General features: G+C 57.6%; 53 protein-coding genes and 3 tRNA genes (1 of these 56 running past the window's edge). 20 read left to right on the forward strand and 36 right to left on the reverse strand.

Annotation, left to right across the window (positions count from 1 at the left end; genetic code table 11):
* The 7 genes from tnpB to JT51_RS16960 form a co-directional block, all read right to left on the reverse strand.
* The coding region (gene tnpB / locus JT51_RS22450) for an IS66 family insertion sequence element accessory protein TnpB (RefSeq protein ID WP_037315527.1) at window positions 1-162 on the reverse strand (162 nt) is incomplete at its 3' end.
* Window positions 159-554 (reverse strand): transposase, encoded by a 396-nt coding sequence (locus tag JT51_RS16935; protein ID WP_037306764.1) that lies wholly within the window; start codon window positions 552-554, stop codon window positions 159-161. The genes tnpB and JT51_RS16935, both read right to left, overlap by 4 nt.
* Window positions 555-858: 304 nt before the next feature.
* Window positions 859-3,624: an NACHT domain-containing protein gene (locus tag JT51_RS16940; RefSeq protein WP_200876099.1), complete on the reverse strand. Its 2,766-nt coding sequence runs from the start codon at window positions 3,622-3,624 to the stop codon at window positions 859-861.
* Window positions 3,621-3,941, reverse strand: coding sequence for a hypothetical protein (locus tag JT51_RS22105; RefSeq protein WP_200876100.1), 321 nt, complete (start codon window positions 3,939-3,941; stop codon window positions 3,621-3,623). Before JT51_RS22105 ends, JT51_RS16940 begins: the two co-directional genes overlap by 4 nt.
* A gap of 358 nt (window positions 3,942-4,299) precedes the next feature.
* Window positions 4,300-5,379: a nucleotidyl transferase AbiEii/AbiGii toxin family protein gene (locus JT51_RS16950; RefSeq protein WP_051927620.1), complete on the reverse strand. Its 1,080-nt coding sequence runs from the start codon at window positions 5,377-5,379 to the stop codon at window positions 4,300-4,302.
* Complete coding sequence (locus JT51_RS16955; RefSeq protein ID WP_037315533.1) at window positions 5,376-6,041, reverse strand: DUF6088 family protein; 666 nt, start codon at window positions 6,039-6,041, stop codon at window positions 5,376-5,378. The genes JT51_RS16950 and JT51_RS16955 overlap by 4 nt, the downstream gene beginning before the upstream one ends.
* Window positions 6,042-6,222: 181 nt before the next feature.
* Entirely contained in the window at window positions 6,223-6,702 is a 480-nt protein-coding gene (locus tag JT51_RS16960) for an SAVED domain-containing protein (protein ID WP_051927621.1), read from the reverse strand.
* Window positions 6,703-6,903: 201 nt separating this feature from the next.
* Here JT51_RS16960 and JT51_RS21295 point away from each other — a divergent pair, with 201 nt between their 5' ends.
* Together JT51_RS21295 and JT51_RS16965 are read left to right on the forward strand one after the other, a co-directional pair.
* The gene (locus tag JT51_RS21295) at window positions 6,904-7,518 is read left to right on the forward strand and encodes a multicopper oxidase domain-containing protein (protein ID WP_051927622.1); all 615 of its coding nucleotides are present in this window, start codon (window positions 6,904-6,906) and stop codon (window positions 7,516-7,518) included.
* The gene (locus JT51_RS16965; RefSeq protein WP_051927623.1) at window positions 7,463-8,425 is read left to right on the forward strand and encodes a multicopper oxidase domain-containing protein; all 963 of its coding nucleotides are present in this window, start codon (window positions 7,463-7,465) and stop codon (window positions 8,423-8,425) included. Before JT51_RS21295 ends, JT51_RS16965 begins: the two co-directional genes overlap by 56 nt.
* 403 nt (window positions 8,426-8,828) lie before the next feature.
* On the opposite strand, the gene JT51_RS16970 is transcribed toward JT51_RS16965, so the two are convergent.
* The 11 genes from JT51_RS16970 to JT51_RS17020 all read right to left on the reverse strand — a co-directional run bounded on the left by JT51_RS16970 (window position 8,829) and on the right by JT51_RS17020 (window position 16,823).
* Window positions 8,829-8,905: transfer RNA gene (locus JT51_RS16970), tRNA-Arg, on the reverse strand.
* 105 nt (window positions 8,906-9,010) lie between these two features.
* Window positions 9,011-9,084, reverse strand: a tRNA-Arg gene (locus JT51_RS16975).
* Between the two features lie 66 nt (window positions 9,085-9,150).
* Window positions 9,151-10,371 carry a cysteine desulfurase gene (locus JT51_RS16980; RefSeq protein ID WP_037315537.1) on the reverse strand — a complete coding sequence of 407 codons (1,221 nt, stop codon included), beginning with the start codon at window positions 10,369-10,371 and terminating at the stop codon, window positions 9,151-9,153.
* Between the two features lie 12 nt (window positions 10,372-10,383).
* Window positions 10,384-10,950, reverse strand: a complete 567-nt coding sequence (locus JT51_RS16985; RefSeq protein ID WP_037315540.1) for a YIP1 family protein — start codon at window positions 10,948-10,950, stop codon at window positions 10,384-10,386.
* Complete coding sequence (locus JT51_RS16990; RefSeq protein ID WP_037315543.1) at window positions 10,947-11,432, reverse strand: YIP1 family protein; 486 nt, start codon at window positions 11,430-11,432, stop codon at window positions 10,947-10,949. The genes JT51_RS16985 and JT51_RS16990 overlap by 4 nt, the downstream gene beginning before the upstream one ends.
* A complete protein-coding gene (gene sufD / locus JT51_RS16995; RefSeq protein ID WP_037315546.1) occupies window positions 11,432-12,712 on the reverse strand; it encodes a Fe-S cluster assembly protein SufD in 1,281 nt (426 codons plus the stop codon). The genes JT51_RS16990 and sufD overlap by 1 nt, the downstream gene beginning before the upstream one ends.
* The gene (gene sufC / locus JT51_RS17000) at window positions 12,712-13,467 is read right to left on the reverse strand and encodes a Fe-S cluster assembly ATPase SufC (RefSeq protein ID WP_037315549.1); all 756 of its coding nucleotides are present in this window, start codon (window positions 13,465-13,467) and stop codon (window positions 12,712-12,714) included. Before sufC ends, sufD begins: the two co-directional genes overlap by 1 nt.
* Before the next feature lie 51 nt (window positions 13,468-13,518).
* Entirely contained in the window at window positions 13,519-13,680 is a 162-nt protein-coding gene (locus tag JT51_RS17005; protein ID WP_235216202.1) for a hypothetical protein, read from the reverse strand.
* 41 nt (window positions 13,681-13,721) lie between these two features.
* Window positions 13,722-15,242: a Fe-S cluster assembly protein SufB gene (gene sufB / locus JT51_RS17010; RefSeq protein ID WP_037315555.1), complete on the reverse strand. Its 1,521-nt coding sequence runs from the start codon at window positions 15,240-15,242 to the stop codon at window positions 13,722-13,724.
* 18 nt (window positions 15,243-15,260) lie between these two features.
* Window positions 15,261-16,304, reverse strand: coding sequence for a cysteine desulfurase family protein (locus JT51_RS17015; RefSeq protein ID WP_037315558.1), 1,044 nt, complete (start codon window positions 16,302-16,304; stop codon window positions 15,261-15,263).
* 60 nt (window positions 16,305-16,364) lie between these two features.
* Window positions 16,365-16,823 carry an Rrf2 family transcriptional regulator gene (locus JT51_RS17020; RefSeq protein ID WP_037316300.1) on the reverse strand — a complete coding sequence of 153 codons (459 nt, stop codon included), beginning with the start codon at window positions 16,821-16,823 and terminating at the stop codon, window positions 16,365-16,367.
* 179 nt (window positions 16,824-17,002) lie between these two features.
* On the opposite strand from JT51_RS17020, the gene JT51_RS17025 reads away from it, so the two are divergent.
* The 6 genes from JT51_RS17025 to JT51_RS21830 all read left to right on the forward strand — a co-directional run bounded on the left by JT51_RS17025 (window position 17,003) and on the right by JT51_RS21830 (window position 22,830).
* Complete coding sequence (locus JT51_RS17025) at window positions 17,003-17,656, forward strand: alpha/beta hydrolase (RefSeq protein WP_037315561.1); 654 nt, start codon at window positions 17,003-17,005, stop codon at window positions 17,654-17,656.
* Entirely contained in the window at window positions 17,656-17,901 is a 246-nt protein-coding gene (locus JT51_RS17030; RefSeq protein ID WP_037315564.1) for a hypothetical protein, read from the forward strand. Before JT51_RS17025 ends, JT51_RS17030 begins: the two co-directional genes overlap by 1 nt.
* A complete protein-coding gene (locus tag JT51_RS17035) occupies window positions 17,898-19,055 on the forward strand; it encodes an HD domain-containing protein (RefSeq protein WP_037315567.1) in 1,158 nt (385 codons plus the stop codon). The genes JT51_RS17030 and JT51_RS17035 overlap by 4 nt, the downstream gene beginning before the upstream one ends.
* A 407-nt stretch (window positions 19,056-19,462) precedes the next feature.
* Entirely contained in the window at window positions 19,463-19,798 is a 336-nt protein-coding gene (locus tag JT51_RS17040) for a DMT family transporter (RefSeq protein WP_037316306.1), read from the forward strand.
* A gap of 76 nt (window positions 19,799-19,874) precedes the next feature.
* The gene (gene typA, locus JT51_RS17045) at window positions 19,875-21,692 is read left to right on the forward strand and encodes a translational GTPase TypA (RefSeq protein WP_037315571.1); all 1,818 of its coding nucleotides are present in this window, start codon (window positions 19,875-19,877) and stop codon (window positions 21,690-21,692) included.
* Between the two features lie 436 nt (window positions 21,693-22,128).
* Window positions 22,129-22,830: a hypothetical protein gene (locus tag JT51_RS21830; RefSeq protein ID WP_051927624.1), complete on the forward strand. Its 702-nt coding sequence runs from the start codon at window positions 22,129-22,131 to the stop codon at window positions 22,828-22,830.
* 104 nt (window positions 22,831-22,934) lie between these two features.
* Here JT51_RS21830 and JT51_RS17055 read toward each other — a convergent pair whose 3' ends face one another.
* The 4 genes from JT51_RS17055 to recA form a co-directional block, all read right to left on the reverse strand.
* Window positions 22,935-23,558: a transglutaminase-like cysteine peptidase gene (locus tag JT51_RS17055; RefSeq protein ID WP_235216203.1), complete on the reverse strand. Its 624-nt coding sequence runs from the start codon at window positions 23,556-23,558 to the stop codon at window positions 22,935-22,937.
* Window positions 23,559-23,913: 355 nt separating this feature from the next.
* The gene (locus JT51_RS17060) at window positions 23,914-24,201 is read right to left on the reverse strand and encodes a DUF1330 domain-containing protein (protein WP_037315576.1); all 288 of its coding nucleotides are present in this window, start codon (window positions 24,199-24,201) and stop codon (window positions 23,914-23,916) included.
* 1 nt (window position 24,202) lies between these two features.
* Window positions 24,203-26,872, reverse strand: coding sequence for an alanine--tRNA ligase (gene alaS, locus JT51_RS17065; RefSeq protein ID WP_037315579.1), 2,670 nt, complete (start codon window positions 26,870-26,872; stop codon window positions 24,203-24,205).
* A 178-nt stretch (window positions 26,873-27,050) separates the two neighbouring features.
* Window positions 27,051-28,118, reverse strand: coding sequence for a recombinase RecA (gene recA, locus JT51_RS17070; protein WP_037315582.1), 1,068 nt, complete (start codon window positions 28,116-28,118; stop codon window positions 27,051-27,053).
* Window positions 28,119-28,310: 192 nt separating this feature from the next.
* Between recA and JT51_RS17075 the strand changes: the two genes are divergently transcribed.
* Window positions 28,311-28,904, forward strand: coding sequence for a sulfotransferase family 2 domain-containing protein (locus JT51_RS17075; RefSeq protein ID WP_037315586.1), 594 nt, complete (start codon window positions 28,311-28,313; stop codon window positions 28,902-28,904).
* Window positions 28,905-28,909: 5 nt separating this feature from the next.
* Here JT51_RS17075 and JT51_RS17080 read toward each other — a convergent pair whose 3' ends face one another.
* The 3 genes from JT51_RS17080 to guaB form a co-directional block, all read right to left on the reverse strand.
* On the reverse strand, window positions 28,910-31,201 hold the full coding sequence (locus tag JT51_RS17080; RefSeq protein ID WP_037315589.1) for a hybrid sensor histidine kinase/response regulator: 2,292 nt from the start codon (window positions 31,199-31,201) through the stop codon (window positions 28,910-28,912).
* Between the two features lie 101 nt (window positions 31,202-31,302).
* Window positions 31,303-32,460: an RsmB/NOP family class I SAM-dependent RNA methyltransferase gene (locus tag JT51_RS17085; RefSeq protein WP_037315592.1), complete on the reverse strand. Its 1,158-nt coding sequence runs from the start codon at window positions 32,458-32,460 to the stop codon at window positions 31,303-31,305.
* Window positions 32,461-32,555: 95 nt separating this feature from the next.
* Window positions 32,556-34,004 (reverse strand): IMP dehydrogenase, encoded by a 1,449-nt coding sequence (gene guaB / locus JT51_RS17090; protein WP_037315595.1) that lies wholly within the window; start codon window positions 34,002-34,004, stop codon window positions 32,556-32,558.
* 217 nt (window positions 34,005-34,221) lie between these two features.
* Here guaB and JT51_RS17095 point away from each other — a divergent pair, with 217 nt between their 5' ends.
* Both JT51_RS17095 and JT51_RS17100 read left to right on the forward strand, forming a co-directional pair.
* Entirely contained in the window at window positions 34,222-36,264 is a 2,043-nt protein-coding gene (locus JT51_RS17095) for an ASKHA domain-containing protein (RefSeq protein WP_037315600.1), read from the forward strand.
* Between the two features lie 24 nt (window positions 36,265-36,288).
* A complete protein-coding gene (locus tag JT51_RS17100; RefSeq protein ID WP_037315603.1) occupies window positions 36,289-37,146 on the forward strand; it encodes a class I SAM-dependent methyltransferase in 858 nt (285 codons plus the stop codon).
* A gap of 1 nt (window position 37,147) precedes the next feature.
* Here JT51_RS17100 and JT51_RS17105 read toward each other — a convergent pair.
* The 5 genes from JT51_RS17105 to JT51_RS17125 form a co-directional block, all read right to left on the reverse strand.
* Window positions 37,148-37,221, reverse strand: a tRNA-Gly gene (locus JT51_RS17105).
* A 66-nt stretch (window positions 37,222-37,287) separates the two neighbouring features.
* On the reverse strand, window positions 37,288-38,115 hold the full coding sequence (locus JT51_RS17110) for a polyphosphate kinase 2 family protein (RefSeq protein WP_051927625.1): 828 nt from the start codon (window positions 38,113-38,115) through the stop codon (window positions 37,288-37,290).
* Window positions 38,116-38,244: 129 nt separating this feature from the next.
* Entirely contained in the window at window positions 38,245-39,300 is a 1,056-nt protein-coding gene (locus JT51_RS17115) for a methyltetrahydrofolate cobalamin methyltransferase (protein WP_037315605.1), read from the reverse strand.
* Between the two features lie 9 nt (window positions 39,301-39,309).
* A complete protein-coding gene (locus JT51_RS17120; RefSeq protein ID WP_037315607.1) occupies window positions 39,310-40,236 on the reverse strand; it encodes a methylenetetrahydrofolate reductase in 927 nt (308 codons plus the stop codon).
* Window positions 40,237-40,262: 26 nt separating this feature from the next.
* Complete coding sequence (locus JT51_RS17125; RefSeq protein WP_037315610.1) at window positions 40,263-40,559, reverse strand: virulence factor; 297 nt, start codon at window positions 40,557-40,559, stop codon at window positions 40,263-40,265.
* 239 nt (window positions 40,560-40,798) lie between these two features.
* On the opposite strand from JT51_RS17125, the gene JT51_RS17130 reads away from it, so the two are divergent.
* Entirely contained in the window at window positions 40,799-41,911 is a 1,113-nt protein-coding gene (locus tag JT51_RS17130) for a Ppx/GppA phosphatase family protein (protein ID WP_037315612.1), read from the forward strand.
* The gene (locus JT51_RS17135) at window positions 41,911-42,627 is read left to right on the forward strand and encodes an RlmE family RNA methyltransferase (RefSeq protein WP_037315615.1); all 717 of its coding nucleotides are present in this window, start codon (window positions 41,911-41,913) and stop codon (window positions 42,625-42,627) included. Before JT51_RS17130 ends, JT51_RS17135 begins: the two co-directional genes overlap by 1 nt.
* A gap of 2 nt (window positions 42,628-42,629) precedes the next feature.
* Here the strand turns inward: JT51_RS17135 and JT51_RS17140 are convergent, their stop codons facing one another.
* The 3 genes from JT51_RS17140 to JT51_RS17150 all read right to left on the reverse strand — a co-directional run bounded on the left by JT51_RS17140 (window position 42,630) and on the right by JT51_RS17150 (window position 45,664).
* Window positions 42,630-42,812, reverse strand: coding sequence for a hypothetical protein (locus tag JT51_RS17140; protein WP_037315618.1), 183 nt, complete (start codon window positions 42,810-42,812; stop codon window positions 42,630-42,632).
* Window positions 42,813-42,899: 87 nt separating this feature from the next.
* On the reverse strand, window positions 42,900-44,801 hold the full coding sequence (locus tag JT51_RS17145) for a multiheme c-type cytochrome (protein ID WP_051927626.1): 1,902 nt from the start codon (window positions 44,799-44,801) through the stop codon (window positions 42,900-42,902).
* A complete protein-coding gene (locus JT51_RS17150) occupies window positions 44,798-45,664 on the reverse strand; it encodes a YihY/virulence factor BrkB family protein (protein ID WP_037315621.1) in 867 nt (288 codons plus the stop codon). The genes JT51_RS17145 and JT51_RS17150 overlap by 4 nt, the downstream gene beginning before the upstream one ends.
* Before the next feature lie 177 nt (window positions 45,665-45,841).
* On the opposite strand from JT51_RS17150, the gene JT51_RS17155 reads away from it, so the two are divergent.
* The 4 genes from JT51_RS17155 to cls all read left to right on the forward strand — a co-directional run bounded on the left by JT51_RS17155 (window position 45,842) and on the right by cls (window position 51,242).
* Window positions 45,842-46,930, forward strand: coding sequence for an AI-2E family transporter (locus JT51_RS17155; RefSeq protein ID WP_037315625.1), 1,089 nt, complete (start codon window positions 45,842-45,844; stop codon window positions 46,928-46,930).
* 226 nt (window positions 46,931-47,156) lie between these two features.
* Complete coding sequence (locus JT51_RS17160) at window positions 47,157-48,758, forward strand: arylsulfatase (protein ID WP_037315629.1); 1,602 nt, start codon at window positions 47,157-47,159, stop codon at window positions 48,756-48,758.
* Between the two features lie 73 nt (window positions 48,759-48,831).
* Window positions 48,832-49,806 (forward strand): HAD family hydrolase, encoded by a 975-nt coding sequence (locus tag JT51_RS17165; RefSeq protein ID WP_037315632.1) that lies wholly within the window; start codon window positions 48,832-48,834, stop codon window positions 49,804-49,806.
* A 23-nt stretch (window positions 49,807-49,829) separates the two neighbouring features.
* Window positions 49,830-51,242, forward strand: a complete 1,413-nt coding sequence (cls, locus tag JT51_RS17170) for a cardiolipin synthase (RefSeq protein WP_037315634.1) — start codon at window positions 49,830-49,832, stop codon at window positions 51,240-51,242.
* Here cls and JT51_RS17175 read toward each other — a convergent pair.
* On the reverse strand, window positions 51,239-51,673 hold the full coding sequence (locus tag JT51_RS17175) for an ion channel (protein WP_037315637.1): 435 nt from the start codon (window positions 51,671-51,673) through the stop codon (window positions 51,239-51,241). The genes cls and JT51_RS17175 overlap by 4 nt on opposite strands.
* 177 nt (window positions 51,674-51,850) lie before the next feature.
* Here JT51_RS17175 and JT51_RS17180 point away from each other — a divergent pair, with 177 nt between their 5' ends.
* The 3 genes from JT51_RS17180 to JT51_RS17190 are packed head-to-tail and all read left to right on the forward strand — an operon-like array spanning window position 51,851 to window position 55,939.
* Window positions 51,851-52,498, forward strand: a complete 648-nt coding sequence (locus JT51_RS17180) for an ABC transporter ATP-binding protein (RefSeq protein ID WP_037315640.1) — start codon at window positions 51,851-51,853, stop codon at window positions 52,496-52,498.
* Complete coding sequence (locus JT51_RS17185) at window positions 52,495-54,909, forward strand: ABC transporter permease (protein WP_037315643.1); 2,415 nt, start codon at window positions 52,495-52,497, stop codon at window positions 54,907-54,909. Before JT51_RS17180 ends, JT51_RS17185 begins: the two co-directional genes overlap by 4 nt.
* Window positions 54,899-55,939 (forward strand): lipocalin-like domain-containing protein, encoded by a 1,041-nt coding sequence (locus JT51_RS17190; protein ID WP_037315646.1) that lies wholly within the window; start codon window positions 54,899-54,901, stop codon window positions 55,937-55,939. The genes JT51_RS17185 and JT51_RS17190 overlap by 11 nt, the downstream gene beginning before the upstream one ends.
* A 27-nt stretch (window positions 55,940-55,966) precedes the next feature.
* On the opposite strand, the gene JT51_RS17195 is transcribed toward JT51_RS17190, so the two are convergent.
* Together JT51_RS17195 and JT51_RS17200 are read right to left on the reverse strand one after the other, a co-directional pair.
* Complete coding sequence (locus JT51_RS17195) at window positions 55,967-56,398, reverse strand: universal stress protein (protein ID WP_037315649.1); 432 nt, start codon at window positions 56,396-56,398, stop codon at window positions 55,967-55,969.
* Window positions 56,395-57,671 carry the final stretch of a TRAP transporter permease gene (locus JT51_RS17200; protein WP_037315651.1) on the reverse strand. It continues 1,447 nt past the right edge of the window, so the window shows 1,277 of its 2,724 coding nt (coding positions 1,448-2,724); its start codon lies beyond the right edge, outside the window; it ends in the stop codon at window positions 56,395-56,397. Before JT51_RS17200 ends, JT51_RS17195 begins: the two co-directional genes overlap by 4 nt.

The raw sequence follows: 57,671 nt of genomic DNA on the forward strand, positions 1-57,671 counted from the left end.
GAGCCGTTCAGCAGCTTTGGAACGGAACACAAAGACAGTGCCTGTGAAAGGATCCTTGCGCAGAACAGATTGCACCAGCGCTGACAACCCGTCATGGCCCTTTCTAAAATCCACCGGATTGGTCGCCACCAGGATCCGCACCCGGTTCGAGGGGAAGATCATGACCCAACCCCAAGCGCCCGGACAATCTCAGCAATCCGTACCGCCGGAGTGGCCCCATCCAGCTTGATCAAGAGGTCTCCAGCCGCGATCTCGATGGGCTGGGTAGAAGGCATAACTTCCAGAGCAGGCGGCTCCTCAAAAACCACCAGCGGCGCAAACGCAGCTTCCTCCTCCAAAACCGGAAGAACAAGATCACCATCTTTGGCCATCCGCCGCCACGACGAGACGTGGTTCGGCTTCAAGCCATATTTGGCAGCAACATCATTCACTGCCGCACCCGTCAGCAGCGTCTCAGCCACAATCCGCGCCTTCAAATCATCCGGCCACCGCCGCCTCCCATCAGATGAGAAGATAACGCCAAGCCCAATGAGATACTCTCTTGTACTCTCCATGGAGAAACTCACCTCAAAAAAACACTCCAAGGCGGAATCTCAGATCAACCGAAGGGCTGGAAGGTGATCGTCACGCACCGCTTACGATCAATGCGGGAGGGCACAACCAACGTGAGCAGCAGAACGAAAAAAGCGGCCTGGGTGGGGCCGCCTCTTCAGGCACTGTTAAGGTGCTGACACCGTTGGTTGCGGGGGCTCGATCTGATCTCGAGTTGCTATTCCAAGCGTCAGCGTAGACTGACGACTTACGCCCTCCAAACCGTGTTTGTTGCTATGTCGTGTCCCTACAGATCAGCTGCGACGTCTACTTCGGAAGCAGGCGACACCATCGGCCAAGACCGACCTGACGCGGGTCTTCCTCTGCGAACGTGAACACCACACCTTCTGCGTCATCCGAGGAGGAACTGCTGAGTCCGCCGACCATCTCTTCGAGCATTCGTGGTTCGCGCTGCGCGTCCGGCAGGCCCCGCACGATTGCAGGCAGGTCGGTGGCAGGTTTGGCGATTGGCAAAAGGCGTAACCAAGCACGTAGCTGATACGCGTCGCTCTGAGTCAGAATCCAAGTCTCCTTCTCTGCCGCCTCGAAAGTCTCAGCTATGCCGTCGGCCACAAGCTTGATGTTGATGTCCTCGCCAGAGAGGACCAGCGATAATAGCAAGGCTGCGCGCGCCTGCCTCGGCGCGAGAGAAACGAGCTTCTGGATCGTCGCGTCACGCTGACCATGGGGGAGCCGTGCTCCAACAATCCCGAGCGCAACTGCCAGCTTCACTTGTGCATCCGACGAACCAACGACAATCAAGGTCTCGATTGCGCCGAAGATAGCCTCTGCCTCGGCTGACGTCGCGGCGGGATCGGCGGCGCGGGCCTCGCGGCGCTCTTCCACGCGCGAAAAATCTTCGCCGCTCCGGAATTTGTTGTCGTCCTTGGGTTCGTTGGCCTCGAACCACTGGAAGGCCAGCACACGCGCAGCCAACTCGCCAAAATACTCATCCGTCAGGTATTCACGCATCAGCGCAGCGGTCTCCGGCGCCTTGATCGCCAAGAACGCACGTTGGTACTCATGCATGTTTGGATGCTGCGCTTCGTGCACAGCGTCACGATCCTTCCAGCCGCTCGCGGTAGCTTGTTCGCGAAAAGCCCGATAGCGACGTAAATTGTCGTTAAGCATTCTCTTCAAGAATGGAAGATGTTCGACCGACGGCGCACGGCTCATCATCGTTGCAATGGTGGCCACTCGCAAACGCTTCTCATCCCCAGTAACGAGCATGCGCTCTGCCCATTCGCGCGCCAGCACGCCGATTGCGGCCAAGCCTTCCACATTGAAGGGTCGCGCCCGCTTTTCGTCGCCGTAGGTCTCACGTGAAAACAGCTCGGCCAGTTGAACGATTTCCTCATTATCAGCACTTACCGCCCGCGTCTGAACGGCGTCCACCAAACTTGCACCCGGCGTGTGGCCGATGCGGTCGCGCAGACCGTGATAGCGATCACCCGCCGCCTGGTTGTACTGCCCACTAGCGTCGCGCACGACCTTCCCAGCTGCAAGATACGCGTCGATCAGCCGGCCAACAGCGTTTGGTCCCAGCACTGAAGCAGCGGCCTCAGCGCGGTCGTCGTGACGGTTTGTTTCTTCGAGGGCGATCCCGAGAAGCGCGCCGTCCTCAAGCGCGAACCCGGCGGCCGCAAGAATATCGTCCGCGCCGTAAAAGAGTTCGCGGTGCTCGCGCACGCGGCGCAGTAGCCCCTTAGCGAGAGCCTCCGGATATCGCTTTCGCGCTTCATACAACAAGTGCATTTCGCCATCGCGTTTCCGGTCGATCTCCATTTCGGCAACAGTTTCAGTAACCTCGGTATCGTGATCATCTCCGACCGGCGCGTGAACGAGCGTGCGCAGGCGCTGAAAGTGCGAAATGCCAGCAACCTTGCGCCGTTCGCCCGCTCGCCGGAGTTCCTGCTGGACGGCATCGACTGCAATGTCGTCGAGGTGACCCTTTTCGGCGAGGATGTCGTAGGTCGCGTCGCCCGCGTCAGCGAGCAAGTCGGCGACGTGGCGATCCGCCCGTCGAAATGAGAGCGCATCGACCACTGTCGCCTTCACGTCCGGATCACTGTCAGTCTTCGCGATTGCGGTCGCAAGGTCGAGACCGTCGATCCCGCCATGCAATGCGATTTCATGCAGTACATTTTTGCGGATTTCCGGTGGCAGCGCTGCGATGCGCGCCGACGCGTCGTTCCCAAGCACGGATGGGCGAAATCGCTTCGCCGCTCGGAGAGCGGGCAAGTGCACTTGGCTGTTTGGGTGCGAAATAAGTGGCCAAATCAGGTCACCGAATTCCGGCCTGCCGGACGCGATCATGAAACGCACCGCGCGATCCACCTTGCCTGGTGCGTGCCACTGCTCAGGAAGATTCCGCATTGCCGTGGCGATCGGTGCCCATACGTCATCGGATGCGCGGAAGATCATCTCGCCCGCGAGGACAGGATCGACTTCGAAAGCTGCATGGATGGCGGTGCTGCATGCGGCCTTATGTACGTTGTCGCCGAGCGCGCTTCGTTCGACAGCGAACAGGACTGCTTCTTCCCACGGGCGCTGATCGAGTACGTCAACCTTCAGCTTCTCGCGTGCTGCCGGATCGCTGACGGCCTGTAGCATCAGTCCTTCAACATGGTGCGAGGCGTACCATTCCTGAAATTGCTGGTGCTGGAACGAATAGCCCGGCCTGTCGCCGGAGCGCGTCAGAACGTGATTGCTGACAAGCGTGTCGAGCAACGTGTCGGGCTGTGTGGAGATAGTGATTTGTCCGTCGTCCACCAGAACCCGCGCAGTCTCAGCGACCGATCTGCGCGCGTTGATGTCCGTGATCGCCGTGTTGGCCGTTGTCGTGGCGAACAGAGCGAGATCGTTCAAATAGTCCTGCAGGAAGCCAAGGGCCACGACATGAAGCGCCGCCGCACGGCGGGCTTCCTGCTCGTGTGCGGCAATGAAGCGCCGTAGCACTTCTTCCTTTGTTATCGGAAAAGGCGCGCCCTCTGGCAGCGAGAGAAGTGCCGTAAGGTAAAGTGGGATGGTCACAAGATCCCGGACACCAGCTGTCCGCCATGCCTGATCGACGAGCTGCGCGCCAGCCTCGCCTCCAACTTACCGTTGGCATCTGACAAGGAGCCCACGCGAACAAGCAGTTCGGCAAAGCACATCTGAGCTGCAATCGGGGCGCAGTTCAGCCGATCTACGATCAAGCTGATCGCCCATTCCTGCGGTGAGGCCGCCACGGTGATCGACGTTCCCGGAAGAAGATCAGAGGCTCCACTGAACTTTGAAAGCCTTTCGCTGATCGGACCTTCGATTGATCGGATTGCGGGGTGGTCGTCGAGGGGACTGAGACCTGCCACGTCCCGCTCAAGAACGAGCTCCAATCGCTGCGGTCGCTGTGCGGAGCCAAGCGACCGATTCCACAGGTCTTCAATGTGTCCGGCTGTCTCGCTTTCTGTGTAGTCTCCGAGGTGTTCTCGCCTACTCTTGACCTGAACAAAGCTCGGTGCTTCGCCACGCAGCTCAATATCGTCACCGCCTTCAGGGATCACGATGGCGGGCGCTCGCTGACCAGCCCATATTTCTACCGCTAACCAAACAGACACGGCGTCCTGGTAGCGAAAACCTCTGCCTGCATGGGAACCAGCCCTGGACGCAGCTTTGGCCGGTGTGGACGATGGCTTTGTATCACGGCGCGGCTTCCGGCTTTTTGTCTTCTTAGGCATGTTCCTGGCCGTCGCCTACGTCGGCACCCTGCGCCGGAGCATTCAGGCTGTCTTCAATCTCTCCGATTGATGACATTATGTCTTCAAAGTCCGGTGCATCACCGAAGATCATGGCCCTGGTATTGTCATAGTCACGAGCCAGTCGTTCAATCATATCGCCAACGGGCCGAAGCGAAAATGTACCTGGCGCAGCGGACGCGAGATCGAAATCCGGCCTATTGAAGAATGTCTGTGCATGCACAATGCAATCCGCTCCAAGAGCTAGATCCGCAAGCGCGGCGGCGCCAGCGTTCGACTTCCGCAGTGAATGCAGATCGTAATAATGACGCGAAATTCGCTGCCCGTCCTGACGCAATTCACCACGTCGCTCGAACCAGCTGCGTAGCCCGTGTGCAATGACGATCTTGTCCCAAAACGTCCGTTCTGCATCAATGGTCGTGACACCCGGGACGCTAAAATCAAATGTCTCAAGGTCATCGTCGATATACGGTGTGATCGTAAGGGGTTTATTAGGATCAAGCGCGGATTTCGCTCCGGACTCAATCTTCACAGCCGCTTGCACATATGCTGTTTCGGACGTGTCTACCCGTGGGTACCAGACGAGTAAGGTCTGATTGCTCGGATCAGTTTCGTCGACTTCCACGCGGCCCAGGCCTTCCGTGTCGCCATCAAGAATTTCAGCGACCGCAGTACGAAGGTCAGTCGTGATGTAGTTGCTGCAGTCAGCAGCGATTGCGTCGAGCGCAGCCTTCCTTTTTTTGTTGGATAGCGCTGCAATTTCCGCAGTGGTCCCCGGATGGCCAAGATCATCTCGGAAAACCGTCACGTCGATGTCTTCGGAGAACCGGCTGATCAAGCCATAGGCCTTCGATAAAGACGTGCCGCCTTTGAAGAGAAGGCGTGGTCCGTTACCAGGAAGTCGATTATAGAGCGTGTTGAGTGTCCAACACACCCAAAAGTCCTTCTCGATGTTGTTGAGCGGCGCGCCCAGACGCTGGGCAGTTGTCAGGAATAAATCCGCACGATCTGTCGGTTCCGCGCGAATGATTTCCTTGAAGGCATCTGTACTCATTCTTGCGACCCCGCGCGAGCCGCAGCGAGTGGATTGCGCAATATCTCCTGCATCCAGATAGGCATCGCTGCTAGGCCGGTGCGCAAGTCTTCGATGAGTTGTGGGCCGATCTTCTCGTCTGCAAGAAGCTTCCGAATAGTGCGATCGAGCTTGGAACGTTCAACTTCGCTTCGCATTGCGTCGTGGATCCAATACAGCGCCTGCACGAGATACATGCCAGGTCGTCCGGCCCAGTACAGTCGGCTTGGCGCAGCATGTTTGAAGACAATTTTTTGCTTCCCAAGCTCAATAGGTTTCAAGCGTGCATCCACGAGGACCTCGATCTTCGCGGGCACAGCATTTGTAAGGCCCAAGGTGTTGGCTGCCGTCATCCCGTCAACGACAAAGCGGGCTTTATCGCGTCGCGCAACAGCCTCAATAACCGCGCGATAGTCTGGTACCGAGCGGTTCTGGGTCAGTTTGTTCACCCTCGGTCTATCGTAAAGACCGCGCTCAATGCGTCGGAGCTCGCCTGATTTGACCATGCGCTGTAACGCCTTGTCAACAGCCTCCCGCGGACCGAGATCGGCAAAATCGGCAGGAGTCCAGACCTTTGCTGGCTCGGCTACGACCCGGTCCAGGATAAGTGTCGGCAAACTTTGCTGGGCATCGTGAGTGATCATGTCCGAAATATGTCACATTGTTCGGACATTTACGAGTCCGAAATCTACTACATATTTCGGACATGGGTTCTGGAGAACCGTCACTGCGTCAAAACTGGAAGGTTCAGTGATGGGCGGTAACTGCAGTCGCGCCCCCCTCAAAGTCGAATTCATAAAGGCGCAGGCGCCCGAGCACTGGCGCCTACTGGCCAAGGAAGAACGTCAGCGCATTCGGCGCGGCGACAAACAGGTGAGAGACCGACCCCGGCCGCTGCCCGCAATTTGCTGATCGCATCGCTTCCTTCGCCGATTGCGCAAGATCGAATGCGTGCCGCCCTGCGGCAACAACCTGCGATCCTGAACCCGTCGAGGGCCGGAGGACCAACAATCGCCCGACGGACGGAAGCTGATCTTCAACGTATCGCCGCACATCGCCGGCGATGTCGTGGGTTATGCTAAAGGCCACCGCAATATCCGGTGCGTCCGTCGTAAGCTCAATCACAGTTGAATCGAGCGTCGGCCAATCCGGATCAGTCGGAACATCGTCGGCGGCCCAGACGCTCCGCTTTAGCGTTCGCTGCTCCAATTCCACGGCCCGTCCGGACTTGATGTTAAGCACGCTCCCGGCAGCGAAAGCCAAAGTTGTGTGCGCATCAAGCGCTATGGCAATCGCTGTCAGCATGGTCTTGAAAGGCCTGAAGACCTTTCTTGCTGCTTGATTGCGTCAACCTGCACAAGAAAAAAGAACTATCTAAAACGCCCTTAAAGCATGCCCCCTAGTCCACGAGGGACTTGGCGGTGCGCGACCTACCCCCTTCAGCACCGCCCTTTTTATTGGATTCCAGCCATCAGAGCTGGGTTGTCAGAAAAGGAACAACACTTGATGCAGGACATCGACAGACGACACTTTTTGGCCAGCGCAGCGGCGACGGGAACATTGCTGGCATCTCCGCCAAAGCTTTTCGCGCAAAACAGCATGACGGCTATGCCTCAGATCGCAGTCGCTGATCTCACAAGCGGTTCAAACGTACCATATGCAATGGATCTAAGGACTGGCTCGCACAACTTTGGAACTGGCGCGGCAACCGATACTTTCGGGATCAACTCGGACTACCTTGGCCCCCTGGTGAAGGTACGTCGAGGGCAAGAGGTTCAGTTCGATGTCACCAACAACATTGGTGAGCTCACGGCTGTGCATTGGCATGGACTACACATTCCAGGAGATGTTGATGGCGGGCCGCATCAGTCGATCCAACCGGGGGCAACGTGGAGCCTGGTCCTAACGATTGATCAACCGGCCGGTCTCAACTGGTTTCATGCTCACACGCATGGTCACACCATGCCACAGGTCTACAAGGGTTTGGCCGGGCTACTTCTAATTGAAGATGACGACAGTATCGCCGCTGATCTGCCAAAAACCTTCGGCGTCGAAGAGTTCGCTGTTGTTTTGCAAGATAAGCATCTTCGATGCGGCTGGAAAAGCGATTCAAACGACTGAAAACGTCAACAACGCCCTTGTTGTAAACGGTGTCGTCGGGCCGGTACAGCAGATCACCCCGAAGGGGTGGGTCCGCTTGCGTTTGCTCAACGGATCGAATGGCGCCTTCATCAAACTGACCACCGACACCGGTCTGCCATTTCAGGTCATTGGGTCAGATGGTGGATTTCTCGCCGCCCCGGCAGCGACGGATGTCTTGATGATCTCACCTGGCGAACGTTACGATGTGCTGGTCGATTGCAGCGCTGGCAATCCCGTCACATTGAATGCCGTGCGTCTGGATGACGAGGATGTCTCAGCCACCGATGGCATCGTCACAACCCAGAAGACGCAACCTCGGCCCACTCCCGCGCTCACCCTTCAGCCAAGCACTCAGATCTCCGGATTTTCTGGGACCTTGCCGAAAACACTGGCGACTTTGCCAGCAGCAGATCCAACCCTCGCAGTCCGCCGTCGCAAATTCGTTCTCAATGAGCACATTTCGCAAAGAATGATCAAAGCTTCCGCCGGTTGGGGCAACACTTGTCACGGCGAGCACAAAGCGATGGGTATCAATGGTCGACCGATGGACATGACGTTCATCAACGAGCGTGTACCGCGAGGTGACTATGAGATCTGGGAAGTAACTTCGGATGGCGGGGCTCACCCATTCCACGTTCATGAGTGTTCATATCGAATTCTCAAACAACTCGGCGTCCAACCACCGGAATACGCTTCCGGCTGGAAAGACATGATGTACGCAGGAGACGGTTTGACTTCAGAATTGCTGGTGCAATTTAATTACGATGCGCCGGACACAACGCCCTACATGTATCATTGCCACATCCTGAAGCATGAGGATTGCGGCATGATGGGACAATTCACAGTCGGCAACGAGACCGGATACTCAGCACCAATTGCACTGTAAGTCCTCGGGTCGCACGATTGCGATGACTGAGTTCGGTCTCTGCCTCCGATTCCGAACCGCAGTTAGCGTAATTACCGAGGGGTTTAGGGCTCATTACCACCATCAAGAGTTGAGGATGAGCCCTAAACCTTACGCCGATAGTCAGGTGCGCAGAGGTTTGTGTCGGAGAATTCTCTTCGGATCACTGGGCCAGTTTGCCTCCCTTTGGTATCTCTGCGTGAATGGGCGTGCTCTGTCAGGGCGACTTGGCGTGCTCTGTCAGGAATAAGACAGACGCATCATCCAAGCTGCTCACGAATTCAGATTGTTTATGTGGTGAGCAAGAGTGCTTACGCAAAACTCCCAAGTAAGCACCAACGCCGGAAGACATCTACGCCTCAAGATATTGAATAAAAGGAAGAAATGGCGCACCCGAGAGGATTCGAACCTCTGGCCTCCGCCTTCGGAGGGCGGCGCTCTATCCAGCTGAGCTACGGGTGCATACCGTTCGCGAGATGCTTACGCCATGCTTACGCGAGATTTTCGTCGGCCTAAAGAGCAAACCCGATATTCGCTCAAGCCGTTGTTTAGTCACTTCTTTCTTCCGGCACCCACAAACTTCGCTAGACTTGACATCCGCCTTCGGAGGGCAGCGCTCTATCCAGCTGAGCTACAGGTGCCTTGGCCGTTAGCTATCCTTGTTCCGATCCGGGTGCAACTGCAAATCTGCACCCCGGAACCAGCTTTCAGGCAAACAAATCATGCGCCAGTTCCAGCGCATCAACCAGCGTGTCGACTTCTTCTTTGGTGTTATAGAGACCAAAGCTGGCGCGGCAGGTCGCGGTCACGCCGTAAAAGTCCATCAGCGGTCCGGCGCAATGGTGACCGGCACGAACGGCGACGCCTTTTTTGTCCAGAATCGTCGAAATATCATGGGCATGCCCTGCCCCATCCATCGTAAAGCTGAAAATGGCCGCCTTGTCCGGACGTGTCCCTTGCACCTGCACCCAGTTCAATCCTGAAAACCGTTGCATGGTATAATCCCGTAGACCAGCCTCATGCGCGGCGATGTTCTCCATCCCCAGATCCATCATGTAATCCAGCGCAACGCCAAGGCCGATGGTCTGCACGATGCCGGGTGTTCCGGCCTCAAACTTCATCGGTGGATCGTTGTAGATCACCTGATCTTTGCTGACCTCTTTGATCATGTCGCCGCCACCGATAAAGGGGCGCATCTCGGCCATGCGTTCGGATTTGATGTAGATCGCACCTGATCCCGAAGGGCCATAAAGCTTGTGACCTGTGATCGCATAGAAATCGCAGCCGATGTCCTGAACGTTGACCGGCATATGCACCGCGCCCTGACTACCGTCCACCAGCACCGGAACACCTTTGGCGTGTGCGCCTTCGGTGATGGCCTTGACGTCGACCACGGTTCCAAGAACGTTCGAACATTGGGTCACGGCAACCAGCTTTGTTCGGGGTCCAATCGCGTCGATCACGGCCTGCGGGTCCAGCCCGCCGTCCGCCCCCACGTCCACCCATTTCAGGATAACTCCCTGCCGTTCCCGCAGGAAATGCCAGGGCACGATATTGGCGTGATGCTCCATCACGCTCAGCACGATTTCATCCCCGGCCTGAAGGCGTGGCATCGCCCAACCATAGGCCACAAGGTTGATCCCTTCGGTGGTGCCGGAATTCAATACGATCTCATCCTCGTCCGACGCCCCAAGAAAACGCGCGATGGTTCCGCGGACGGATTCGTATTTCTCGGTCGCCAGATTGGACAGATAGTGCAGACCGCGATGCACATTCGCGTATTCCTCGGAATAGGCGCGCGTGACCGCGTCAATCACGACCTGAGGTTTTTGGGCCGACGCGCCGTTGTCCAGATAGGTCAGCGGCTTGCCATTCACTTCGCGTGCGAGGATCGGAAAGTCAGAGCGGATTTTCTGCACATCATACATGGTTTGTATTCCCTATACGGGGCCGCTGGGCGTCAACACGAGGACAAAGGGCACCGCAACCAATGCGGACAACACAATGACCCCGAACGATTTCCAAAGCGATTGGAATTCATGGGCTTCATTCAGGAAATGGAGCGTGACGTAAAGGCTGATCAGCGCAGTTGCCAGCAAAAACATCAGCATCATGAAGGGCAAGGCAATCGTGATAACAAGCGTGATCAAAAGCGCGCCAATTTGCAGGTACTGCAGCCAGACCGTCAGAACCATGATGTCCTCAAACTGGCCGGACCCGCCCAGAAACCGTCCGATGATCAAAAAAGCCAGGATGCTGAACAGCATGGCGCCGGCTGATCTGACAAGGTTCAGAACCAACGGATCCGAGGCGGGCACCGGCTCACCATCAGGGATCGGTATCAGATTTTCGATTCCGACCTGCACCAGACCATTCAGGACAACAGCCAGGAAAAAGGCCAGCCACAAAACCTCTCGTCCGGGACGAAGGCTCAGCAGGCGGCGGGCCGCCTCGGCGGGATTGGTCAAGGTCAAAACCGCAAGATTACCCAGTGCAGCAGCGTTCATTCAGTATGCCTTTGTGCTTGTCTGAGGCCAGACAGCCAGAACCAGACAAAAATTACCAGCCACACGACACCGACCAAGGTCAATGTCGGGCCAGGTCCGATAAGCCCTGCAACCAGCCCGTTCAACAAAATCAACGGGGTCGAGGCCAAAAGGGCCCAGAACAAAGCCAGCCGGGCCCCATACGCGGTCCCGCCCCCACCAAAAAGGCGCGCGGCCCCATATGAGGCGAAGGCCAGAAAATAGAACAACAACGGCAGGATAATGACCGAGCCGAGCAACGCCCCACCCATCAGCATGTTTAATTCCAGCCCTTCCAGATGCGCCCGGCGGGCGAGGTTTGGCATTTGCGCGATGAAGGCCACCACGCAAAATGCCATGACAAAGACCAATGCGCGATCCTCACGCGGGCCCAGATCAAGAAGCCGACGCACGACGCGCCCCGGCCCGCGATAGGTCGCTACGATATCCGATGTGACAGGCATCAGCTGCGCCGCGACAACCAGCCTTCCAGGCGGTTCACGATAGCTTCGACCAATGCTGCGTCCTCGATTTCGTCCACCGCCTCGGCCAGAAAGGCCAAAGTCAACATATTGGTGGCCTCTTTTGTCGGAACCCCGCGCGAACGCAGGTAGAACAAAGCCGTTTCGTCAATCGCGCCCGACGTCGACCCGTGCGAACAGGCCACATCATCGGCATAGATCTCAAGCTCGGGCTTGGCCAGAAACTGACTGTCATCATCCAACAGCAAAGACTGGCTGATCTGATACCCATCGGTTTTCTGCGCGCCTTGCTTGACCAGGATTTTACCCTGAAACACGCCGGTTGCCCCATTGCGCAGAACTTTTTTGAAGACTTGTCGGCTTTCACAGTTCACCGCGTCATGCGTGATAAAGACGGTATCATCATGATGAAAATCACCATCACCGACACAGGCACCCGAAACTTGCGCAATCGCATCATCCCCGGTTAGCTCGACAATCTGTTCATTGCGCGTCAGCACGCCGTTCACTGTCAGAGTAAAGGACTTGTAAACCGATTCTCGCCCCAAACGCGTGAACATATGTGTAGCAGCCCGGCGTTCATGATCCCTGCCCTGCGCACGGACATGATGCAGCGTACCGCCATCAGCGATGTCGATTTCAATGCATTTATTAAACCGGGCAGCAGCCGGACCATTTTCAAGGATCGTCACCTCGGCGCCGCTTTCGACGCGGACGATATGGTGCAGCATGGCATCAGACGAATCCGACGCATGGCGATAGATCAGGCTGATCGGCTTGCTTGGCTTTCCAGTCACGTGAATTGCGACGCCATCCGCCGCAAACGCCGTGTTCAACGCCGCCAGCGGGCGCTGCACAGGTGTTTGACCGCGCGTTTCCAGAACGCCGTACAGCTCTTTGGCCCAATGGATGTCTTTGCAGCAGATATCCTCGATCCGGTCGATGCTGACGCCTTCCAGTGTCAGATCATCCGACTCTTCCGGGCTGAAAACACCATCGACAAATACGATTTTCAGGCGGTCCAGATCACTGAACAGCAAAGGTTCATCAGAATGGAACACCGCTGCGTGCGGCGCTTCGGGTGCAATCAGCGTATCGGGGCGCGTGTACTTCCAATACTCATCGCGCCGACTGGGCAGACCCATCTCAAGCACGCGGGCCAGCGCATCCTCGCGCGCGGCCCGGGTGCAACCTGCGTCGGGCATGACCAGATTGGCCAACCGCGCCTGCGTCACAGTTTGTTTGACTTCGGGCAATGCCATCAGTTCACCTCGGCCAGAATGTCGGCATAGCCGTTGTTTTCCACCTCAAGTGCCAGCTCGGGGCCGCCGGTTTTGATGATCCGGCCGTCCGCCATGATATGCACCACGTCCGGTTTGATGTGATCCAACAGACGCTGATAGTGGGTGATGACAAGGAAACCGCGCCCTTCATCCCGCAGGGCATTCACGCCTTCGGCCACCAGTTTCATTGCATCCACGTCCAGGCCCGAGTCGGTCTCGTCCAGAATGCACATCTTGGGTTCCAGCATCGCCATCTGCAGGATCTCGTTGCGCTTTTTCTCACCGCCCGAGAAGCCGACGTTTACGGGGCGTTTCAGCATGTCGGCGTCGATTTTCAGCGATTTGGCCTTGGCGCGGACAAGTTTCAGGAAATCGGCCGCCGACAGCTCTTCTTCGCCGCGCGCTTTGCGCTGTGCGTTCACTGCGGTGCGCAGAAAGGTCATGTTGCCAACGCCCGGGATTTCAACCGGGTACTGGAATGCCAGAAAGACACCCGCGGCCGCACGCTCTTCGGGCTCCATCTCCAGCAGGTCTTCGCCATTCAATTCGGCCGAACCTTCGGTGACCTCATAGCCGTCACGCCCCGACAACACATAGCTGAGCGTTGACTTGCCCGAGCCGTTCGGCCCCATGATCGCATGCACCTTGCCAGCCTCGACCGTCAGATCGACACCTTTGAGGATCTGCTTGTCTTCTTCCTCAAGTTTCACGTGCAGGTTTTTGATTTCCAGCATTTTTTGTCCTTTTGCGTAACGCAAGGGGCGTTAGATTGCCCCAGTCAATTCCTAACCCAGCGCCTTGCGCATAACGCGCGCAGCAACCCATCCAAGGATCGCTCCACCGCCTACGGCCCAGACCGGGTTGATGAAGTCCATATGATTGATGTTGACGTAGACAACACCCAGCAAGCCGCCCAATACCGGAAGCGCATAACCCAAGAGGGTCAACACATCATCCTTTTGGATGGGCTTGCGAGGCTCACGCGCCATTAGCCAACCGAGCCTTCCAGCGAGATCGCCACAAGCTGTTGCGCTTCCATCGCAAATTCCATCGGCAGTGCTTGCAGTACGTCCTTGCAGAACCCGTTAACGACCAGCGCCACGGCTTCTTCTTCGTCCATGCCGCGCTGGCGGCAATAGAACAGCTGATCTTCATCCACCTTGGATGTCGTCGCTTCATGCTCGACCCGGCTCGAATTGTTCTTGACCTCGATATACGGCACCGTATGTGCACCGCATTTGTCGCCGATCAGCAAGCTGTCACATTGCGTATAGTTGCGGCTGTCCTTCGCCTTGGGATGCATCGACACCAACCCGCGATAGGTGTTCTGCGCCTTACCTGCACTGATCCCTTTAGAGACGATCCGCGACTTGGTGTTCTTACCCAGATGAATCATCTTGGTGCCGGTGTCGGCCTGCTGATAGTTGTTGGTAATCGCAATCGAATAAAACTCACCCTGGCTGTCATCGCCGCGCAGGATGCAGGACGGGTACTTCCACGTCACGGCCGAGCCGGTTTCAACCTGCGTCCACATCACTTTGGACCGATCACCGCGGCAATCGGCGCGCTTGGTCACAAAGTTATAGATTCCGCCCTTGCCGTTCTCATCGCCCGGGAACCAGTTCTGAACGGTCGAGTATTTCACTTCGGCGTCTTCTTCGATGATGATCTCGACCACCGCCGCGTGCAACTGCGCAGTGTCACGCTGGGGCGCAGTACAGCCTTCCAGATAGGATACGTACGAACCCTTGTCAGCGATGATCAGTGTCCGCTCAAACTGGCCGGTGTTTTCGGCGTTGATGCGGAAATAGGTGCTCAACTCCATCGGGCAACGTACACCCGGCGGGATGTAAACGAACGAGCCGTCCGAGAAGACCGCCGAATTCAGCGTCGCATAATAGTTGTCGGACACCGGAACCACGGTGCCGAGGTATTTCTTAACCAGCTCGGGATGTTCTCTGATCGCCTCGGAGATCGAACAGAAGATCACGCCGTGCTTCATCAATTCGTCCTGAAAGGTCGTACCAACAGAAACCGAGTCAAATACCGCGTCCACAGCGACCTTGCGGCCCTCGGCGGGCATATCCTCGGCCCCTTCGACGCCAGCCAAAATCATCTGTTCTTTCAGGGGGATACCCAGCTTTTCGTATGTGGCCAGCAGCTTGGGATCGACCTCATCCAGAGATTTGGGCTTTTCCTCCATCGATTTCGGACGGGCATAGTAATACTGGTCTTGAAAGTCGATTTTGGGATAGCTGACCATCGCCCAGTTCGGCTCATCAATCTGGGTCCAGCGTTCGAATGCAGCCAGACGCCATTCCGTCATCCACTCGGGTTCTTCGTTTTTCCCCGAGATCAGACGGACGATATCCGGGTTCACGCCTTTTGGCGCGTATTCCATCTCGATATCGGTATCCCAACCGTATTTATAGGTTCCGACCTCACGTACCGCATCCACGGTTTCCTGATCGACACCCTCTTTTACCTGGGTCTGGTCCAAAGCGGCCATAAAACACCCTCCGTCAGATCACGCGGCACGCGCGCGATGCTTTTTCTCTTTCTCAAGCCACGTTTCGGCGAAACGCAGCACATCTTCTTCTGTCGTCCGAGGCCCCAGCGAAACACGGATTGCGCTGGCGGCTGTGACCTCGTCATATCCCATAGCGGTCAGTACCGCGCTGGCCCGGACCTTGCCGCTGGAACAGGCCGAGCCCGCGCTGACAGCGAAACCCGACAAATCCATCTGCATAACCTGCGTTTCGCCCTTCCAGCCCGGCGACGCAAAACACAAAGTATTGGGAAGGCGATCCTGACCTTTCCCGACAAAAATAGTAGATTTAGAGCCAGCCTCAAGGGCCTTTTCTAGAATATTTCTAAATTCCGCAACCCGCTCCCAAACGCCATTTGCCAGATCCCGCGCCGCGACTTCAGCTGCGGCCCCGAACCCCGCGATTCCAATGACATTTTCAGTGCCCGAGCGGCGGCCCATTTCCTGACCACCGCCTTTGATCATGGCGGGAACATCCGTTCCGCGTTTCATCACAACTGCGCCAATCCCCTTTGGGCCGCCCAGTTTGTGGGCAGAAATCAGCGCCATTTGAGCATCAAGCCAGTTGAACGCCACGGGCAGTTTGCCAAACGCCTGCGTCGCGTCAGTCACCGCCAACCCCGACGGCAGGGATTGAACAATCCCCGTTTCGGAATTGGCCAGTTGCAGGGTCGATGCCCCGGGCGTCTGCACCGAAACCAGACCAGTGGCAGACACGCCCAGATCATCGCTGCACCAGGCTTTTACCGCATCATGTTCAATCGCTGACCCACTCAGATCACGCCCCGCCAGCGCCAGCGCCGCCCCTTCGGTGGAACCGGACGTAAACACGATATCGGACCCATCCGCCCCAAACGCAGTCGCGATTTGCGCGCGGGCGCGTTCAATCAATGCCTTTGCGGCACGCCCTTCAGCATGGACCGAGGACGGGTTTCCACATACATCCATCGCGGCAACCATGGCGTCGCGCGCCTCGGGGCGAAGGGGTGTTGTCGCGTTATGATCAAGATAAACGCGATTCATAGATTCACCTTTTCTTTGATAGTGAATGTTCTGACAAACCAATATCGGCTGCCCTCGTGATCAGTCATCAACCACAGAAAACAAGATCGGAACAGCCGGGCACGGCGCAAGATCGTTTTTGATCACGTCAGACAGCCGTGTCTGATGCAGGAACACATAGACATGGGCGCTCAGACCCTCCCAAAGGCGGTTGGTCAAAGACTGCGCCCGGCTTCCCGAAGACGCACCAGAAGCGCCCGCGCCTTTTTGCAAGGCATCAACGGTTTCATCCACGGCTGCCAAAATCTCGACCACACGGATTTCCGAAGCGGCACGCGCCAGCCGATACCCACCACCGGGACCGCGAACCGACGCCACAAGTTCGGCGCGGCGAAGTTTGACGAACAGCTGTTCGAGATACGGCAGCGATACGTCCTGCCTTTCGGAAATTTCGCTAAGCGTCACCAGCTCACCCGCCGGTTGAAGGGCGATATCAGCCAAAGCCACCATCGCATAACGACCCTTTGTCGAAAGCTTCATTGTCGTTCCCTTTTGGCAGGTTGCGCGCGAAAACATTGACGCCGCCGCTGCCAATGCGTATCTCCCACTGACAGCGCCCTTGCGCAGAGTATCATAATTAGAACCGTTCTAAGGTGCCTGACGATTAACGTCAAGTATATCCCTGGCACCAAGATGAAAAAGACAGGACCAAAGCACACATGCCCGAGGTGATTTTTCCCGGACCCGAAGGCCGCCTGGAAGGCCGCTACCACCCGCAAAAGGAAAAAGACGCGCCGATCGCCATCGTGCTTCACCCGCATCCACAGTTCGGCGGGACCATGAACAACAAGGTGGTCTATAATCTGCACTATGCGTTCTACAACATGGGCTTTACCGTGTTGCGGTTCAATTTCCGCGGCGTAGGTCGCAGCCAGGGCGAATACGATCAGGGCGTGGGCGAGCTAAGCGATGCCGCCTCGGCGCTGGATTACTTGCAGTCGATGAACAACAACTCAAAGCACTGCTGGGTTGCAGGTTTCTCGTTCGGTGCGTGGATCGGAATGCAGCTGTTGATGCGCCGCCCCGAGATCACCGGTTTCATCAGCGTGTCGCCGCCCGCGAATATGTATGATTTCTCGTTCCTGGCGCCCTGCCCCTCATCCGGTCTGATCATCAACGGGTCGTCTGACCGTGTGGCACCACCGGCGGACACCACATCCCTGGTGAACAAGCTGCACGAACAAAAAGGCATCACCATCACCCATAATGAGGTCGACGGCGCGGATCACTTCTTTCAGGACCGCCATATGGACACGATGATCACGGATGTCAGTGATTACGTGAAACGCCGCCTGACCGAGAACACGCGCTGATGTCCGGCACCATCACGACCCTTGCGGCCAAACTGGCCGAAGACACGATGAAAGTGATGGACGAAACCGGGAACGACCGCTTCTTCGTAGAAGTGGGCGAACTTTTGGGTGCGTCCTCACAAACACTGGAAGAGGCGTTTCTAACCGAAATCCGCGTGCGGCTGGCCGAACGGACGGCGCGAAAGTTCGTGGTGGAAACCCTGACCGAGCACCGCTCGAAACTGAAAGCGATCGAGAAGAAATGACCAACAGGCTGTCTGCGCAAATCGAATTCCTGAAACGCGCAGACAGGCTGAAATCGGTTGATCGCGCCAACACCCTGCTGGATCAGTCCCGTCCCGAAAATGCCGCCGAACACAGCTGGCAGCTGGCATTGTGGGCGCTGACGATGGAACCGCTGGCCGGGCCCGAGGTTCAAATTGATCGCGTCATCCAAATGTTGCTGCTGCACGATCTGGTCGAGGTCGTCGTCGGCGACCATCCAATCCATCTGGAAACGGACTGGGACGCCGTCGCCCGGGCCGAACGCGCAGCCGCTGAGGCGCTTTTCGGACTTCTTCCAGCCGATCAGGCCAAGACGTTTCTGAATCTGTGGCAAGAGTTTGAGGCTGATACAACGCCGGATGCGAAGTTCGCCAAATACCTGGATCGGTGCCAACCGATGTTTCAGGTCCTGTGCGCCCCGAAACCCAACCCGGATCACCTGACCGTTGTTCGCAACAATCTGGACGGTGGACGCGCGGCCTATCTGAGGACCGAGTTCCCCAAGGCTTACACCCTTGCGCGCGCCCTGTTGCAAGGTGACCGCCCCGCAGAAACCGCATTTTCCGCGCGCCTTCCGTTTTTGTCCGAAACCGACAAGTTGAAATCGGTCAACCGCGCCTCGCGCCTTTTACAGGGTGGCCGGTTCGAAAACTCGGCCGAGCATTCGTGGCACATCATGCTGTATGCTTGGGTTTTGTCCGAATACGCTGAACCCGGCGTTACAATCGACCGTGTTCTGAAGATGCTTCTGCTGCACGACATCGTCGAAATTGACGCCGGCGATCACCCCATTCACGGTCAGGTCGATCACGCAGCCCAAGAGGCCGAAGAACAGGCCGCCGCCAAACGGTTGTTTGGACTGCTTCCAACGGGCGAAAACAGGGCGTTCATGTCCCTGTGGCAGGAATTCGAAGCCGCAGACAGCGCTGATGCCCGCTTTGCCAAGGCCATAGACCGGTTTCAAACCCCAATCGGGAACCTTGAAACAGGCGGAGGGTCATGGGTGGATTTCGATGTTACGCTTACGCAGGTGGAACAGCGCGTCGGCACGCCGATACAACGAGGGGCACCTAAGTTGTGGGCGTGGCTTCGCCCGCAGCTGACCTCATTTTTTGCGACAAAAGCCGACGCCTGACACCGCGCGATACTAGCCGCCCAAAGAAAAAGGGGCACGAATGCCCCTTTCCCCCAACTTCGGCGAGCGCTTAAACCTGTGTACCATTCACCCGCTCAACAAATTTGGCTGCATTTTTGTCGACGGACCCCCCGTCAGCAAGCCACCCAAGCGCCGCTATCAATGCCGAAGCAACGATGACGGATATTGTAAACTTCGTCACATTAAAACTCATTAAACAAAACCTTTAAAAAACATCACTCTAATACCAAAATGGCTCATGCGTGCATAGTCAGGTAATCCTGACCCTGTTTGCCCTTCTACAGCCCGCCAACCGACGCAGAGCCCCGATAACGGGACCAGTTTTTTCTTGCTGGCAAACCGTGTTTCATGCTCAACCACGGTAAAACATCAAAGAGATGACTAAAGTGCCCAAAGCCTATCTGATCCTGTTGCTGGCCGTCGTCGCGGAAACCATTGGCACAACGGCGCTGCAAACCAGCCAGCAGTTTACCCGTCTGTGGCCCTCCGTTCTGGTTGTTGTCAGCTATGTGTTTGCGTTTTACCTGCTTGGCCTGACGCTGAAGTATATGCCGGTCGGGATCGTCTATGCGATCTGGTCCGGGCTTGGCATCGCACTTATCGCGGCCATCGGTTACTTTGCGTTCGGGCAGAGGTTGGACTGGCCCGCTGTTATCGGCCTGGCCATGATTTTGACCGGAATCCTGATCATTCACCTGTTTTCCAGCACGACAAGCCACTGATGGGCGGTTAGGGCTGGTATAATTCGCCGTGCCACGTTATGCGCGCGGCAACTTCCCGTTCAAAGGCTGACCTCTCATGGACCTGCGCAATATCGCAATCATCGCTCACGTTGACCACGGCAAAACGACCCTGGTGGATGAGCTGCTCAAACAATCCGGCGCGTTCCGGGAAAATCAAGCCGTGGCGGAACGTGCCATGGACAGCAATGACCTCGAGCGCGAGCGCGGGATCACCATCCTGGCCAAGGCGACCTCGGTCGAGTGGAAAGGCACGCGGATCAACATCGTCGACACCCCTGGCCACGCCGACTTCGGTGGCGAGGTCGAGCGTATCCTCAGCATGGTCGACGGTGTCGTCCTGCTGGTCGATGCTGCAGAAGGTCCGATGCCGCAGACCAAGTTCGTCACCTCCAAGGCGCTGGCGCTGGGGCTGCGTCCGATCGTGGTGCTGAACAAAGTCGACAAACCCGACGCCGAGCCCGACCGCGCGTTGGATGAATGTTTCGACCTGTTCGCCAATCTGGGTGCCGATGACGACCAACTGGATTTCCCGGCGATGTACGCCTCGGGCCGCTCGGGTTGGGCCGATATGGAGCTGGACGGGCCGCGCAAAGATCTTGCCGCCCTGTTTGACCTTGTTGTCGATCACGTCCCAGCCCCCAAGCAGGCCGAGCACAAGGAAGAACCGTTCCGCATGCTGGCAACCACATTGGGTAGCGATCCGTTCATCGGCCGCATCCTGACTGGTCGCGTCGAAAGCGGCACGCTCAAGGCTGGTGACAACCTCAAGGCGCTCAGCCGCGATGGAACGCAAATCGAAAGCTTCCGCGCGTCGAAAATCCTGGCCTTCCGGGGCCTGGGCCAACAGCCTATTGATGTCGCCGAAGCGGGTGACATCGTCACCATTGCAGGGATGAGCAAAGCCACCGTTGCGGATTCTCTGGTCGCGCCGCAGGTCGAAGAGGCCCTGCCCGCACAACCGATCGACCCGCCAACCATTACCGTGACCTTTGGCATCAACGATTCCCCCCTGGCCGGCCGTGACGGCAAAAAGGTACAGTCCCGGGTCATCCGTGACCGCCTGATGAAAGAGGCTGAATCGAACGTCGCCATCCGCATCACCGACACACCGGGCGGCGAAGCCTTTGAGGTCGCTGGTCGTGGCGAATTGCAAATGGGCGTTCTGATCGAGAACATGCGCCGCGAAGGGTTCGAGCTGAGCATCTCGCGCCCGCAGGTTCTGTTCCGGGAAGAAGATGGCCAGCGCCTGGAGCCCATCGAAGAAGTCACCATTGATGTCGATGACGAATACTCGGGCGCTGTGATCGAAAAGATCACAGGCACGCGCAAGGGCGAACTGGCCGAGATGCGCCCGGCCGGTGTCGGCAAAACCCGCATTATCGCTCATGTCCCGTCCCGTGGATTGATTGGTTATCACGGCGAATTCCTGACCGATACCCGCGGTACAGGCGTGCTGAACCGGGTTTTCCACGGTTGGGCTGCACACAAGGGTTCGATTCCGGGCCGTCGCGCCGGTGTTTTGATCTCAATGGAGAATGGTCAGGCCGTGGCTTATGCCCTTTGGAACCTGGAAGAGCGCGGCCGCATGTTTGTTAACCCGCAGACAGATGTCTATCAGGGCATGGTCATTGGCGAACACTCCCGCGACAATGATCTTGAGGTGAACCCGCTGAAAGGCAAGAAACTGACCAACGTTCGGGCCAGCGGTTCGGATGATGCCGTGCGTTTGACGCCTCCGATTCAGTTTTCTTTGGAAGAGGCCATTGCCTATATCGACGATGATGAACTGGTCGAAGTGACACCCAACGCAGTAAGACTGCGCAAACGCTTTTTGGACCCGCACGAGCGGAAACGCATGTCCAAATCAGCGTAGGAAACACGCCGAATTACTACCTGAATTGGAAACAATGTCGCATTTATGCCGCATTTGCATCCAACCTCAGCATCGCAACAAAAACAAAGCCCGCCTTCGTGGCGGGCTTTGTTTTTGTTTCTAAACAGCATTTTAAATCCCACTGACTTTGTCGTGAATACTCTCATGCGTTTGTTGTTGAAAATTTAACTCGTAAGAGATGTTTTTTTGTCTAAACTATGGCATGGTAGTTTAGTGCTTCGATGTGTTTTAACGAGTTTCAAGGAGTGGCGCCATGCGCTTAAAATCAAACTTATTGTCTATTGTATTTGTTTCCGCAACATTCCCATTGATTTCAGCAGGTGCGGCGCAATCAGCAGAAACGTGTACTATCAAAACGGCTCGCAAGTCAGTGTCCACCGACACACTTTGCGCATGTAAGGTCGTTGATGCAAGGATGTTGCGTTATATTCAACGCCGTGCGGATTTCGAACAAATCCTGGCTAACACGCTAGAAAGTTGTCCGGCTTTTGCGGCTGTTCTGACCGATATTCCAACAGCATCGATCAGTTCGGCAAGCGATAGGTCCAGTGACGGCAACGACACCTCGTCGGGGTCAAACGGCAACAATAATGCCGGTGGCAACTCGTCAGGTGGTGAAAACGACAACGGAGGCGATAGCGGGAACGATAACGGCGATTCCGGGAACGATAACGGGAACGATAACGGGAACGATAACGGCGATTCCGGTAACGGCAACGGCGATAGCGGCGGCAACGATGGCAACGGGGGCGGCGGCAACAACGGCAGCGGTGGCAACGACGGTAACGGCAACGGCGGCAACAACGGCGGCGGTGGCAACGACGGTAACGGCAACGGCGGCAACAATGACAGCGGTGGCAACTCCGGCGACGGCAACGGCGGCAATAATGGCAGCGGTGGCAATACTGGTAACGGCAACGGCGGCAATAATGGCAGCGATGGTAACACCGGTAACGGCAACGGCGGCAACAACAGCGGAAATGACGGTGGAAACTCCGGTGGAGCTGGAACTGGCGGTGGCAGCGATGGCGGAAACGCGGGCGGTGCCGGTTCAGGCGGCGGTGCCGGAGGCGGCGGTAACGCCGGCGGCCCTGGCAGCGGCGGAACCTTCGATTAAGTCGGCTGCGTTTGACAAATGTCCAAACGAGAAGGGCGACCTATCCGTCGCCCTTCGGTTCGAGCTGAAATTGAAAACCTGGGGTCGTTGAACGCACCCTGCTTTCAGCTTTTTCCGTAAACGCCGACCCAACTGCTGGGCTTTTGGGGGTTCTGCATTCGCAAAAACAAATACCGCGTGGCCGTCCACGGTTTGATCCGGTTTGTCAGATTATCCAGAACCAGGTCTCCCGCTGCGGATCGATAAACCAACACGGCATGAGAATTTCTTTGCGTGTCCAGTACAGTCGCAATCAGCAATTTACTTGGGTTGACGCCCGCTCGGATCAGGTCGCGTTTCTTCAAAAGGGCAAAATCTTCGCAATCCCCGCCTCTGGATGTTGGCAACGCCCAACGCTCGCTGGTTCGGTACTGCGATTGATCGGTCACCGATCGTGTCGTCGAATTCACCTTTTGGTTTACTCGCTTGATAAGCCGCATTTCTTGCTGGCTCGACATAGAGCTTGAAGACTTGCCTGAGCACGCCCAATTGTATTCCCGGCAAAGTTGCTGCGCGCCTGCGGGCGGAGGAGATCCAGCCACACTTGGGATAAAGGCCCCTTCGGTCGCTTCGGCGCCCGAACCTAAAAGCAAAGGCCCCAGTGCGATTCCCGAAACAGCAACCATCCGCCCCGTCGAATTGACCAGCCGCGAAAAAGCGGCTCTAAGCTCTGCGCTCAACGATTTCATGCCTGTACCTCGATCCATGCCTATCCAACGATTTGAGACAAACAGGGCCGCTTGTTGTGTTCCAAACTATCTTCAGACGGAGCCGTTTGTGCAATCTGAAGCGAAGTTGCAAGCGAAAAGAGGCGGAAATTCGTCACTCAATATGACCATTTCAGGCAAGAATTGAGAAGCACAGGTCACAATCTATAGGTGAACCGGCGGTAATTGACTTTCGGAACTGGGTTCAAGTTGCTGAAAAATAACGGCTGAGGTCATTAAGGCAAAAACCGGGCAACAGCCGTAATTGCCCGGTTGGATCATTGGCTAAAATCCGCCCATTTGACCGAAAGACGGCCTGATGAGCGTCAGATCGTCGTTATTCAGTGATCTCTACCACGACCAATTCGCGCTCGCTGGCTCCGCGCGCGTGGTCAAGCGCCTGCTGATACTCGGGTGAATTGTAGCATTCGACCGCGGATTCGACCGACGGGAATCGGGCAACGACATTGCGAGGGCGCTCTTTCCCTTCCAGCTGAACGTATCTGGCAGCACGTGCGATAAAGGTGCCCCCATGTTTGGCAATGGCGGGTCCGGCCAGCTCGGCGTATTTGGCATACGCTTCTGTGTCGGTCACCGTGACATGAGCAATCCAAAGTGCACCCATCTTATCCTCCCAATACTTGTTCCGCAGCCTTGATCGCCGCATCCGAATTCGAGGCGTCTTTGCCGCCACCCTGTGCCATGTCGGGGCGACCACCGCCGCCCTTACCGCCCAGTTCCGAAACTGCGGCCCGGACCAAATCGACCGCCGATACCTTGTCTGTCAGGTCCGACGTGACACCGGCAGCAACAGCCGCCTTGCCGCCCGCATCGGCGATCAGCAGAACTGCCCCCGACCCCAACCGGCTTTTGTGTTCATCAATCAGCGCCGGAAGGTCTTTGCCCGACACCCCATTCAGTGCCTGCGCCAGGAATTGCACACCATTTACATCCCGTGCCTCGGCACCGCCCTGCCCCGAACCGCCAGCCATCGCCAGATCACGCCGCAGTTGCGCGACCTCATTTTGCAGCGACTTGCGTTCGTCCAACAAGGATTTGACCCGGCCCACAACATCATCCTGCTGCGCCTTCAACTCGGATGCGATCTGGCTAAGGCGCTGATCCTGCAACGAGAGATGTCGCAGCGCCTCATCACCGGTCAACGCTTCGATCCGGCGCACACCGGCGCTGCTGGCGCTGTCGCCCAGCAGAATGAATGTTCCGATATCCCCGGTTTGACGCACATGCGTACCGCCACACAGTTCGATCGACCAGGTTTCCCCGTCCTGCCCTTTCCCGGTGGGTGCCTTGCCCATCGACACGACGCGCACCTCATCACCGTATTTCTCACCAAACAGGGCCTGCGCGCCCAGTCCACGTGCATCGTCGGGCGTCATGATCCGGGTTTCGACGGCAGAATTCTGACGGATGAACGCATTCACGTCGCGTTCGACCTTTTGAATTTCCTGCGGGCTAAGAGCCTTGGAGTGGCTGAAGTCAAACCTCAACCGGTCATCCGCGTTCAGCGATCCCCTTTGCGCCACGTGATCACCCAGCGTTTCGCGCAATGCCTCATGCAGCAGGTGCGTCGCCGAGTGATTGGCCCGTATGGCCGAGCGGCGCGCGTGATTGACCTCAAGCTCGACGGTGTCACCCTTGGACAGAACGCCGTGATTGACAGTCACCTTATGCGCGTAGATTTTCCCGTCCGCGAATTTTCTGGTGTCTTCAACTACGGCCACGTCGTCCGTATTTTCCAGACGGCGAATTTCCCCGGTGTCGCCGACCTGACCGCCAGATTCGCCATAAAACGGCGTCTGGTTCACGATGACCCAACCGGTTCCGCCTTTTTCGATTCTGTCGACCAAGGCGCCATCAACGACCAACGCGCCCACCAACCCTTCGGCTTTTTCGGTATCATAGCCCAGGAAATCCGTAGCCCCGGCCGTATCCAGCACATCGAACCAAACAACCTGATCCGCGGCTTCGCCCGATCCGGCCCAGGCCGCACGGGCCTTGGCCTTTTGCTCGGCCATGGCGGCATCGAACCCATCCGTATCCACGGTCCGGCCTTTTTCACGCAGCGCATCCTGTGTCAGATCCAGCGGGAACCCAAAGGTATCATACAATTTGAAGGCGGCATTGCCGGGCAAGGCCGCGTCTGCGGGCAGGTTCGCAACCTCATCATCCAACAGTTTCAGGCCGCGATCCAGCGTCTGCTTGAACCGGGTTTCCTCCAACAGCAGCGTCTCTTCAATCAACGGCTGCGCCTGCCCCAGCTCGGTATATTGCGCGCCCATCAGCTGTACCAAAGTCGGCACAAGCTGGTGCATCACCGGATCTTTTGCACCCAACAAATGCGCATGACGCATGGCGCGGCGCATGATCCGCCGCAGCACGTATCCGCGGCCGTCATTGCTGGGCATCACCCCGTCCGCAATCAAAAACGACGTCGAACGCAGATGGTCGGCGATAACCCGGTGATGCACGTTCTGATCACCATAAGGGTCTACGCCTGTCGCGTCTGCCGATGCCTCGATCAATGTCTTGAAAAGATCGGTGTCATAGTTGTCATGGCTGCCTTGCAGCAACGCGCCGATCCGCTCCAGCCCCATGCCGGTGTCGATCGACTGCATATCCAGTTCCACCATCGAGCCGTCTTCGAACTGCTCGTTCTGCATGAAAACGATGTTCCAGATTTCGATGAACCGGTCACCGTCTTCGTCAGCAGAACCCGGAGGGCCACCCCAGATATGATCGCCGTGATCATAGAAAATCTCGGTGCACGGACCGCATGGGCCGGTTGGCCCCATCTGCCAGAAATTGTCGCTGGTGGCGATGCGGATGATCCGGTCTTCGGGCACGCCGACTTTTTTCCAGATCTCAAACGCCTCATCATCGGTATGGTAAACCGTTGCCAACAAACGGTTCTTGTCGATACCGAACTCCTTGGTGATCAATTCCCAGGCGAAAGGGATCGCTTCGGGTTTGAAATAGTCGCCGAACGAAAAGTTCCCCAGCATCTCAAAGAACGTGTGGTGCCGAGCGGTGTAACCGACGTTGTCCAGATCGTTGTGTTTCCCGCCTGCGCGCACACATTTTTGCGCCGTGGTCGCGCGTTGATAGTCGCGGGTTTCCACTCCGGTAAACAGGTTCTTGAACTGCACCATGCCCGAGTTCACGAACATCAGCGTCGGGTCATTGCGCGGGACCAGAGGGCTGGACGCCACCACTTCGTGCCCCTGTTTGGCAAAGTAGTTCAGAAAGGTCGATCGGATATCGTTCAGCGTGGGCATAAGGCTCTCTCGGCGCGCAATCATTTTGTGTCGAAACGGGTTTATCCCTGTCCCCCAGGATAGTCCACAACATTGCAGGTGCCGTATGAAACAAGGCGGCCCCATGGACCGCCTTGTTCAGAGTATCCCCAGCGCCCCAATTGGGGCCGTGGCAAATTACTGTTACCGTACGTGGCCGTCACGCTTCGAGGATATCGTCATCCTCGGCCGCGTTGGGGGGCATGTCGAACTCCAACCCATGGGCTGCGCGAATCTTGTCTTCGATTTCCAGTGCCGAGCGGCTGTTGTCGCGCAGGTATTGCTTGGCATTCTCACGCCCCTGCCCGATCCGTTCATCACCATAACTGAACCAGGAACCCGACTTCTCGACCACGCCAGCCTTGACGCCCAGATCCAGCAGCTCGCCCATTTTGCTGATGCCTTCGCCATACATGATGTCGAATTCCACCTGCTTGAAGGGCGGTGCCACCTTATTCTTGACGACCTTTACGCGGGTTTGGTTGCCGACCACTTCGTCCCGGTCCTTGATCGCGCCAATGCGGCGGATGTCCAGCCGGACCGAGCTGTAAAACTTCAGCGCGTTACCACCGGTTGTGGTTTCCGGGCTGCCAAACATCACACCGATCTTCATCCGGATCTGGTTGATGAACACCACCATGCATTTCGAACGGCTGATCGAGCCGGTCAGCTTGCGCATCGCCTGGCTCATCAGGCGAGCCTGTACGCCGACACTGCTGTCGCCCATGTCGCCCTCAAGCTCGGACTTGGGCGTCAGCGCGGCGACCGAGTCGACCACAACCATGTTTACCGCCCCCGAACGCACCAACGTATCGGTAATTTCAAGCGCCTGTTCACCGGTATCGGGCTGCGAGATCAGCAGCTCATCCAGGTCGACGCCCAGCTTGCGGGCGTATTGCGGGTCCAGCGCGTGTTCCGCATCCACAAAGGCGCACACACCGCCGCGTTTCTGCTGCTCGGCAATACAATGCAGCGTCAGCGTGGTCTTGCCCGAACTTTCAGGCCCGTAAATCTCGACAATCCGGCCCATCGGCAGGCCGCCAATCCCCAGCGCGATATCCAGACCCAGCGACCCAGTCGAGCTTGCCTCGATCTCTTGCTTGGTGTCTTCACCCAGCTTCATGATCGAACCCTTGCCGAACTGACGTTCGATCTGTGCCAGCGCGCTGTCGAGCGCCTTTTGCTTGTCTGCGTTTTTCTTGTCGCTCATCGTCAGAAGATCCGCCATTGTCCTGTCGCCTTCCCTTTTGTCACACCCTTGAACGGGCGGCAATCGCTGCTTTGTTCGCCTCTTGTTCCTTATGAGATCAAAAAGAGAACATTTCAACTAAAACTTACAACACCTACTGTTGAGCAATTGTATTAAAGAGTCGTTTACGCCAATCTGCGCCGGTAACAAAGATCGCCAAAGGGGCAATAAATGCTTGTTTTCTATAAGGAACGTCTTGCGTTTCTGGCTGTACCCAAAACCGGCAGCACCGCCTATCACTCTGCCCTGCAGGACCGCGCCGATTTTGTCGTGACCGGCCCGCCGGAACTGAAACATGCCCCTGTGCGGCGCTATGATCGCTTTTTTCAGAACATCTTTCGGAAAATGTACGACACCGAGATGGAAATCATGGCCGTGGTGCGCGAACCGATCGACTGGTTGGGCAGTTGGTACAAGTTTCGCGGCAGACCAGAGCGTGTTGGGCACCCCCATTCGACCCATGACCTGAGCTTTGACGAATTTGTTCAGGCATACATGAAAAACCCGCGCCCTGAATTTGCGGATGTGGGAAGCCAAAGCCAATTTTTTCGGACACGCAGCAACGGGTTTGGCGCAAGCCACATATTCAAGTACGAAAATCAGGATAAGATACTGGAATTTCTACAGGACCGGCTGAACACTCACGTCAACCTGCAACAGGAAAACGTGTCCCCCCTCCGGGATCTTAGTATGTCGCCCGAAACCGAGCGAAAGTTCCGCAAAACACACGCGGCCGAATTCACTTGCCACGACACGGCGCTTTAGGTGGCTTAGTTCAACTGCTGGAAAACAGCTTCGGTCAGCTGATTCAGTGAAAACGGCTTTGGCAGAAAGGTCGAGTTCAGAATTTCTGGTCTGGAATCGCCAAAAACGCCTTCGGTATAGCCGGACATGAAAATGACCCTTACATCCGGACGCGTCTGCAGCGCTTTGCGAACCCAGGTCGGCCCGTCCATACCGGGCATGACGACATCGGTCACAAACGCATCGACGTTCAGCGCGCCATCTTCAAGCAGGCGCAGCGCCTCTTCACCCGAATCAGCTTCGAGAACGGTATATCCCTTCAGCCTCAAAGCGCGTGTAGCAAACGCCCGAACCGGAGCCTCGTCCTCAACCAACAGCACCACGCCCTCGCCCTGCCGGGCGGTCTGGGTATCAGTTGCGATGGCATCTGCCTTTGCTGGTTCCTGTGTTGCGGTAGACACCGGAAGGAACACCGTGAACTCGGTTCCCTGCCCCTGAAAGCTATCCACAAAAATGAAGCCACCGGTCTGCTTGACGATCCCGTAAACGGTGGACAGCCCCAATCCTGTACCCTCGCCGGTTCTTTTGGTCGTATAAAACGGCTCAAACACTTTTTGGAGCTTATCAGCAGGTATACCAACGCCACTGTCGATGACTTTTACGGTCACATATTCGCCGGGCTGTATGGTCGCCCGATCCCGCGAAAAAGGTTGGCTCAGGACCACAACTTCGGTTTCAATCCGCACTTCGCCGCCGTCCGGCATGGCATCGCGTGCGTTGACGACCAGATTCATAAACACTTGCTCTAATTGCCGTTTGTCGGCCCGCACCGGCTTGAGAACCGGATCATGACTTAGGATCAGGCGCACTTTCTCACCGACCAGCCGGTTCAACAGGTGGATCAAATCCGAGATCGTATCCCTCAGGTCCAGCACCTCAGGTTGCAGGGTCTGCTTGCGCGAGAACGCAAGCAGCTGACTGACCAGCGCAGCCGCCCGGTTGGCGTTCTGGTTGATCTGAACAAGATCTCCGTAATCCGGGTCATTCTGATCATGGCGCAACAACAACAGGTCGCAGTGACCAGAGATTGCCGTCAGCAGGTTGTTGAAATCATGGGCTACACCGCCAGCCAATTGCCCAACGGCCTGCATCTTTTGCCCCTGAACAAACTGCGCCTCCAGAGTTTTAAGTTCGGTCGCGTCGTTCAGCACGGCAATCAGGCATACCTGCCCGTTGTTGACCACCCGGTTCAGCGTCACCTGTACAAAGACTTCTTTTTCCTGGCGCGACAGCCGCAAGAACTCAGAGCGCGGCGCGGGATTGGATTCCGCGGTACGGGCCAACCAATCCAGAATGGGGTAACCAAGCCCATGCATGATCTGACTGACGTTGGTTTCACCCGGCTGGATGTCTCCGATCAATTTCACGGCCAGCCTGTTGGCCTCCAGAATGCTGCCATCCGGTGAAAGGCACATGACCGGCACGGGCAGATCGGCAAAAGACGCTCCGCTGGCACTTTGCGCGGCTTCGTCCAGGGGAAGAAGAAGCAATTCGCGGACCGTTCCGGACCGGCTCAACTCGCCAACTGCGGCAGAAAGGGAACCACTGGTCGTCTGAACCTGCGCAATCTCACCCTGACCTTGCAGTTCGCTGGCAATCACCTGATGCAGCTTGTCCGGCTTGTGCCCCAGCAGATGCTCAGCCGCCCCGTTCACGCGCAGCAACGTGCCGTTTCGCCCTTCTGTCAGAACCGGAACACTGGCGTCATCCCAATGTCCCGCCGCATCCAGATGCAAGCGCCAGCAAAACAGGTCACTGCCGACGCCAAAAACCGAAACCGGAATGGTCGATCCAACCGTAACGATATCTTCGCGCGCTTTCCCATAAATCTCGGCCAGCGATTGCAACCGCAGCAAAACAGCCGATGGGTTTGCGAATGTGGATTTAAGGCATTGCTCTAGCCGGTTGCCGGGACGTGCCTGAAACTGCGCCCGCGCCCTTGAGTTCGAGGTCAGAACGTCACCCTGTGCATTTGCGATCAGGCACGGGAAAGGGTCCTGCTCTGCAAATACCGCCATAGCTTGTACCGTTTGTCGCACGGATCGGTCAGCAATCTGCCCGCGGAGCAGGACAAAAAACGTGGCGGCCAGCAGGGATACCCCGGCGACAACAAGACCCGTGTTCCAGGTTGGTGACAAAAACCCGACAACCGATGAAAAGCTAAGAAGCAATCCCAGAACGACGATCGGAACAAGCCGCACGCCATTTGGAGTTTTTTGAGTTGATGGGTCAGAATAAATTTCGGCAGTGTCGGACATAAGCAACTCAGTTCAGTGGGCTTTCAGTCAATCAGCCCAAATAAGGTTAATGCCCTATTAAGAACGAGGCACTCTCCTTTTAGTTGCTACGTTGCGACGCACTATCGCGTCAAGTGTGCCGTAAAGAAACCATCGGTACCGTGAGAAACAATCCACGTTTTGCGAAAGGTTTCCGTCCAACCCGGGTTAGACTGAACGAACGAATCTGTCACAGCGCCGTTTTCATCGTCTAACATCGAACATGTGGCATAGGCCAAAGTTCCACCCGGGCAAACCAATGGCGATATGTCTTCCAGAATCTGGCGTTGAATTTGCGACAGCTCGTGCAAACGCTGTTCGTTCAAAGCCCATTTTCCGGCTGGTGCACGACGCCATGACCCGCTGCCCGAACAAGGCGCATCCGCCAGAACCACATCAAACGGCGCGTGCTGCGCGATGTCATCCGGAGACAGGATCGTAACATCTGCCCCGGCCCGCGCGACCCTTTCGGGCAGATCCCGCATGCGTCCGGCATTCACATCATGGGCGAACACTTTCACCCCTTGCTGTGCTGCAAGGGCCAGAGATTTCCCGCCCCCGCCTGCGCAATAGTCCAAAACGCGCATCCCCGGGCGCAGCTTTAGGGCCGCCACCACTGCCTGGCTGGCTGCATCCTGAAGTTCGACCAGCCCATCCAGATACGCCTCGCTCTGGGAAATCTTTCGCGCGCCCTCGACAACTTCCAACGCGGTTTCACAAGCCGGGTGCGGTTGCGCAGTTACTCCCCCAGTGGCAAGGGCCGCGATGGCACCTGTCACATCCGACTTGATCAGGTTGACCCGCAAATGCACCGGCGCGCGGTTTTGCAACGCCTGCGCGACCGGAACGGCCTGATCCCCCAAAGAAGACTGGAATCTGGGCCAAAGCCATTCTGGCACATCCCATTGTTCCGCCTCGGTTTCAAAATCCCGGCCTGTTTCGTCACCGGACAGCGCAGCAGGCGCATAGCGGTCGCCGGAAAACAGCGCCTCAAGGCTCTGATCCGTCGCACGCATCAATCCAATCATCAATCCGCGACCGGTCTCGGACCCGCCGCGCGCCGCAAAGGAACGCTTGCACCGCAGGGCGGCAAACACGTGATCCCGCACGGCCGCGCGGTCTTTGGATCCGGCAAACCGGCTGCGGCGCGCCCAGTTGGTCAGGGACTTTTCGACAGGTGTTCCGGAAAGGAAATCGTCAAGGATTTCTATTGATGCCTGAATGCGTGCGGCGGGCGTCATGGTGTATTCCGTTGCTGGTTATGCGGCCTCGACCAGAGCGCCACAAATGCAAAACGGCGCCCTGGGCCGGGCGCCGCACTGATCATGAGCCGGGGTTACATCACCCGGTAGTTCGGGCTTTCGCGTGTGATCTGCACGTCATGCACGTGGCTTTCTTTCAGGCCCGCACCGGTGATTTTGACAAAGTTGCAGTTCTTGCGCATCTCTTCAACCGTTGCACAGCCGGTGTACCCCATTGCTGCGCGCAGACCGCCAACGAGTTGGTGGACCACGGCGCTGGCGGAGCCTTTGTACGGCACCTGCCCCTCGATCCCTTCGGGCACCAGCTTGTCGTTGGCGGCGTCTTTCTGGAAATACCGATCCGCCGAGCCGCGCGCCATCGCGCCAAGGCTGCCCATGCCGCGATAGGATTTGAACGACCGACCCTGATACAGGATCACCTCACCCGGGCTTTCATCGGTACCGGCAATCATCGACCCGACCATGGCACAGGACGCGCCCGCCGCAATCGCCTTGGCGAAATCGCCCGAGAACTTGATGCCCCCGTCCGCGATGACCGGAACGTCCTGTGCCGCTGCGGCGCAATCCATAATCGCCGTCAGCTGCGGCACGCCAACGCCTGCAACCATCCGCGTTGTACAGATCGAGCCCGGCCCGATGCCAACCTTGATCGCATCCGCCCCGGCGTCAATCAGCGCCTTGGCGGCGTCACCGGTTGCGACATTGCCCGCGATGATCTGCACTTCGTTCGACAAGGTCTTGGCCCGCGTTACCGCGTCCAGAACCCCTTGTGAATGGCCATGCGCCGTATCCACAACGATGATGTCGACACCTGAATCCACCAGTTGTTCAGACCGCTCAAACCCGGCATCTCCGACCGAAGTCGCCGCGGCAACGCGCAGGCGGCCCAGCTGATCCTTGCAGGCGGTTGGGTTCAATACGGCTTGCTCTGTGTCTTTCAACGTCAGCAGGCCGGTCAATTTGCCCGAACCGTCGACCACCAGCAGTTTTTCGATCCGGCGGGCGCGCATCAGGCTTTTGGCCTCTTCCAGATCCGCAGGTTCCTGCAGCATCGCCAGATTTTCAGACGTCATCATCAGGTGAACCGGCGTGTCGTCGGAATTTGCGAACCGCATGTCGCGGTTGGTCAGAATGCCCACCACGCGGCCTGCTTCGTCCACCACCGGAAAGCCGGTGAAGTTATAACGCTGCACCAGCGCCTTGGCGTCGGCCAGCGTCTGATCGACCCGCAAAGTCACCGGGTTATACACGATCCCGGATTCAAAGCGTTTGACCCGCCGCACTTCGCGGGCCTGTTCTTCGACCGACAGGTTCTTGTGAACAACACCGATCCCGCCAGCCTGCGCCATGGCAATGGCCATCCTCGCCTCGGTCACGGTGTCCATCGCCGAGCTGAGCAGCGGGATGTTCATCGTAATTTCACGCGTCACACGCGTGCTTGTATCCGCCGTCGCCGGCAGCACCGACGAGGCCGCCGGAACCAATAGAACATCGTCAAAGGTGAGTGCCTCACGAATCTGCATCTGCTAACCCCATGCAAAAGCCCGTTTGACGGTGACCCTATTACATGGATTCAGGTTAAGGAAAAGCCCCTGACTTAAACTAGTTTTCCTCTGCGGGCCAAAGCCGCGACCAAAAACGACGCAACGTGTGCAAAACGTGCCGCTGAATGCCCTTTCCCTTTGCGCGCAAACCCATATCTTGCCCGACATACGCGCGAACACAAAAGGCAGGCCAATCATGACCACCGACCCCCTTGTTGTCTTTACCCCGTCGGGCAAACGCGGGCATTTCCCCGTTGGAACCCCGGTTCTGACAGCCGCCCGGCAACTTGGCGTCGATCTGGATTCGGTCTGTGGCGGACGCGGGATTTGTTCCAAATGCCAGATCACGCCCAGCTATGGCGAATTCCCCAAGCACGGTGTGACGGTATCCGAAGACGCGCTGAGCGACTGGAACGCGGTCGAGCAGCGCTATGACGACAAGCGCGGGCTGAAACCGGGCCGTCGTCTGGGATGTCAGGCCACGGTTCAGGGGAATGTGGTCATCGACGTACCGCCGGAAAGCCAGGTTCACCGTCAGGTCGTCCGCAAGGCGGCCACTGCGCGCGCGATCACCATGGACCCCGCGACCCGGCTGTATTTCGTGGTGGTGGAAGAACCTGACATGCACTCGCCCACTGGCGATCTTGAGCGGCTGGAGCGCGCCTTGCGCGAGCAATGGAACATTGATGCCATCACCGCCGATCTTTCCCTGATGTCCAAGCTGCAACCCGTTCTGCGCAAAGGTAAATGGGAGGTCACGGTTGCCGTCCACAAGGGCCACAAGGATACCGTTGCGCGGATCACCGAAATCTGGCCCGGCCTGCATGAAAGCGGACTTTACGGGCTGGCCATTGACCTCGGATCGACCACCATCGCCGCCCATTTGACCGATCTGGAAACGGGCGAGGTCAATGCCTCATCCGGCCTGATGAATCCGCAGATCCGGTTTGGCGAGGACCTGATGAGCCGCGTCTCGTATGCCATGATGAACCCCGGTGGCGACCAGGAAATGACAAAGGCCGTGCGTGAGGCGATCAATGACCTCACCACCTCGATCGCGGATGAGGCCGGGATTGATGCCGATCTGATCGTGGAAACGGTCTTTGTCTGTAACCCGGTCATGCACCATTTACTGCTGGGGCTGGACCCGGTTGAACTGGGTCAGGCGCCCTTTGCGCTGGCCACGTCCGAAAGTGTGTCCCTGCGCGCGCGCGAAATGGAGCTGACCAGGATGAACCCCCGCGCGCAGGTCTATATCCTGCCCTGTATCGCGGGCCACGTGGGCGCAGATTGCGCCGCCGTTGCCTTGTCCGAAGAGCCGGGCAAATCCGAAGACCTCGTGCTGGTTGTCGATGTCGGCACCAATGCGGAAATCCTTTTGGGCAATACCAGCCGTGTTCTGGCCTGTTCGTCCCCCACCGGACCGGCATTCGAAGGCGCGCAGATCAGTTCCGGCCAACGCGCCGCGCCCGGTGCGATTGAGCGGATCGGGATTGATCCTGTCACCAAGGAACCCCGCTTTCGCGTGATCGGATCGGAACTATGGTCTGACGAGGAAGGCTTCGATCAGCACATCGCCACAACCGGCATCACCGGTATCTGCGGTTCGGGTATTATCGAAGCTGTCGCCGAGATGCGCATTGCCGGATTGCTGGATGAAAGCGGTTTGATCGGATCGGCCAAGCAAACCGGGACGCCCCGTTGCGTACCCGAGGGTCGCACCCATTCCTATCTGATCCACGATGCCAGCGCCGAAGGCGGTCCGCGCATCACCGTGACGCAGGGCGATATCCGTGCCATCCAACTGGCGAAATCCGCGCTTTACGCCGGTGCGCGCCTGCTGATGGATAACATGAATGTCGACAAGGTTGATCGCGTCGTCCTTGCCGGGGCCTTCGGCGCGCATATCTCGACCAAACACGCGATGGTGCTGGGCATGATCCCGGATGCGCCGCTGGATAAGGTCTCAAGCGCGGGGAACGCGGCCGGGACCGGCGCGCGGATTGCGCTGTGCAATATCGCCGCCCGGACCGAGATCGAACAGGTGGTGCGCGAAATCACCAAAGTCGAAACCGCCATCGAACCCAAGTTTCAGGATCACTTCGTCGCCGCCAACGCGATTCCGCATAAAACCGATCCGTTCCCGGAACTGGCGCAAATCGTCACCCTCCCGTCACCGTCATTCAATACCGGCGGAGACGATGAAAGGTCTGGCCGCCGTCGCCGCCGGCGGTCATAGTCCCACCATCAACAGGAGGCCCCGATGCTATTGACCAATGAAGAACAGGCGGAATATTGGGGCAAGTCGCCAGCAGGCACCAGTTGGTTAACTTATGAAGACCAGCTTGATCATCTGATGGCCCCGGTTCTGGATCTGGTTCTGGACCGGGCCACGCTTTCTGCGGGAATGCGTGTTCTGGATATCGGCTGTGGAACCGGCGTCAGCACGATGGCCGCCGCGCGGCAAGCGGGGCCGGATGGGCATGTACTGGCCGCCGATATCTCGCAACCTTTTCTGGACAGAGCCAGGGAAAGAGCGTCGAAAGAAGCCCTGAATAACGTTGATTTTCAATATGCTGACGCGCAAAGCTACAGCTTTGCGCCTGATCAAGTGGATGCCGCAATCTCTCGCTTTGGTGTGATGTTCTTTCAGGATTCCGTTGCTGCCTTTGCCAATATCGCCCGTGCTTTGAAACCCGGCGGGCAGATGACCTTTGCCGCGTGGGGGCCGCTGTCTGACAACCCGTGGTTCAAAGTGCCCCACATCGCGGCCGTCAAGCAATTGGGTCAGCCGCCACGCGTGGATCGTTATGCCCCCGGGCCTTTGGCGCTTCATGATCTGGATCACGTCGCAGGCATGATGGAACAAGCCGGACTAACCGAAGTAAAGGCTGACGCCGTACCGTTGTCCCTGCCCGGTGTCGGCGGGCTTACCGACTCGGCGGTGCTGTGCACACGCGTCGGACCGGCGGCCCGTGCCATTTCACATTTCAACGGGGATGATCGGGACGTTCAGGCGATTCAGACCGCTGTTGGCGAAGCATTCCAAAGCTATCTGACTGACAATGGGGTTCAAATCCCCGCTGTCATCAACCTGTATCAGGCACGTCGATCTGGCTGAGTGGAGCGGGTGAAGGGAATCGAACCCTCGTCGTTAGCTTGGGAAGCTACTGCTCTACCATTGAGCTACACCCGCGAATAACGAACATGTAGCGTCGCAGAGACCGCCCCGCAACCTAAAAGCTGGGTCATGTTCAGCGGGTTATTCCGTGCGTGCGCGCAGGCTGTCAATCAACGATTGGTCCACATCCAGAACCGCGCTGGCTGCGTCCAGGGTTTGGCGGTCCAGATGTTGCGGGCTTAGGTCGATATCCTTGGAAAACGCATTCACAATCGCCTGTATCGCATTGATTCTGGCGTATTTCTTATTGTTGGCAGGGATGACATGCCAGGGCGCGATTTCCGTGGATGTCCGCGCCAGCATCTCATCCACGGCCACTTCGGTTTCGGCCCAGCGTTCGCGGTTGCGGAAATCCTCGTATGTCAGCTTCCAGCGTTTCATCGGATTGCGCAGACGTTCTGAAAACCGCTCCATCTGCTCTTCCGGGGATATGTGGAAAAACAATTTCACGATCCGGGTGCCGTCATCCACCAGCATCCGTTCAAAATCATTGATCTCTTGATACGCAGCGCGCCAGCGTTTCTCGGGCGTGAAACCCTCCAGACGTTCGACCAGCACCCGGCCATACCAACTGCGATCAAAGGCCGAGATCGCCCCTTCAGGGGGTAATCTTTCCCAAAACCGCAGCAGGTAATGGCGATTCAGATAGTAGTTGCGCGGCGCGCCGATGGGCCAGACCTTGAAACTGCGCGGGTCCAGCGCCTGACTGATCCGCCGGATCGTACCCCCCTTGCCTGCGGCATCCCAGCCTTCAAACACCAGAACGCCCTTGGTGCCGTGAAACAAAAAGGCCTGTTGAATCACGGCCAATTGCGCCTGCAATTCGGCCAGTTGGAGGAAATAGTCTTTCTTTCCAAGCCGCTTGTTTAGGTCGGCATCCGCCAAATGCGGGGGGCGATGTTCGCTCATTCAACTACCTGGAACTTGCTTAGGATCCTAACCATGGTCACATGCCCGCCAGAGTGTGGCATTGATCGGTATCAAACGCAAAAAGGCCAGGCGTCTAGCCCGGCCTCTGTTCGTTGTATTGCCGAAAGATCAGGCGCGACGACGGCGACCACCGCCGCGACGACCACCGCCGGCGGCCCCAGCCTCATCCGGCGATTTGTTGAACCGGATCCACTCGCCGCCATGCGGGTCATTGTTGGTCAGCAGGTTGGCGGCGCGGATGGCCTCCATTTCCTTACCGGCGCGCGGCTTGGTTGAGCCCAGGCCGAACAGCTGGCAAAAGGTTTCATCATCCATGTCAGCGGGCAGGATAATCCCTTTGGCTTCGACCTCGGCCTTTTTCTCGGCCAGTTTCTTGGGCCCGACAGGCAACGCCACCGGGTTCATGATGGCCGAGGTCATGCCAGCGCCCATCGCCATCGGCAGGAAGGCATTGTTGATGCCGTGGCGGTTGGGCAGGCCAAACGACACGTTCGACGCACCGCAGGTGGTGTTCACGCCCAGTTCCTCACGCAGGCGACGGACCAGAGCAAACACCTGCTGGCCTGCGGTCGCCATCGCGCCGATGGGCATGACCAGCGGGTCAACCACAATGTCATGCGCGGGGATGCCGAAATCGGCGGCGCGCTCAACGATCTTTTTGGCGACCTCAAAGCGCACATTGGGGTCTTCGGAAATACCGGTGTCATCGTTCGAGATGGCAACAACCGGCACGTTATACTTTTTGACCAGCGGCAGAACCAGTTCCAGACGCTCTTCCTCGCCGGTGACCGAGTTCAACAGCGGGCGGCCCTCAGCCGCTTCAAGACCGGCCTCCAGCGCGCCGGGCACCGATGAATCGACACACAATGGCACGTCGACCAACCCCTGCACCATCTCGATGATCTTGCGCATCAGCGGCGGCTCGGTCTCGTTCGGGTTGGGGTTCGAGTTGTAGACAACGCCCGCATTGATATCCAGAACGGTCGCGCCCGCAGCAACCTGCGCCAGCGCGTCCTTTTCAACGGTCGAAAAATCGCCCGCTTCCAGCTCGGCTGCCAGTTTCTTGCGTCCTGTTGGGTTGATCCGCTCTCCGATCACACAGAACGGTTCGTCAAAGCCCAGAACGGCAGTTTTTGTTTTTGATTCTACGACTGTACGGGTCATGTCCGTTCCTTAGGAGTTTGCAGGCTGCGCCGAAGCACCGCCGTTATTGATCGCCCAGTTGGCGTTGGTCTTGATACCGCCAAGCGGGAAGAAGTGCACGTTGGTAATGTTGAAATCCGGGTTGGCCGCCTTGTGGTTGGCCAGTTCAGTCACAACGTCGGTCGGCTCATACGGCAGCAACAGCTTGGATACATCCATGGCGCGTTTCTGCAGCACTTTCAGCGACGGGCCGACACCACAGGCAATCGCGAATTTGATCAGGGTTTGCAGCTTGGCCGGACCCGCGATGCCGATATGGATCGGCAGGTCGATGCCCGCCTCTTTCAGGCTGTCGGCCCAGGCAATGATTGGCTTGGCTTCGAACGCGAATTGAGTGGCCAGCGCCATTTCCGCATCGGTTGTCTCGTTGAATTTCTGTTTCCAGCGCAGCGCGTCATCGACATTTTTGGTCGAACCATCCGGGTCGATGTCTTTATTGCCCTCGGGGTGACCCGCCACATGCAGACGCTTGAAGCCTGCCCTGTCGAACAGTCCGGTTTCCAGCAATTGCATCGAGCTGTCAAAGTCGCCATGTGGGCTTGCAACCCCACCGGCCAGCAGCAACGCCTGATCGACGCCCGCTTCGCCCTGATACATGGAAATCCAGTTCTCCAGCGTCGCGGCATCCTTGATGATACGCGCCGGGAAATGCGGCATGACCGGATATCCTTCGGCGGCGATGCGTTTGGCGGTCTGGACCATGTCTTCGATGGGCGTGCCCTCGATATGGGCGATGTAGACGCGGGTGCCCTGGGGCAGCAGCGCGCGGAAATCCTCGACCTTTTCAGCGGTGCGCGGCATCACCTCGATCGAATAGCCCTGCAAAAAGGCTTCGACGGTCGGATTCACCGGCCCGTTTTCGACCGCATCACGTTTCTTGAAGTTCAGCAAAGCCATTGCGGCCTCCCATAGCTGTCTCGGGCTCATGCCCAACCGTCATTGGCGATCAAGGTCTTGATCCTGTCCTGATCGTATTCCGTTTCCAGACGCACGGCTTCGGCTTCGGCAATCTCGGACGGGTCGCCCTCAACCGGATAAGCCTCGGCTTTGCGCCATTCGGCCAGATAGGCATCACTGTCCTTGGCGTTCACCTTCATGGCAGCCCGGTCGATGGCTTGCTCGAACCGTTCCTCCAACTGCCGCTTGGCGCCGCGACGGCCTTTGCCGACGATGACTTGGGCGGGAATGTCGCGCCAGAATACGATGGTGACGTCAGGCATTGTTGCTGATTCCTCCTAACCAGATGGATCGGTTCTAGACTTCTATATGGGCGCAAGTCGGTCGGTTTTCGACACACGGCGCATTTCAAACGACCTTTTGCCCACGATGGGATACCGCGCTTGTACTGAATTACCGGGCAAACGCGCATATCAAAATACTCATCACTTTAATGAGCGTCTTGCACGAAACTATTGGCCGACCTATGGTCAGGGTAACTCGAAAATCGGAGGGCGTTACGATGGCGCCCAAGCGTCCCAAAGGTGCGGGCGCGTTCCCGAAGGCGGTCGAAAGCCCCGCGCCGGCAAGACCCGATCCAGATGCGTTGTATGCGGCGCTGGATCTGGGGACTAATAGCTGCCGCATGTTGATAGCGCAGCCCAAGGGCAGCGGGTTCCATGTGGTAGACAGCTTTTCCAAGTCCGTGCAATTGGGTGCGGGTCTTGAGCGTACCGGGCGATTGTCGCGGGCGTCGATGGCGCGTACCGTTCAGGCACTAAGGATTTGCCAGCAGAAACTTAAGCGCAACAAGGTCCGCCGTATGCGGCTTGTGGCGACCGAAGCCTGCCGCCGCGCCAAGAACTCACGCGAGTTCATCCGACAGGTCAAACGCGAAACCGGCCTGAACCTTGAGATCATCCAACCCGAGGAAGAGGCCCGCCTGGCCGTGATCTCCTGCGCGCCGCTGGTTTCCACCAAAACGGACCAATTGCTGGTCGTCGATATCGGTGGCGGCTCGACCGAGTTGGTGTGGATTGACATTTCATCCGTACCACGCCGGGATCGCCCCGCCGCCATCATGCGTTTGCACCACGGGTTTCACCCGGTCGAAAGCCCCTTTCCCGCCGCCAAGGTGGTGGACTGGATCAGCGTACCTTTGGGCGTGGCAACGCTGCGCGATCAGTTCAACGATGTCGAAGACGACTCGGCCCGGTTTGCGTTGATGAGCTGGTTTTTTGAGGAAAACCTGGCCGACTTTGCGCCTTACAAGGACGAACAGGCCCGCTTGGGGTTCCAGATCGTCGGCACCAGCGGCACGGTTACAACCGTTGCGGCCTCACACCTAGGGCTCAAGCGCTATGATCGGACCAAGGTCGATGGTTTACGCATGACCAGCGATCAGATTGACAAAGTCATACGAGGGTATCTAGAACTCGGCCCTCAGGGGCGACGCCGGGATCCGCGAATTGGCGATGACCGACAGGCCCTGATCATGTCCGGCTCGGCCATTTTGCAGGCGCTGTTACGATGCTGGCCCACCGACCGCCTTTCCGTGGCGGACCGGGGGCTGCGCGAAGGCCTGCTTTATGCGCAGATGAGTGCGGATGGCGTACTGGAAGACGGACCGTTCTGATGGCGAAGACACCGACTGGCAAAAACACTTCGGGGCGCGGGCAGCGCGATCTGAAGGTTCAGGTAAAGACTGCACGCGGGCGCACGCTCAGCTCGACCCGTTGGTTGCAGCGGCAATTGAACGACCCCTATGTGAAACGCGCGCAAACCGAAGGGTATCGCGGGCGCGCCGCATTCAAGATTCTTGAACTGGATGAAAAATTCCGGTTCCTCGTACCGGGTGCGCGTGTGGTTGATCTGGGCTGTGCCCCCGGCGGCTGGTGTCAGGTGGCCGTAAAGCGTGTCAATGCGCTGGGCGAACGTTCGGGCAAACGGATTGGCACTGTACTGGGCATTGACCTGCAAGAGGTCGAGCCGATTGCAGGGGCTGAAATTCATCAGCTGGATTTCATGGATGAAGGGGCTGACGATCAGGTCAAGGAATGGCTGGGCGGTAAGGCGGATGTGGTGATATCCGATATGGCGGCCTCATCCTCGGGACACAAACAGACCGATCACCTGCGCATCATGTCGCTGTGCGAAACGGCGGCCTACTTCTCGTTCGATGTTCTGGAGCAGGGCGGCACATTTGTGGCCAAGGTGCTGGCAGGCGGCGCAGAAGGTGACCTGCAAAAGCTGCTGAAGCAGAAGTTCGAGAAGGTGGCGAATGTTAAGCCACCTGCGTCCCGGTCTGACAGCTCGGAAAAATTTGTCGTCGCAACAGGATTTCGCGGCTGATTTCAATCGTCGAGCGTGATCCGGTCTTCGGTCAGCAATTGTGCCCGCAGGGAATCTGAGGCGATGCGTTGCAGCATCAGCGCCTCGCCATGATTGATATAAGCGGGTTTTCGGGCCTGAAGATCGACAATACGTTGCGCCAACGGCTGTTGAAGCAGCGGTGTTTGAACAAGCTTATCGGACATGAATCACCTTTGGGCTTGGCAGTTATCACAGCCATAACCCCGGAATTTGCCGTGAAAATGGCCTAAACCGGGCTTTGCCTTGCCGGTTTAGCGATCAAGTTGGTTCCAAAGTTGCAACAGCGCGGGGTTGTCCGGCAAAACGGTTAACCCTTGCTGTGCAACGTCGCGTGCCGCCCGTAGGCCGCGATTGATTTGGGTCAGTTGCACCAGCATGGGCCACGCCTCGGCGCGCTGCGGGTCCATCGTGACAACCTCGCGAAAGGCGCGTTCTGCAGCTTCGGCATTGCGCAACGTCAACGCCATCCCGCCCAGCACCAGATGCGTTTCGGGAAAATCCAGACGGTTCGAGATTGCTGTTCGCCATTCGGCCAGCCCCTGCCCGGCCAACCTGCTTTGTTCCGCAGTCATTGAGTTTTGCGGAATGGTCAAAAACTCTTTGGCGGCCGACATGCGCACATTGCGCAGCGGATCGGCCAACAAAGGCTCAAGCCGCCGCAGCCGGTCGGGCGGGCTGGCCTGACGTTGCAATGGTGCGGCATTGGCCCGAACCAACGGGTCCGGATCAGACAGCAACGGGGCCGTTCTGGTCGCAACGTCGGGCGACCCATAGGGTTGGAGAAGATACACAGCCGTCGCCCGCACGATCCCGGCCAAATCCGGATTGGCCGCAATCTCAAGCAAATCCTCTGGCCCGTCGGCGCGCCCCGCTACGACATCCTGAAACGCTGTCCCGAAATGCGGGCCCCGGTGGGGGGATTCGGGGAACCATTCCTTAATCCGCTGGGCGGCCCAGTCCTGATCCTGATCTTTGTGACAATCGGTGCAGGCGTCCTCTCCCATCCCCAAATCGGGGCGGGGCACCCGAAAGCTGTGATCACGCCGACCGTCGACACCCATGTATGTGCGTTCAATCATGTGGCAGGACTTGCACTGCACGCCGTCGCTGCCGTCAGGATGCTGGTGGTGCGCGGTGGCATCGTATTCCTTGGCTGTCAATGTCGGAAAATCAGGATTGCCAGCCGCCGAATGGCATTGCGTGCAAATCCCGTTTCCGTCCGCCCTCAGCTGCGCACTATGGGGTTTGTGGCAATCCATGCACCCCACACCCCGCGCATACATCTTGGATTGCAGAAACGATCCATAGACATAAACCTCGTCCAAAATCTGGCCGTCGGGTTGATAAAACCCCGGGCGCAGCACCGCCAGATTATACGCGTCATGATAAGGGGTGCCGGGAATGGGATTGCCGTCCTCATGCGCTTCGCGCCGAGAATGGCATCCAGCACATTGCTGTATTTCGGCCTCGGTCTGGCCCCTGCCCCAGCTCATGCTGAACCCGAATTCATTCACCCCGTCAGGCGTGCCTTGGCCCAAGGTCCAGTCGATATGCGCCGAACCGGGGCCATGACATGCCTCGCACCCTACTCCGATTTCGGACTGGACCGAGTTATAGCTTCGGGTTTCCGTATCATAGTTCTTTTCAAACCCGGTGGCGTGACATTCAGCGCAACGGGCGTTCCAGTTCTTGTAGGACCCGGTCCAATGCAACCCATCGTCCGGCGGAAGGTCCTGATCGGGATACAGGTGAAACCACCGCTTTTGTTCCGTGTCCCAGACCACATCAAAGCTTTGAAGGCGGCCGGGTTCGGTTTCAAACAGGTACTGCTGCAATGGCTCTATACCAGCGACCGAATGCACATCGTATTGCGTGCTGGTGCCGTCTTTCTCGGTAACCCGAGCCTGCAGTTTGCCGTTCGTGTCGCTGAATTCCACCGACATGCCGTCGTGGTCAAAGCGCGTAGCGTCGAAATCGGCCACCACCGTGCCTGCATCAACCTGCGTCCAGGCAAGCGCGTGATGCGATGTAGCCCAGGCCGCGGTCTCATCCTTGTGACAAGCGGCACACTGGTCAGACCCGACATAACTTGGGGATTGCGCAAATGCGCCCAAGGGCGCAAACAGAAGTGCTGCAAGCGCAGGAAACCTCACTTTGCGGTTCCATCGGATTTGCTTTGCAGATCCATCAGCGCACCGTTGTATTCCGCACCAAGGATCAGAATTGCGGCGCACAGATACAGAAAAATCAACGCGGCCATCGCCCCGGCCAACCCTGCGTAGGTCGCGCTGTAGGATGCGAACTGGCCGATATAGATCGAAAACCCCCAGCCGCCCGCTGCCCATAGGGCCAAGGTCAACACGACACCCGGCAGGATCTGCACCAACCGGTGCCGCCGGGTTGGAAGGACCAAATGCGCCAAAATTACTGTCCCCGCTGGAACGGCCACGGTAAATGTCCAGCGCAGCCGGTCCACGGACAGCCAGTCGGATACGTTAACATCCGTCTTTTCGGACACCAGCCGCGTGTAAACCGGCAAAACAACTTCGACAGCGGCGATGGCCAAGATGGCGGCGCCACCAACAACAACCAGCCCAAGGCACAACAGGCGGGTTTTCCAGAACGGCCAGACGTCGCGATCATGATACGCCTGATTCATTGCCGCGCGCACGGCCACAACCCCGTTCGAGGCGAAGAAAATCGCCAGCAGACCACCCAGTGTGATCACGCCCGAGCCCGACTCTTCAAGGACCGAGCGCAGCTCGGCCACGATCGGGCCTGCGACATCCTTGGGCCACGCGCCGAAAATCAGCTCGATCAACTCGTCCGTGACATAGCCCTGCGACAGAGACCCCGCCAGGGCAACGGTGAACAGGACAAAGGGAAACAACGCCATCATAAGCGACATGGCGACATGGCTGCTCATGACAAAGCCGTTCTTTGCGCCAAAGCGCACAACGGCAAGCCAAAGCGCCTGAACCGGCTGGCCAACAAGGGGAATCACACGCGCGCTCATGTCCAAAGCCTAACCTGCCAGCATCAATCCCTGAACCGGCAAAACCCACCGGGCAGCAAATAAACTTATACAAATGTTTGGCCGCATTGCATAATCCTGCAGGGCTGTGCAGGATTAGCCGAAACGCAATCTGATACTGAAACCGCGCAATCTGCGGTTCCTGATACGGGCCCATTCATGACTCTGGACAAAAACAACATTGCGACCCCAACGAAACTTAGGCTTTCGGTCGTGCGGGACGTGTCGATTGTTGCGACCCTTATGGTATTGGGATTATACGCCGGGTCCGCATTTCTGATCCCCTTGACCATGGCCCTTTTGATCAACGTCCTGATCATAGCGCTCAGCGACCGGGTCATCGCCATATCCCGCGTTCCCGTTTGGCTGGCCAATATCGCCGGGGTCATTGTGGTTTTGGCTGGCTTGTTCGTAATCATGTACATTCTGGGCAGTCAGGCGACCCAGTTCGCGCGTTCGATCAGCACCTATGAAAACCAGTTTGACGGCGCGGTTAACCGCATCACCGGGTTGGTCGGCAATGACGTGACCACATTCATTCGGGACAATCTGATCAGCATCGACATGTCCTATGTCGCGCGGGTGCTGCTGGGCAGCGCCACGTCGCTGTTGAACCATTTCTTTTTGATCAGCCTTTATGTGGCCTTCCTGATGGCCGAGCGTCTGGCCTTTCGCAAAAAAATCCAACTAGCCGCGGGTGACCCGCTGACAGGTGCCGAATTTGCGGCGGTTCTGGATGCGATTTCCTTCAGTTTGCAGCGTTATGTCGGTGTGAAAACCTTTATCAGCTTGATCACGGCGGGCATCAGCTATTCGGTCTACAAGACCTTAGGGTTGGAGTATGCGGAAACCTGGGCCGTGCTGACCTTTGCGCTGAATTTCATTCCCTCGATCGGCTCAATCATCGCGGTGATATTTCCCTCGATGATCGCGTTGGTTCAGTTCGATAGTATCGGCCCCTTTCTGATCATCGTTCTGGGCTGCGGTACGATACAATTCCTGATCGGAAACTTCGTGGACCCGGCCATGTTGGGCCGGTCCCTGAACATGTCCACCTTTCTGGTCATCCTGGCCCTGACATTCTGGACCACGATCTGGGGTCTGATCGGCGCGTTTCTGAGCGTCCCCCTTACCGTGTGCATCTTGATCGTTTTCAGCCACATCCCTGCCCTGCGTCCAATCGCGATTTTGATGTCGCTGGACGGTCGGCTTGGGGACGATCAGAACGGTTCTGAACGCACAGCCTGATTGCTATCAGTACGCGCATTTCAACACATACCTAACGGTATATTTAGATTTATAAATATGTTAAGCGAGAAGGTGTCGCAAAATTTGACACCCTAAAATTGAAGCTCCCGCAGAACAAAACACTAATGCCGGGAATCGACAGTTGCCAGCGGCGCGTTTCGAAACAATTGCGCCATCGATGATTTTGAAAGCGGCCCTTTCAGGCCCGTAATTTTAGGAGCTTTCTATGTCACCAACACATAAGATTTCAACGAAATGGATAGGCAGGCTTGCCGCGGCCGCTTTTGCCGCATGTCTTGCGATACCGGCCTGGGCGCAGAATCAAAAGCCCAACATCCTTGTCATTTGGGGCGATGATATCGGTCAGTCCAATATCTCGGCGTATACAATGGGGCTGATGGGGTATCAGACGCCCAACATCGACCGGGTTGCCGACGAGGGGATGATTTTCACTGATTACTACGGCGAACAATCCTGCACGGCCGGGCGTTCCTCGTACATCATGGGGCAATCGGTGTTCCGCACGGGCCTGTCCAAGGTCGGCCTGCCGGGTGCCAAAGAAGGTATGCAGGTCGAGGACCCGACCATTGCCGGGTTGTTGAAGGACCACGGGTATGTCACCGGGCAATTCGGCAAAAACCATCTGGGTGACCGGGATGAACATTTGCCGACAAACCACGGTTTTGACGAATTTTTCGGGAACCTCTACCACCTGAATGCAGAAGAAGAGCCAGAGCATGAAGATTATCCGCGTGATGCGATCCTGCCGGACGGGCGCACCTTTCGCGAAGCATATGGCCCGCGTGGCGTAATCCGCTCGACTGCGGGTGGCCCGATTGAGGACACCGGCCCCCTGACCCGCAAGCGCATGGAGTCAGTGGATCAGGAAACTCTGGAAGCGGCGATTGAATTCATCCGCGAGGCAAATCAGAACGGAACCCCCTTCTATGTCTGGTGGAATGGCACCCGGATGCATTTCCGCACCCATGTCAAAGACGAAATGCGTCAGCAGGCCAATGAGATGATCGGCCGCGTGGCCGATGAATACACCGCTGGCATGATCGAACACGACATTCAGGTGGGTCAGCTTCTTGATTTATTGGATGAACTTGGTATCGCCGATAACACAATCGTCCATTACTCGACCGACAATGGGCCGCATTACAACACGTGGCCCGATGCCGCCTCGACCCCGTTCTGGGGCGAGAAGAACACCAATTGGGAAGGCGGTTGGCGGGTTCCGTCGATGGTGCGCTGGCCCGGCAAGATCGAAGCCGGTTCCGTCACCAATGAAATCGTGCACCATATGGATTGGTTGCCGACATATCTGGCCGTAGCCGGAGACCCGGAAATCAAAGACAAGTTGATGAGCGGTTACTCCTCATCCGCGATGGGCCGTGATTACAAGGTGCATCTGGATGGCTATAACATCCTGCCGCTGCTGACCGGTGAGTCCAACGAAAGCCCCCGACGTGAGATTTTCTATTTCACCGATGATGGCGATCTGTCGGCTCTGCGATTTGACGATTGGAAACTGATCTTTCTTGAACAGAAAGCCTGGGCTACCCTGCGGGCATGGATGGAACCGTTTACCGAGTTGCGCGTTCCGATCATCATCAACCTGCGGCGTGACCCTTATGAACGTGGATACCGCACATCCAACACCTACTATGACTGGATGATCGACCGCGTTTATTTCCTGGTTCCTGCTCAGCAATATGTTGGCAAATTTCTCAGCACGTTCCAGGAATTCCCACCACGCCAGAAGGCCGCCAGCTTTAGCCTGGATCAGGTAATGCAAAAGCTGTCGACGCCGACATCGAACTAAGACGTCCATGACAATCACAAAAGGGGCCGGGACACGATGCGGCCCCTGACATTACCAACAAGGAATTTCATCCATGCTGCGTACTGTTCTTGCCGCGATCGTTTCAACGGCCCCAATGCTGGCCATCGCCGATCCCCTGCCAAGTTGGAATGACACTCAGACCCGGGGCCGGATCATCGCTTTTGTCGACTCGGTCACTGACCCCGAGGGCGCGGACTATGTCACACCAGCCGCGCGTGTTGCTGTATTTGACAATGATGGGACACTTTGGGCGGAACAGCCTGTTTATTTTCAATTGATATTTGCCATGGACCGGTTGGCAGAGATGGCCAAGGCGGACCCATCCATCCTGAGCACCCCGATTCTTGAGGCCGCGGCACAGGGGGATTTCCACACTGTTGCCGAAGGCGGTCACGAGGCATTGATCGAGGTGATCAACGCCTCTCATTCCGGCATCGGCGTGGATGCGTTTCAGGCGACCGTGTCTGATTGGCTGGACACCGCGCGACATCCCGACACCGGATTGCCCTATGACCAGATGACCTATCAGCCGATGGTAGAGCTGCTGCGCTATCTCAGGGACGAAGGGTTCCGGACCTATATCGTGTCAGGCGGCGGTCTGCATTTCATGCGCGTCTTTGCAGAACAGGCTTATGGCATCCCGCCGGAACAGGTATTGGGCACCTACGCCGATACCAACTATGACAACGTTGATGGCACGCCCACCATCGTCAAAGCGCCGGGGATTGCCTTTGTGGATGACAAGGACGGGAAGCCCATCAATATCGAACGTACACTTGGCAGACGTCCCATTCTGGCCGCAGGAAACTCGGACGGGGATTTCGCCATGCTGGAATGGACAACCACCGGAGATGGCCCCCGGATGGGCGTCCTGATCCACCACACGGATGCTGATCGTGAATGGGCCTATGACCGCGAAGGTCCGGTCGGAAAATTGGTTGACGGACTGGATAAAGGCCCGGAAATGGGCTGGGTCATCGTGGACATGGCAAAAGATTGGGATCGCATCTACACTGGGGAAAATTAAGACACTCAGGGACAGATAACCCAATGTGGACACTGCTGTTTTCCGCGTTCATTTTCCTTTTGTACGTGACGGCCATAGTCTTTGCCATACGGGCGGCACAGACCGCGCGCACGCCGCAGGGCGCCGTTGGTTGGGTGGTCTTTTTGATCTCGGTCCCGTTGCTTGGTGTGCCCCTGTACCTGTTTCTGGGACACCACCGTTTTCGGGGTTATCGCATTGCCCGTAAACACAGTGAAAGTGTCGTCGAAGGCATCAAGAGCTTTGCGGATTTCTCAAAACCTAATCCGGATACGATGCAAATCAACCCCCGGCCGTTCGAAGCCTTGGCGCATCTGCCGGTATCGCGTGGTAACGGCGCAGAGTTGTTGGTCGACGGCCAGGCCACGTTCGATGCCATTTTCAAGGCAATCGACGCCGCGCAAAACTACATCCTGATTCAATTCTACATCGTGCGCGACGATGCGCTGGGCCAACAGCTGCAAAGCAAGTTGATTGCAGCTGCCAACCGCGGCGTTGGCGTCCGCTTCATGACGGATGCCGTGGGCAGCTATGGCCTGCCAACCGCTTACCTGGACGCGCTGCGGGCAGCAGGTGTCGAAATTGCGAACCCAAGTGATCGCCGAGGTCCGCAATACCGCTTTCAGCTTAACTATCGCAATCACCGCAAGTCCGTGATCATCGACGGAGAAACCGGCTTTATCGGCGGTCACAACGTCGGTGTGGAATATCTGGGCCAAGACGCGCATTTCGGCCATTGGCGGGACACGCATATACAGATGACCGGCCATATCGTTCGCCAGTTGCAGCTGATCTTTACCGAAGACTGGCATTGGGCCCACGAAGAGGACCTGATCGACCAATTGGATTGGGCCGGCAGTGAATCCGACCAAAACATGAACGCCCTGCTTGTCGCGACCGGACCAGGGGATGAGACCGAGACCGGGGCGATGATGTTCTTTGCCGCCATCACCGAGGCCAAAGAACGATTGTGGATCGCGTCCCCCTATTTTGTGCCCGACATAGACATCATGACAGCCCTGCAGCACGCCGCCCTGCGTGGTGTGGATGTGCGAATACTGGTGCCCGAGATTGTCGACCATCGCCTGCCCTGGCTGGCCGCATTCGCCTATTTCGATGAGGTCAGAGATTGCGGCGCACGTGTTTTCCGCTACACCGGTGGCTTCATGCACCAAAAGGTGCTGGTGGTAGACGATACATTGGCCGCCGTAGGCACAACCAATCTGGACAACCGCTCGTTCCGGTTGAACTTTGAAGCGATGGCACTGTTTTTTGACGCGCGCGCAACAGAGGCCGTGGACAAGATGTTGCGCGCCGATTTTCAGCAAAGTTACGAGCTTACCCGAAAACTGCCAGCGCAGCCCGCCTATATCCGGTTCGGATCACCCCTGGCCCGTCTGTTCGCGCCGATCCTTTAGGGCATAAACTCTTCCTGAAAGACTCGCGTCATCAGCGCCACCATAAAGGCCGTCGACAGGCCAAACGCCAACAGGCCCGTCACGGATGCAAATGCGCCGAAGATGCGCAAATCCTCGCCCAGCACGATATCGCCGTAGCCCAGTGTCGTGAATGTCACCAACGAGAAATACAGCGCCGAGTTCCAATCAGGCAGCACATCCCTAAGCACCCAGACCAGTGCCCACAACCAGACCTGACAGGTGTGGATCAGTACAATGAACGCAAGCGCCACGCTGAGCGGGCCAGCTGTTGCAAAGAACCTATGAGCATTCGCCCAACGTTCAGACAGTTTGCCGACGATCTGCGTACACCAGGTCAGCAGAACGATTTCGATCAGGAAACATATCCCCAAAAAGATACTGCCCCAAACAATCTGGTCCGATAGGTACATCTGTTCGTCTCTTGCTGTGATCCGGAAAAGCCCTGCGACAATGTACTGTTGCGCTACGCTGAACAACCCCGGGATGCAAGATCGCCAAGCCCTGCGGCGAAAGGAAACGGGCGCGTGTCCACACTGGACACTAGTCGGTTGTGCTGCACATTGTGATGAGAAAACCGGGGCGCTTGCATGTTGCTGAGAATTGATCAGATCCAAAAATCCTATCCGGGCGGCCGCCCGGTTTTACGGGATGTGTCCCTGACGCTGGATCAGGGGGAAACACTGGCCCTGACCGGGGAAAGCGGGTGTGGCAAAAGCACTTTGTTGAACCTGGCGGCCGCGCTGGACAGCTTTGATGGGGGTGAGATCACGCTGGACGGCGTGCCCCTGTCGACACTGGACGATTCCGGTCGGGCCGATCTGCGCCGACACAGGGTCTCGCTTGTATTTCAGCAATTCAACCTGATCCCGTCGCTGACGGTTGAGCAGAACCTGTCGTTTCACGCCCGGTTGGCAGGGTGTCATGATACCGGGTGGAGCACCCATCTGGCGGATCGGCTTGGCCTGTCTGACTTGCTGGCGCGATATCCCGAAAACCTGTCCGGCGGACAGCAACAACGTGTTGCGATCGGACGGGCCATGGCTGCCCGGCCAAAACTGCTGTTGGCGGACGAGCCGACCGGAAATCTGGATGAAACCGCAAGCGCGAATGTGCTGGACCTTATGCTGGCACTGGTCGCCGAAACCGGGGCCGCATTGCTTTTGGTGACGCATTCGCAAGACATTGCCGCGCGGCTGGACCGGTGTGTTCATCTGTCGGGTGGTCATATCACATGACCCGAGCCGTCATTCAGGCATTACTGTCTCATTGGCGGGTTCACCGGCTGCAATTGGCGACCTTGCTGATTGGCATTGCTCTGGCAACGGGTCTGTGGTCCGCCGTTCAGGCCGTCAATGCCGAGGCGCGCGCCAGCTATGAGCGGGCAAACGATCAACTGGCCTTTGGCCAGTATGATGAGCTGCGCAACCCCTCGGGCATGATCCCGATCTCGCGGTACGTCGACCTCCGCCGTGCCGGGTGGCAGGTGGCGGCGGTCCTCGAAGGGTCGCTGCAAATCGGCGAGCGCCGATTGCAGGTGTTGGGCGTTGATATGGTCACATACCCGACCCTGCCCGCTGTCACCCAAGTTGAACAAAGCGCAACGCCCCCGAACCCTGCCGACATGCTGACAGCACCCGGTAGATTGCTGGCCGCACCTTCGGTACAAAAGCTGTTGCGCGACCATCCCCACCTGCCCCCGGTTTTGCCGACCGACGCGCTGCCCCCGGATCTGATCCTGACCGACATCGGGGTAGCTGAAACGCTGTTGAACAAGCCGGGTCAAATCTCTCGGCTGATTGTCCTGCCAAACCAGCCACAGTCGGTTCAACCTTTGTCAGACATCGCCCCTGAGTTGGAGCTTACCCGGGCTTCGGCGCGTATAGACACGGCCCAGCTGACCGACAGTTTTCACCTGAACCTGACGGCCTTTGGGCTGCTGTCTTTTGCCGTCGGGTTGTTCATCGTTCATGGCACCGTGGGGCTGGCCTTTGCACAAAGGCGTGCGATGATCAGAACGTTGCGGGCGCTGGGTGTCTCCATGCAGCAACTGGTCTGGATGATTACGATCGAACTGGCCCTGCTGGCGCTTATTGGTGGCTTGCTGGGTCTGGTCCTGGGCTTTTTTCTGGCCGGGGCGCTGCTGCCCGACGTCGCCGCCACATTGCGTGGGCTGTATAGCGCGCCGGTGGACGGCCAGATTACCCTGCACCCCCATTGGGCGCTGTCCGGTCTTGCCATGGCTTTGGCCGGCACTTTGCTGGCCAGCGGTCACGCCCTGTTCCGGTTGTCTCGTATGCCGCTGCTGACCGGGGCTGGATTACAGGCCTGGCGCGGTGCAACTTCGGGCAACCGTGTCATTCCCTTGGCAGGGGTTTTCCTGATCGCTGGCGGGATTGTCATATCCTACCTGTTTGATGGGCTGATATTTGGATTTGCCATGGTGGCTGGTATCTTGACCGGCTCAGCGCTGTTGTTGCCGGTTTTGCTGTCCCTTGTCATTTCCGCATTCCAACGTTGGACCCAGTCCCCGGTGGCCCAATGGGTCTGGGCAGACATGCGCGCCCAGCTTCCGGGCTTGTCGCTTGCCTTGATGGCCCTGCTTCTGGCGTTGGCCGCCAATATCGGTGTCGGAACAATGGTTTCCAGCTTTCGGTTGACGTTCACCGGTTGGCTGGATCAGCGCCTGACGTCCGAGGTGTATGTGACCGCCCCAGACAGCGAACTAGGCCAAGAAATCGCGCAATGGCTGACCCCCCGGGTCACGGCGGTACTGCCGATCCGCAGCGCGGAGCTGATGCATGAAACCGGGCCTTTGTTTCTGTATGGGGTCATTGATGATCAGACCTATCGCCAGAAATGGCCCCTGATTGCGTCGACCAAAGATGATTGGGACCGCGTTTTTGCCGGAAAGGCCGTGTTGATCAACGAACAACTCGCCCGCCGATCCAACCTTTGGCCCGGAGATTTTCTGACACTGGCACCGGACCACACCCTTACTATCGCGGGGGTGTATTCGGATTATGGCAACCCGACAGGTCAGGCAATTGTGTCGATGGCGCAGCTTGACCAGATTGCTCCGGGGGCCGAAGCGCGCAGGTTTGGCATTCGTGTTGCCCCTGATCGCGCCTCGGAACTGGCGCAAGACATTCGGGATCGTTTTGAATTGCCGCGACACGCAGTGGTTCAGCAAGCGACGATGAAGGCGCAATCGCTGGCCGTTTTTGAAAAGACGTTTGTCGTGACCTCGGCGCTGAATATCCTGACACTTGGGGTTGCGGGGTTTGCCATTCTCACCAGCCTGCTGACCCTGTGGACACAACGCCTGCCGCAAATCGCGCCGGTCTGGGCATTGGGGCTGACGCGCGCGCAACTGGCGCGGCTTGAGGTGTTGCGCAGCGTGTTGCTGGCGACGTTGACCGCAGTTCTGGCCTTGCCATTGGGTCTGGTTCTGGCGTGGGCCTTGCTGGCCGTCGTCAATGTTCAGGCCTTTGGCTGGCGGCTGCCGATGTATCTGTTCCCTGCGGATTGGATTTATCTGTTCGCGCTAACCTTGGTCGCCGCCTTCGTCGCTGCGGCCCTGCCCGCGTTGCGATTGTTGCGATTGCCGCCTGCGGATTTACTAAAGGTGTTTGCCAATGAACGTTAAACTCTGGTTGCTTTGCGTATGTCTGTTGCTTCCTGAAACCCTTCGCGCACAGGGCTATGCCGGGTTGGGCGGATCAGCCGACGGGTTCGACGTACCCCAACCCGGCTATCAATTCGAATTCCCCCGCGATCATGGCCCACACCCAAGCTTCAGGATCGAATGGTGGTATCTGACCGCAAACCTGAAAGGGGACGACGGGCGTGATTACGGCATTCAGTGGACTTTGTTTCGGTCTGCCCTGAAACCCATGGAATCCGAAGGCTGGCAAAGCCCGCAGCTGTGGATGGGACACGCCGCAGTCACCACACCCGACGCGCATTACTTTGCCGAACGCCTGTCGCGGGGCGGAATCGGACAAGCCGGGGTCACGGCCCAGCCTTTTGAGGCCTGGATAGACGAATGGCACATGCGCGGCCCCGATCCGAACACCCTGAGCTTGGCGGCCAGCGGAGATCAGTTTGAATACAACCTGACCCTAAATGCCAAGACCCCGTTTGTTTTTCATGGCGACGCGGGGTTTTCGGTCAAATCCACCGATGGGCAGGCCAGCTATTATTACGCGCAACCCTTTTACACGGTCAAAGGCGTGCTGCACCTGCCGGAAGGGGATGTTCCGGTGACCGGTCAGGGCTGGCTGGATCGGGAATGGTCCTCGCAACCTTTGGCGGCGGACCAAAGCGGGTGGGACTGGTTCTCGCTCAGTTTCGATGACGGGGACAAGCTGATGGCGTTTCGCCTGCGCGGTGCGCGCGGGGATTTCACCGCTGCAACATGGATCAACGCAGATGGATCAGCGACGCCCCTGCCCGATGGGTCCGTGTCCCTTGCACCGCTGAAGACCGCCCATGTTGCTGATCGCGACGTCCCCGTTCTGTGGCGGGTCACCCTGCCGGATCAGGATTTGGATGTTGAGGTTTCCGCCCTGACCCCCAATGCCTGGATGGCAGCCCGTTTCGAATATTGGGAGGGTCCCGTCACGATAACTGGCAGCCATTCAGGACGTGGGTATCTTGAGATGACGGGATACTGAGGCTTCCCGCCATCTCTTTGATTTAAGTTAACGGACGACGTAAACCGATACCGTTGAATGCCGCACGACCCGCGCGGCGTTCGGGCCAAGCAGATAATCCTTGAAGTCCGGCTTGTGGGCCCCGATCACGATCAGATCACTGCCGGCGCTTTCCGCAGTTTTGAGAATTTCCTGATAGGCCGTACCGGTTGCAATCACATGGCGGATTTTGTCGTTGCGGTCCTTACCCAGCGTTGACTCGCATAGGTCGGACAGTTTCACCCGTGCCTCTTCCACGGCTTTCTCGTAAAAGTCCGTTTCGAAAAAGCCCGCTACCCAGCTTTCTCCGAAATCGGGCAACACAGTCACCACATCCAGACCCGCGCCATCCATGTCGGCCAGCGCTTCGGCCCGTTTCAGAACGGGAACGTCCAGATCACTGTTACTTATATCAACGGCGCATAGAACAGATTTTGTCATGCCGGAACCTCTTGTCGTGCGGCACGGCCGCGTTGAAGGAATGCAATCAGCCCCAGCAGGATCATCGCCGGGATATAGATCAGTTGTTTCGGGGGCTGGCTGGACGGCAGGTTGACCGACGTAATGCGAACAGCCTCGTCGCCGTAATAGTCGAAATTGCCCAGATCATCCGCAACCGGCGAGCCGAACAGCGGCTCATCCAGTTTCACCAGACCATCTTCTTCGACCAGCAGCAGGCCCATCGCCTCAACCCTCGCGGCACCGCCTTCTTCGTTGCCAACGGGGACTACGACGGTGGTGTCTACCATTTCCAGCGTATCGAAATCCGGACCACTGATGACCAGGCGCACTTCGGTTCCCACCGGGGTTTCGCCTACGGTTTCAACCAGGGCCGAGGGGTCCACAGACGTGAATGGCGGTGAAATCCGGTCCATGAAGAAATCCGGCCGGAACAACGCAAAGGCCACGAAAACCAGCGCGATGCTTTCATACATGCGACTTCGGGTCACGAAATACCCCATCGTCCCTGCGGTGAACACAAGGATGGCTATGGTGGCGAATACCGCAACGACGATACCTTCGACCCAGGTCACATCAATCAGCAACAGATCAGTATTGAAGATAAACACAAACGGCAGGGCCACGGTGCGCAGGCTGTAGAAGAACGCGGTGAAGCCGGTTTTGATCGCATCACCACCCGACACGGCGGCGGCGGCAAAGCTGGCCAGCCCGACCGGCGGGGTCACATCCGCCATGATGCCAAAGTAGAACACAAACAGGTGCACCGCGATCAGTGGTACGATCAACCCGCTTTGTGCGCCCAGTTCCACGACCACGCCCGCCATCAACGAACTGACCACGATGTAATTCGCCGTGGTTGGCAAGCCCATGCCCAGAACCAAGCTTAGTAAGCCGACGCACATCAGGACAAACACAAGTGTTGTGCCGGTCATATCCTGCGCACGTTCGGCGATGGTTCCGTCGAAGGCGGTCAATCCGATCATATCGGTTGCAGGGCTGATAAGGTGCACAAACACCGCGGCGAAATAGGTCATGCCATAGGCCATCGCCTCGACCAGATCGGCCATGACCTGACCGATACCTGTCAGCGTCACCGTGCCAACGATGACCCCTGCGGTCGCGGTTGCAAGGGCGATCCCGATCATGTTGCGAGCACCGGCAATCATGCCCTCCCACAGGTCGAAAACACCGCTGAGGAAAGCATTCACCACCTCGCTATTGCCCCGGAAGATCGCTTTCAGCGGTTTTTGCG

The organism is Ruegeria halocynthiae (genome assembly GCF_000743705.1).
Lineage (GTDB): Bacteria > Pseudomonadota > Alphaproteobacteria > Rhodobacterales > Rhodobacteraceae > Ruegeria > Ruegeria halocynthiae_B.

Coding starts and splice junctions, on each gene's coding strand:
- JT51_RS16935 (WP_037306764.1), bottom strand. CDS start 554: ATGGAGAGTACAAGAGAGTATCTCATTGGGCTTGGCGTTATCTTCTCA.
- JT51_RS16950 (WP_051927620.1), bottom strand. CDS start 5,379: ATGAGTACAGATGCCTTCAAGGAAATCATTCGCGCGGAACCGACAGAT.
- JT51_RS16955 (WP_037315533.1), bottom strand. CDS start 6,041: ATGATCACTCACGATGCCCAGCAAAGTTTGCCGACACTTATCCTGGAC.
- JT51_RS16960 (WP_051927621.1), bottom strand. CDS start 6,702: ATGCTGACAGCGATTGCCATAGCGCTTGATGCGCACACAACTTTGGCT.
- JT51_RS21295 (WP_051927622.1), top strand. CDS start 6,904: ATGCAGGACATCGACAGACGACACTTTTTGGCCAGCGCAGCGGCGACG.
- JT51_RS16980 (WP_037315537.1), bottom strand. CDS start 10,371: ATGTATGATGTGCAGAAAATCCGCTCTGACTTTCCGATCCTCGCACGC.
- JT51_RS16985 (WP_037315540.1), bottom strand. CDS start 10,950: ATGAACGCTGCTGCACTGGGTAATCTTGCGGTTTTGACCTTGACCAAT.
- JT51_RS16990 (WP_037315543.1), bottom strand. CDS start 11,432: ATGCCTGTCACATCGGATATCGTAGCGACCTATCGCGGGCCGGGGCGC.
- sufD (WP_037315546.1), bottom strand. CDS start 12,712: ATGGCATTGCCCGAAGTCAAACAAACTGTGACGCAGGCGCGGTTGGCC.
- sufC (WP_037315549.1), bottom strand. CDS start 13,467: ATGCTGGAAATCAAAAACCTGCACGTGAAACTTGAGGAAGAAGACAAG.
- sufB (WP_037315555.1), bottom strand. CDS start 15,242: ATGGCCGCTTTGGACCAGACCCAGGTAAAAGAGGGTGTCGATCAGGAA.
- JT51_RS17015 (WP_037315558.1), bottom strand. CDS start 16,304: ATGAATCGCGTTTATCTTGATCATAACGCGACAACACCCCTTCGCCCC.
- JT51_RS17020 (WP_037316300.1), bottom strand. CDS start 16,823: ATGAAGCTTTCGACAAAGGGTCGTTATGCGATGGTGGCTTTGGCTGAT.
- JT51_RS17025 (WP_037315561.1), top strand. CDS start 17,003: ATGCCCGAGGTGATTTTTCCCGGACCCGAAGGCCGCCTGGAAGGCCGC.
- JT51_RS17030 (WP_037315564.1), top strand. CDS start 17,656: ATGTCCGGCACCATCACGACCCTTGCGGCCAAACTGGCCGAAGACACG.
- JT51_RS17035 (WP_037315567.1), top strand. CDS start 17,898: ATGACCAACAGGCTGTCTGCGCAAATCGAATTCCTGAAACGCGCAGAC.
- typA (WP_037315571.1), top strand. CDS start 19,875: ATGGACCTGCGCAATATCGCAATCATCGCTCACGTTGACCACGGCAAA.
- JT51_RS21830 (WP_051927624.1), top strand. CDS start 22,129: ATGTTGCGTTATATTCAACGCCGTGCGGATTTCGAACAAATCCTGGCT.
- JT51_RS17055 (WP_235216203.1), bottom strand. CDS start 23,558: ATGAAATCGTTGAGCGCAGAGCTTAGAGCCGCTTTTTCGCGGCTGGTC.
- JT51_RS17060 (WP_037315576.1), bottom strand. CDS start 24,201: ATGGGTGCACTTTGGATTGCTCATGTCACGGTGACCGACACAGAAGCG.
- alaS (WP_037315579.1), bottom strand. CDS start 26,872: ATGCCCACGCTGAACGATATCCGATCGACCTTTCTGAACTACTTTGCC.
- recA (WP_037315582.1), bottom strand. CDS start 28,118: ATGGCGGATCTTCTGACGATGAGCGACAAGAAAAACGCAGACAAGCAA.
- JT51_RS17075 (WP_037315586.1), top strand. CDS start 28,311: ATGCTTGTTTTCTATAAGGAACGTCTTGCGTTTCTGGCTGTACCCAAA.
- JT51_RS17080 (WP_037315589.1), bottom strand. CDS start 31,201: ATGTCCGACACTGCCGAAATTTATTCTGACCCATCAACTCAAAAAACT.
- JT51_RS17085 (WP_037315592.1), bottom strand. CDS start 32,460: ATGACGCCCGCCGCACGCATTCAGGCATCAATAGAAATCCTTGACGAT.
- guaB (WP_037315595.1), bottom strand. CDS start 34,004: ATGCAGATTCGTGAGGCACTCACCTTTGACGATGTTCTATTGGTTCCG.
- JT51_RS17095 (WP_037315600.1), top strand. CDS start 34,222: ATGACCACCGACCCCCTTGTTGTCTTTACCCCGTCGGGCAAACGCGGG.
- JT51_RS17100 (WP_037315603.1), top strand. CDS start 36,289: ATGCTATTGACCAATGAAGAACAGGCGGAATATTGGGGCAAGTCGCCA.
- JT51_RS17110 (WP_051927625.1), bottom strand. CDS start 38,115: ATGAGCGAACATCGCCCCCCGCATTTGGCGGATGCCGACCTAAACAAG.
- JT51_RS17115 (WP_037315605.1), bottom strand. CDS start 39,300: ATGACCCGTACAGTCGTAGAATCAAAAACAAAAACTGCCGTTCTGGGC.
- JT51_RS17120 (WP_037315607.1), bottom strand. CDS start 40,236: ATGGCTTTGCTGAACTTCAAGAAACGTGATGCGGTCGAAAACGGGCCG.
- JT51_RS17125 (WP_037315610.1), bottom strand. CDS start 40,559: ATGCCTGACGTCACCATCGTATTCTGGCGCGACATTCCCGCCCAAGTC.
- JT51_RS17130 (WP_037315612.1), top strand. CDS start 40,799: ATGGCGCCCAAGCGTCCCAAAGGTGCGGGCGCGTTCCCGAAGGCGGTC.
- JT51_RS17135 (WP_037315615.1), top strand. CDS start 41,911: ATGGCGAAGACACCGACTGGCAAAAACACTTCGGGGCGCGGGCAGCGC.
- JT51_RS17140 (WP_037315618.1), bottom strand. CDS start 42,812: ATGTCCGATAAGCTTGTTCAAACACCGCTGCTTCAACAGCCGTTGGCG.
- JT51_RS17150 (WP_037315621.1), bottom strand. CDS start 45,664: ATGAGCGCGCGTGTGATTCCCCTTGTTGGCCAGCCGGTTCAGGCGCTT.
- JT51_RS17155 (WP_037315625.1), top strand. CDS start 45,842: ATGACTCTGGACAAAAACAACATTGCGACCCCAACGAAACTTAGGCTT.
- JT51_RS17160 (WP_037315629.1), top strand. CDS start 47,157: ATGTCACCAACACATAAGATTTCAACGAAATGGATAGGCAGGCTTGCC.
- JT51_RS17165 (WP_037315632.1), top strand. CDS start 48,832: ATGCTGCGTACTGTTCTTGCCGCGATCGTTTCAACGGCCCCAATGCTG.
- cls (WP_037315634.1), top strand. CDS start 49,830: ATGTGGACACTGCTGTTTTCCGCGTTCATTTTCCTTTTGTACGTGACG.
- JT51_RS17175 (WP_037315637.1), bottom strand. CDS start 51,673: ATGTACCTATCGGACCAGATTGTTTGGGGCAGTATCTTTTTGGGGATA.
- JT51_RS17180 (WP_037315640.1), top strand. CDS start 51,851: ATGTTGCTGAGAATTGATCAGATCCAAAAATCCTATCCGGGCGGCCGC.
- JT51_RS17185 (WP_037315643.1), top strand. CDS start 52,495: ATGACCCGAGCCGTCATTCAGGCATTACTGTCTCATTGGCGGGTTCAC.
- JT51_RS17190 (WP_037315646.1), top strand. CDS start 54,899: ATGAACGTTAAACTCTGGTTGCTTTGCGTATGTCTGTTGCTTCCTGAA.
- JT51_RS17195 (WP_037315649.1), bottom strand. CDS start 56,398: ATGACAAAATCTGTTCTATGCGCCGTTGATATAAGTAACAGTGATCTG.